General features: G+C 63.8%; 47 protein-coding genes (1 of these 47 running past the window's edge). 30 read left to right on the forward strand and 17 right to left on the reverse strand.

Annotated features, from left to right (window positions below; translation table 11 throughout):
• Positions 1-395: 395 nt before the first annotated feature.
• The 6 genes from C1876_RS06995 to gad all read left to right on the forward strand — a co-directional run bounded on the left by C1876_RS06995 (position 396) and on the right by gad (position 8,338).
• Positions 396-1,544, forward strand: a complete 1,149-nt coding sequence (locus tag C1876_RS06995; protein WP_114546006.1) for a DMT family transporter — start codon at positions 396-398, stop codon at positions 1,542-1,544.
• Positions 1,545-1,660: 116 nt separating this feature from the next.
• Positions 1,661-2,221 carry a hypothetical protein gene (locus C1876_RS07000; RefSeq protein WP_114546007.1) on the forward strand — a complete coding sequence of 187 codons (561 nt, stop codon included), beginning with the start codon at positions 1,661-1,663 and terminating at the stop codon, positions 2,219-2,221.
• A 325-nt stretch (positions 2,222-2,546) separates the two neighbouring features.
• Positions 2,547-3,851 carry an MFS transporter gene (locus C1876_RS07005; protein WP_114546008.1) on the forward strand — a complete coding sequence of 435 codons (1,305 nt, stop codon included), beginning with the start codon at positions 2,547-2,549 and terminating at the stop codon, positions 3,849-3,851.
• A 147-nt stretch (positions 3,852-3,998) separates the two neighbouring features.
• Positions 3,999-4,598, forward strand: coding sequence for a TetR/AcrR family transcriptional regulator (locus tag C1876_RS07010; RefSeq protein ID WP_114546009.1), 600 nt, complete (start codon positions 3,999-4,001; stop codon positions 4,596-4,598).
• Positions 4,599-4,819: 221 nt separating this feature from the next.
• On the forward strand, positions 4,820-6,820 hold the full coding sequence (locus C1876_RS07015) for an amino acid permease (protein ID WP_114546010.1): 2,001 nt from the start codon (positions 4,820-4,822) through the stop codon (positions 6,818-6,820).
• A 27-nt stretch (positions 6,821-6,847) separates the two neighbouring features.
• Complete coding sequence (gene gad / locus C1876_RS07020) at positions 6,848-8,338, forward strand: glutamate decarboxylase (RefSeq protein ID WP_114546011.1); 1,491 nt, start codon at positions 6,848-6,850, stop codon at positions 8,336-8,338.
• Between the two features lie 60 nt (positions 8,339-8,398).
• Here the strand turns inward: gad and C1876_RS07025 are convergent, their stop codons facing one another.
• Both C1876_RS07025 and arcA read right to left on the reverse strand, forming a co-directional pair.
• The gene (locus C1876_RS07025; RefSeq protein ID WP_114546089.1) at positions 8,399-8,986 is read right to left on the reverse strand and encodes a helix-turn-helix transcriptional regulator; all 588 of its coding nucleotides are present in this window, start codon (positions 8,984-8,986) and stop codon (positions 8,399-8,401) included.
• Between the two features lie 280 nt (positions 8,987-9,266).
• Positions 9,267-10,484, reverse strand: coding sequence for an arginine deiminase (gene arcA, locus C1876_RS07030; protein WP_114546012.1), 1,218 nt, complete (start codon positions 10,482-10,484; stop codon positions 9,267-9,269).
• Between the two features lie 335 nt (positions 10,485-10,819).
• Here arcA and C1876_RS07035 point away from each other — a divergent pair, with 335 nt between their 5' ends.
• Complete coding sequence (locus C1876_RS07035) at positions 10,820-11,782, forward strand: helix-turn-helix transcriptional regulator (protein WP_114546013.1); 963 nt, start codon at positions 10,820-10,822, stop codon at positions 11,780-11,782.
• A 533-nt stretch (positions 11,783-12,315) separates the two neighbouring features.
• Here C1876_RS07035 and C1876_RS07040 read toward each other — a convergent pair.
• Both C1876_RS07040 and C1876_RS07045 read right to left on the reverse strand, forming a co-directional pair.
• Positions 12,316-13,017 carry a Crp/Fnr family transcriptional regulator gene (locus tag C1876_RS07040; protein WP_114546014.1) on the reverse strand — a complete coding sequence of 234 codons (702 nt, stop codon included), beginning with the start codon at positions 13,015-13,017 and terminating at the stop codon, positions 12,316-12,318.
• A 9-nt stretch (positions 13,018-13,026) separates the two neighbouring features.
• Positions 13,027-14,229, reverse strand: coding sequence for an MFS transporter (locus C1876_RS07045; protein ID WP_158544640.1), 1,203 nt, complete (start codon positions 14,227-14,229; stop codon positions 13,027-13,029).
• 219 nt (positions 14,230-14,448) lie between these two features.
• On the opposite strand from C1876_RS07045, the gene C1876_RS07050 reads away from it, so the two are divergent.
• Genes C1876_RS07050 through C1876_RS07060 form a run of 3 tightly spaced genes read left to right on the forward strand, consistent with a single transcriptional unit; the run spans position 14,449 to position 18,408 of the window.
• Complete coding sequence (locus C1876_RS07050; protein ID WP_114546016.1) at positions 14,449-17,004, forward strand: molybdopterin-dependent oxidoreductase; 2,556 nt, start codon at positions 14,449-14,451, stop codon at positions 17,002-17,004.
• 11 nt (positions 17,005-17,015) lie between these two features.
• Positions 17,016-17,582, forward strand: coding sequence for a 4Fe-4S dicluster domain-containing protein (locus C1876_RS07055; RefSeq protein ID WP_114546017.1), 567 nt, complete (start codon positions 17,016-17,018; stop codon positions 17,580-17,582).
• A gap of 16 nt (positions 17,583-17,598) precedes the next feature.
• A complete protein-coding gene (locus C1876_RS07060) occupies positions 17,599-18,408 on the forward strand; it encodes a DmsC/YnfH family molybdoenzyme membrane anchor subunit (protein ID WP_114546018.1) in 810 nt (269 codons plus the stop codon).
• 46 nt (positions 18,409-18,454) lie between these two features.
• On the opposite strand, the gene C1876_RS07065 is transcribed toward C1876_RS07060, so the two are convergent.
• Together C1876_RS07065 and C1876_RS07070 are read right to left on the reverse strand one after the other, a co-directional pair.
• Positions 18,455-19,573: an aminotransferase gene (locus C1876_RS07065; protein ID WP_114546019.1), complete on the reverse strand. Its 1,119-nt coding sequence runs from the start codon at positions 19,571-19,573 to the stop codon at positions 18,455-18,457.
• A 66-nt stretch (positions 19,574-19,639) separates the two neighbouring features.
• On the reverse strand, positions 19,640-21,073 hold the full coding sequence (locus tag C1876_RS07070; protein ID WP_114546020.1) for a basic amino acid/polyamine antiporter: 1,434 nt from the start codon (positions 21,071-21,073) through the stop codon (positions 19,640-19,642).
• Between the two features lie 249 nt (positions 21,074-21,322).
• Here C1876_RS07070 and C1876_RS07075 point away from each other — a divergent pair, with 249 nt between their 5' ends.
• Complete coding sequence (locus C1876_RS07075) at positions 21,323-22,288, forward strand: helix-turn-helix transcriptional regulator (protein WP_114546090.1); 966 nt, start codon at positions 21,323-21,325, stop codon at positions 22,286-22,288.
• 95 nt (positions 22,289-22,383) lie between these two features.
• Here C1876_RS07075 and C1876_RS07080 read toward each other — a convergent pair whose 3' ends face one another.
• The gene (locus C1876_RS07080; protein ID WP_244910071.1) at positions 22,384-24,108 is read right to left on the reverse strand and encodes an FAD-dependent oxidoreductase; all 1,725 of its coding nucleotides are present in this window, start codon (positions 24,106-24,108) and stop codon (positions 22,384-22,386) included.
• Between the two features lie 339 nt (positions 24,109-24,447).
• Between C1876_RS07080 and C1876_RS07085 the strand changes: the two genes are divergently transcribed.
• The 4 genes from C1876_RS07085 (at position 24,448) to C1876_RS07100 (ending at position 30,797) form a co-directional block, all read left to right on the forward strand.
• On the forward strand, positions 24,448-25,872 hold the full coding sequence (locus C1876_RS07085) for a response regulator transcription factor (RefSeq protein WP_227114597.1): 1,425 nt from the start codon (positions 24,448-24,450) through the stop codon (positions 25,870-25,872).
• Positions 25,873-25,956: 84 nt separating this feature from the next.
• Positions 25,957-28,467, forward strand: coding sequence for a transporter substrate-binding domain-containing diguanylate cyclase (locus tag C1876_RS07090; RefSeq protein ID WP_114546023.1), 2,511 nt, complete (start codon positions 25,957-25,959; stop codon positions 28,465-28,467).
• A gap of 188 nt (positions 28,468-28,655) precedes the next feature.
• Entirely contained in the window at positions 28,656-29,906 is a 1,251-nt protein-coding gene (locus C1876_RS07095; protein ID WP_114546024.1) for an Nramp family divalent metal transporter, read from the forward strand.
• Between the two features lie 75 nt (positions 29,907-29,981).
• Complete coding sequence (locus C1876_RS07100; protein WP_114546025.1) at positions 29,982-30,797, forward strand: protein-ADP-ribose hydrolase; 816 nt, start codon at positions 29,982-29,984, stop codon at positions 30,795-30,797.
• A gap of 60 nt (positions 30,798-30,857) precedes the next feature.
• Here the strand turns inward: C1876_RS07100 and C1876_RS07105 are convergent, their stop codons facing one another.
• Genes C1876_RS07105 through C1876_RS07110 form a run of 3 tightly spaced genes read right to left on the reverse strand, consistent with a single transcriptional unit; the run spans position 30,858 to position 34,888 of the window.
• Positions 30,858-31,553, reverse strand: coding sequence for a TorD/DmsD family molecular chaperone (locus C1876_RS07105; protein ID WP_114546026.1), 696 nt, complete (start codon positions 31,551-31,553; stop codon positions 30,858-30,860).
• Positions 31,554-31,558: 5 nt separating this feature from the next.
• Positions 31,559-32,191 (reverse strand): 4Fe-4S dicluster domain-containing protein, encoded by a 633-nt coding sequence (locus tag C1876_RS17840; RefSeq protein ID WP_123269589.1) that lies wholly within the window; start codon positions 32,189-32,191, stop codon positions 31,559-31,561.
• A gap of 3 nt (positions 32,192-32,194) precedes the next feature.
• The gene (locus tag C1876_RS07110) at positions 32,195-34,888 is read right to left on the reverse strand and encodes a molybdopterin-dependent oxidoreductase (RefSeq protein WP_123269587.1); all 2,694 of its coding nucleotides are present in this window, start codon (positions 34,886-34,888) and stop codon (positions 32,195-32,197) included.
• 253 nt (positions 34,889-35,141) lie between these two features.
• Here C1876_RS07110 and C1876_RS07115 point away from each other — a divergent pair, with 253 nt between their 5' ends.
• Together C1876_RS07115 and C1876_RS07120 are read left to right on the forward strand one after the other, a co-directional pair.
• On the forward strand, positions 35,142-36,431 hold the full coding sequence (locus C1876_RS07115) for a Fic family protein (RefSeq protein ID WP_158544641.1): 1,290 nt from the start codon (positions 35,142-35,144) through the stop codon (positions 36,429-36,431).
• Between the two features lie 147 nt (positions 36,432-36,578).
• Positions 36,579-37,094: a ferritin gene (locus C1876_RS07120; protein ID WP_114546028.1), complete on the forward strand. Its 516-nt coding sequence runs from the start codon at positions 36,579-36,581 to the stop codon at positions 37,092-37,094.
• 73 nt (positions 37,095-37,167) lie between these two features.
• On the opposite strand, the gene C1876_RS07125 is transcribed toward C1876_RS07120, so the two are convergent.
• Complete coding sequence (locus C1876_RS07125; RefSeq protein ID WP_114546029.1) at positions 37,168-38,055, reverse strand: LysR family transcriptional regulator; 888 nt, start codon at positions 38,053-38,055, stop codon at positions 37,168-37,170.
• A 217-nt stretch (positions 38,056-38,272) separates the two neighbouring features.
• Here C1876_RS07125 and C1876_RS07130 point away from each other — a divergent pair, with 217 nt between their 5' ends.
• The 9 genes from C1876_RS07130 to C1876_RS07170 all read left to right on the forward strand — a co-directional run bounded on the left by C1876_RS07130 (position 38,273) and on the right by C1876_RS07170 (position 48,565).
• A complete protein-coding gene (locus tag C1876_RS07130; RefSeq protein ID WP_114546030.1) occupies positions 38,273-40,036 on the forward strand; it encodes an FAD-dependent oxidoreductase in 1,764 nt (587 codons plus the stop codon).
• Positions 40,037-40,638: 602 nt separating this feature from the next.
• Positions 40,639-41,433 carry a ZIP family metal transporter gene (locus C1876_RS07135; RefSeq protein ID WP_114546031.1) on the forward strand — a complete coding sequence of 265 codons (795 nt, stop codon included), beginning with the start codon at positions 40,639-40,641 and terminating at the stop codon, positions 41,431-41,433.
• Between the two features lie 24 nt (positions 41,434-41,457).
• A complete protein-coding gene (gene nrfD / locus C1876_RS07140; protein ID WP_158544642.1) occupies positions 41,458-42,327 on the forward strand; it encodes an NrfD/PsrC family molybdoenzyme membrane anchor subunit in 870 nt (289 codons plus the stop codon).
• A gap of 134 nt (positions 42,328-42,461) precedes the next feature.
• Complete coding sequence (locus C1876_RS07145) at positions 42,462-42,824, forward strand: GntR family transcriptional regulator (protein WP_227114671.1); 363 nt, start codon at positions 42,462-42,464, stop codon at positions 42,822-42,824.
• A gap of 13 nt (positions 42,825-42,837) precedes the next feature.
• Entirely contained in the window at positions 42,838-43,776 is a 939-nt protein-coding gene (locus tag C1876_RS07150) for a slipin family protein (protein ID WP_114546034.1), read from the forward strand.
• A gap of 202 nt (positions 43,777-43,978) precedes the next feature.
• Complete coding sequence (locus C1876_RS07155; protein ID WP_158544643.1) at positions 43,979-46,450, forward strand: molybdopterin-containing oxidoreductase family protein; 2,472 nt, start codon at positions 43,979-43,981, stop codon at positions 46,448-46,450.
• 2 nt (positions 46,451-46,452) lie between these two features.
• Complete coding sequence (locus C1876_RS07160) at positions 46,453-47,076, forward strand: 4Fe-4S dicluster domain-containing protein (protein ID WP_114546036.1); 624 nt, start codon at positions 46,453-46,455, stop codon at positions 47,074-47,076.
• Between the two features lie 90 nt (positions 47,077-47,166).
• Positions 47,167-47,865, forward strand: coding sequence for a hypothetical protein (locus C1876_RS07165; RefSeq protein ID WP_148044500.1), 699 nt, complete (start codon positions 47,167-47,169; stop codon positions 47,863-47,865).
• The gene (locus tag C1876_RS07170) at positions 47,855-48,565 is read left to right on the forward strand and encodes a TorD/DmsD family molecular chaperone (RefSeq protein WP_244910072.1); all 711 of its coding nucleotides are present in this window, start codon (positions 47,855-47,857) and stop codon (positions 48,563-48,565) included. Before C1876_RS07165 ends, C1876_RS07170 begins: the two co-directional genes overlap by 11 nt.
• A gap of 46 nt (positions 48,566-48,611) precedes the next feature.
• On the opposite strand, the gene C1876_RS07175 is transcribed toward C1876_RS07170, so the two are convergent.
• Positions 48,612-49,124: a hypothetical protein gene (locus tag C1876_RS07175; protein ID WP_114546038.1), complete on the reverse strand. Its 513-nt coding sequence runs from the start codon at positions 49,122-49,124 to the stop codon at positions 48,612-48,614.
• A 94-nt stretch (positions 49,125-49,218) separates the two neighbouring features.
• Between C1876_RS07175 and C1876_RS07180 the strand changes: the two genes are divergently transcribed.
• Complete coding sequence (locus C1876_RS07180; RefSeq protein WP_114546039.1) at positions 49,219-50,391, forward strand: iron-containing alcohol dehydrogenase; 1,173 nt, start codon at positions 49,219-49,221, stop codon at positions 50,389-50,391.
• Between the two features lie 472 nt (positions 50,392-50,863).
• Here the strand turns inward: C1876_RS07180 and C1876_RS07185 are convergent, their stop codons facing one another.
• The 5 genes from C1876_RS07185 to C1876_RS07205 all read right to left on the reverse strand — a co-directional run bounded on the left by C1876_RS07185 (position 50,864) and on the right by C1876_RS07205 (position 55,273).
• Positions 50,864-51,553: an LrgB family protein gene (locus C1876_RS07185; RefSeq protein WP_114546040.1), complete on the reverse strand. Its 690-nt coding sequence runs from the start codon at positions 51,551-51,553 to the stop codon at positions 50,864-50,866.
• A 4-nt stretch (positions 51,554-51,557) separates the two neighbouring features.
• Positions 51,558-52,079, reverse strand: coding sequence for a CidA/LrgA family protein (locus C1876_RS07190; RefSeq protein WP_114546041.1), 522 nt, complete (start codon positions 52,077-52,079; stop codon positions 51,558-51,560).
• 178 nt (positions 52,080-52,257) lie between these two features.
• Complete coding sequence (locus C1876_RS07195; RefSeq protein ID WP_114546042.1) at positions 52,258-52,629, reverse strand: phage holin family protein; 372 nt, start codon at positions 52,627-52,629, stop codon at positions 52,258-52,260.
• A 144-nt stretch (positions 52,630-52,773) separates the two neighbouring features.
• Complete coding sequence (locus C1876_RS07200) at positions 52,774-54,240, reverse strand: basic amino acid/polyamine antiporter (protein WP_114546043.1); 1,467 nt, start codon at positions 54,238-54,240, stop codon at positions 52,774-52,776.
• Between the two features lie 256 nt (positions 54,241-54,496).
• On the reverse strand, positions 54,497-55,273 hold the full coding sequence (locus C1876_RS07205) for a dimethylarginine dimethylaminohydrolase family protein (RefSeq protein ID WP_114546044.1): 777 nt from the start codon (positions 55,271-55,273) through the stop codon (positions 54,497-54,499).
• Positions 55,274-55,649: 376 nt separating this feature from the next.
• Between C1876_RS07205 and C1876_RS07210 the strand changes: the two genes are divergently transcribed.
• The 3 genes in view from C1876_RS07210 to C1876_RS07220 are tightly spaced (each overlapping or abutting the next) and all read left to right on the forward strand, a layout consistent with a single transcriptional unit that may run on beyond the window.
• Positions 55,650-56,300 (forward strand): GntR family transcriptional regulator, encoded by a 651-nt coding sequence (locus C1876_RS07210; RefSeq protein ID WP_114546045.1) that lies wholly within the window; start codon positions 55,650-55,652, stop codon positions 56,298-56,300.
• Positions 56,278-57,549 carry a 23S rRNA (uracil(1939)-C(5))-methyltransferase RlmD gene (gene rlmD / locus C1876_RS07215; protein WP_114546046.1) on the forward strand — a complete coding sequence of 424 codons (1,272 nt, stop codon included), beginning with the start codon at positions 56,278-56,280 and terminating at the stop codon, positions 57,547-57,549. The genes C1876_RS07210 and rlmD overlap by 23 nt, the downstream gene beginning before the upstream one ends.
• Positions 57,546-57,671: the start of a bifunctional diguanylate cyclase/phosphodiesterase gene (locus tag C1876_RS07220; RefSeq protein WP_114546047.1), read on the forward strand. 2,541 nt of this gene lie beyond the right edge of the window; the window shows 126 of its 2,667 coding nt (coding positions 1-126); its start codon is at positions 57,546-57,548; its stop codon lies beyond the right edge, outside the window. Before rlmD ends, C1876_RS07220 begins: the two co-directional genes overlap by 4 nt.

Genomic DNA, 57,671 nt, shown 5'->3' on the forward strand with positions numbered 1-57,671 from the left:
TACCCGTTCGGCGGCGGCCTGCACTGCTCCACCGCGGACGTCTTCCGCGAGGGCGAGTGCCTCGACTACTTCCCGAACCGCGTCGCCGACCCGACCCTCATCCATCCCGAGATGTGGAACGACTAGTTCTTGCAGCTTGACCGCTTGTCACTGACAGGATCTGGCACCATTTAGAAGAAAGGGGATTCGGTTTGCAAGAGCATTCCGGATCCCCTTTTTCATTCCTCAAATCGACAATCACGTACAACTGAGTTCGGTCATGTAGGATCAAAGGTAAGACAAGTACCGTCTTCGATTACACGATCTGTTTCGCATTCGATCTTGCATGACAAGGGCCCCTCACCAGGGGGCTTAGGTGGGGCATATCTTTTTTGCTACTGGTTTAAGGAGGACCAATGGCAGACAACAACAAAGACCTGAAGGTCGGCAAGGACGTGGACGGCTCCGGCGGCTATGAAATGAAGCTGAACCTGGGCACCATCGCCATGCTTGTCTCGGCAACCGGCATGGGCCTGGTGCCGCTGTTCAGCCGCTGGGCTACGCGCACCGACATGTTCGACGGTGCCGCGGGCTTCAACGCCGGTGACAGCATCGGCGCCCTGATGGCCGTCGGCCGCATGGGCATGGGCGTGCTGTTCTTCGTCATCTTGATGGTGGCCACGCACAAGGTGCACGTGTTCAAGAAGCTCAAGCTGACCCCGGCCATCGCGCTCGGCGGCTTGATGATCGGCATGTCGCTGGCGTGCTACGTCACGTCCACGCTGCTGACCACGATCTCGAACGCGGTTCTGTTCATCTACATCGGCCCCGTCATCTGCGTGTTGATGGCTCGCATCTTCCGCAAGGAGCCGATGTCTAAACTGCAATGGATCTGCTTGGCTGCGGTGTTCATCGGCATGCTGTTCGGCGAGGGCCTGCTCGGCTTCGGTGTAGGCGGTGCGGCGTTCGGCATGGACTTCAACCTGGCACCCTCCACGGCCGAGTTCCCGATGAAGGGTATCGGCGACGCGTTCGGCTTGGCTTCCGGTGTGTTCTACGGCGCTTCGATGTTCTTCAACGGCTATCGCAAGGACGCCGACACCACGGCTCGTGGCGTGTGGAACTTCATCTTCGCCGTCATCGGCGCTGGCGTTATCACCATCATCCTGAACTCGCTCGGTGCCAACCCTGGCATGGAGAACTGGGCTCTCAACGTGCACTTCACCACGTTCAACTGGATCGGCGCGGTGCTGCTGTGGATCATCTGCGGCCCCATCGCTCTGGGCTTCCTGTTGGTGGCTGGCCGCAACCTGCCGGCTGCTGACTACGGCACCATCGCCTACTGGGAAGTTCCCGTGGCCCTGTTCATCGGCCTGGTCATCTTCGGCGAGCCGTTCACCATCAACACGGCTTTGGGCGCCGTCCTCATCATCGGCGGCGGTGCTATCCCGTCCGTCAAGGGCATGGTAGCCGGTCGCAAGCACAAGCAAGAGGTTGAGATTCGCGAGAACCTCTCTGCCAAGCTGCAAGAGGAAGCAGAGAAGGAAGATCTCGATCTCCCCTAGGGCTTTCGCTCGACATCTCGGACTCGCTTCCACAGGTGAGGCGGGGGACGTGAAAAACGGGTGGCCGGCCGGGCTGAAAACCGCGGCCACCCCGCACTGAGAGGAAGGTGTGGCACATGAAGATCACGACCAATCTCACGCACATCGCTACCACGATTGATTTCGAAGCCGCCAAGAACGAAGAAGAGCTGCAGGCCGCGTTTGCCGCGCAGGGGATTCAGGGCTTCGAGGCCGAGCTCGACATCATGGAGCGCACGGAAGAGCATGTGCAGATGGTATCGCTGGAGAAGCTGCTCCAGTTCGCGAAGGCGTCGGGATTGAACGCCGTCACCTACGACGTGACGTACTTCCCGCATGCCGATCAGGACGAGGTCAACTACCAGCTCAACCAGCTGGCGCGCGACCTCGAGATCAGCGCCGAAGTCATCCGCGATCTGTGCGCGACCGAGATCCAGGAGTACCTGGACCTCGACGCCAAGCGCGACGCGAGCGTGCCGGTGCACAGCATCGTGGAGGCGTACACGGGCGGCACGGCGTTCGCCTGGTACGGCATGAACGACTACCCGCGCTTGAAGCATGTCATCCTGCGCAAGCTTGCGCAGGGCGGCCAGAAGGCCAAGCACAACTTCATCATGCGCGCGAGCAAGGCGCAGGTGGATCTGCTCGAAGATTACTGATCGCGCGGTTTGCGACCGGAGACTTCGGGTTGCCTGCCAGCCTGTCGATGAGAACGCAGTTTGTCATTAATCTATGCGTTTCATAAGGCATTTTAGGTGGAGCCCGTTTGCTGCAAAACGGGCTCCACGCCTTTTTCGGAGCCTCCGTTCGCCCGTTCAATCCTTAGGGAAATGTAACAGCTTCGCTAAGAGAAGCTGATAGTGCGGTATGATAACCTCAGGTAAAGGCGTTACCCGATCAAAAAGGGGGCTTCTTTGGAGCACCAAATACGCCGGCAGTTTGCTTGCATTCCAAACGAAGCTGCCAAGTTCTTAGGGGACTACCATGGAATCTAATCAGACTATTGACCAACGTTCCACCATCAAGAAAGTAGCCGTTTCATCGTTCCTTGGAAACTTCATCGAATGGTTCGACTACGCAACGTACTCGTACTTCGCGGTGGTCATCGCCAACGTGTTCTTCCCTGGCGACGACCCCTCCCTGGCGCTCATGCAGACGTTCGCGGTGTTCGCGCTTTCGTTCCTGCTGCGCCCCATCGGCGCCATCTTCTGGGGCAGCATGGGCGACAAAAAGGGCCGCAAGTGGGCGCTTTCCACGTCCATCTTCCTCATGACGGGCGCCACGTTCTGCATCGGCTTGCTGCCGGGCTACCTGGCCATCGGCTTGGCCGCCCCCATCTTGCTGCTGTTGCTCCGCATGATTCAGGGCTTTTCGGCTTCCGGCGAGTACGCCGGCGCCGCAACGTTCCTGGCCGAGTACGCTCCCGCGAACAAGCGCGGCGTGTACTGCTCGCTCGTGCCGGCTTCGACGGCCGTCGGCCTGCTGGTGGGCTCGACGTTCGCCACCATCATGTACACGATCCTGCCTGACGCAGCCGTGAACGAGTGGGGCTGGCGCATCCCGTTCTTGCTGGCCGGACCGCTGGGCCTTATCGCTCACTACATCCGTACCAAGCTCGAGGATTCGCCGACGTACCAGGAAATGCAGAAGGCCATGACCAAGGCCGACGACTCGAACCATCCCATTCGCGACCTGTTCAGGAATCACCTGCGCGAGCTCATCATCTCGTTCGGCGCTGCCATGCTGAACGCGGTGGGCTTCTATGTGGTGCTCACGTACCTGCCGGTGTACTTGGAGACGGTGGTTATGATGCCGGCGAACGAATCGTCGTTGATCACCACCATCTGTTTGATCGCATATGTGGCGTTCATCTTCGGCAGCGGGCATCTGTCCGATAAGTTCGGGCGCAAGAAGATGCTCATCATCGCATGCGTGTCGTTCATCGTGCTCACGGTGCCGGCGTTCATGCTGCTGAACACGGCGCAGTTCTGGACCGTGCTGGCCGTCGAGCTGGTTATGTGCCTGGCGCTCACCATCAACGACGGTACGCTGTCGAGCTACCTGACCGAGACGTTCCCGACGGCTGTGCGCTACACCGGTTTCGCGCTGTCGTTCAACCTGGCGAACGCCCTGTTCGGCGGCTCTGCTTCGTTCATCTCGACCGCGCTCATTGCCGCTACCGGTTCCAACCTCGCGCCCGCCTGGTACATGGTCGGTGTGTCTTGTATCGCGCTGGTGGCGATGATACTATCTCATGAGCACACAGGTAAGGAGCTGTCCGACGTTTAAGGCCTGATGGCCTGCACTGATGACCGCTCGCCGTTTCACTGAGCGAGCGGACTGTGGATACAACGGGCGCCGTCCGAGACCTGAAGGTCCGGGCGGCGCTCGCTCATGAGAGGGCGTTTTCGCGCCATCCGTTTGAGGGAGGACCGTATGGCCGAAACATCGCAGACGCCGAAGTCTTTGAAGGCGCAAATCACGCGCACCTCGCTTGTGCTTGCTGCCGCCGCGCTGCTGCGCGAGCAGGGGCCGAAAGCCGTCACCTACCGTAAGGTTGCGAAGTGGGCCGGCGCGGCTTCGTCGTCGGTGGGGTACTACTTCGACTCCGTGACGCAGTTGCTGCACGAAGCGGGTCGCTACAACATCCAACTGTGGGCCGAACGTGCCGAGAAGGCAGCGTCTGCCGCGGAAGGGCTCGATCGCGACGAGTGCCGCGAGCGCGTGACCGACCTGCTCATTCGCGCGTGCCTACCGGACGAGTCGGTGGTGCCCTCGGCGCACTACGCGCAGCTCATTGCCGCTGCCGAGTCCGATGTGGTCACCGAGGCCTATCAGAAGGGGCGCGTGTCGCTCGACGCCGCCATCGAGCGCATTCTGTCGCATGCCGGCATCGAGATGCCGCCGCGCATGGTGGGCACCGTCGTAGACGGTGCGGCCGTGGCCGCCATCTCGGAGGGTTACGATGTGCGCAAGTTCTCAACCGACATTCTGCAAGGGGCCATCGACACGTACGTGAAGGCTGCCAACGCCTAAGCGATGACGGCACGCTGGGCCGCGTGACGGTCGAGCGCTGCGCCCAGTACTCTAGCAACTCACATTTCGGCGACGGGAGGGTGAACGCCCTGCCGTCGCCGATTTTCTTTTCCTGCCATCTGTTAGAACGTGAGGAAGAAACGTTCGTATGCGATGTCGCGCCGCTGCAGTTGTGAGCGGCGCGACATCGCGTCAGAGGTGAGGAAAGGAGTTGAGGCGGCATGAGCGATCCTCGTCAAGCAGAAGCGGGCCCCGTCGGCCAAGTGAGCCGCCCGACGTTCAAGCGCACGCTGACGTTCTTCGGGTTCTTCGCCATCACGGCTTCCATGGTGATGACGGTGTACGAGTACCCGTCGTTCGCCACATCGGGATTCCAGCTGGTGTTCTTCCTGATCGTGGGCGGCATCCTGTGGTTCTTGCCCGTCGCGCTGTGCGCGGCTGAGATGGCCACGGTGAAGGGGTGGGAGTCGGGCGGCATTTTCGCCTGGGTTGGCAACACGCTGGGAAGGCGGTGGGGCTTCGCCGCGCTGTTCTTCCAGTGGTTCCAGATCACCGTCGGCTTCGTCACCATGGCGTTCTTCATTCTGGCGGCGCTCGCGTACGTGTTCAAGTGGGACGCGCTGTACAACAACCCGCTGGTGATGTTCTTCGGCGTGGCGGCCATCGTATGGCTGCTCACGCTGACGCAGCTGGGCGGCACGAAGTACACGGCGCGCATCTCGAAGGTGGGCTTCGTGGGCGGCATCATCGTGCCGGTGCTCGTGCTGCTGGCAGGGTTGATCTACTACTTCGCCACGGGCGGGGCTTCGCAGATCACCTTCGACGTGGGCACGTTCGTGCCCGACTTCAGCAAGGTGGACACGCTGGTCATCTTCGCGTCGTTCATCCTGGCGTACATGGGCGTCGAGGCGTCGGCGTCGCACGTGAACGAGCTGAAGAACCCGAACCGCAACTATCCGTTGGCCATGATCGTTCTGGCCATCCTCACCATCGCGCTCGATGCGTTGGGCGGCTTGGCCGTGGCCACGACGCTGCCGGCGTCGGTGCTGGACGGCAACCTGTCGTTCGGCGTGATCGAGGCGTTCCGCGCCATCTTCGTGCAGCACATCGGGCCCTCCTTGGGCTGGGTGGTGTTCGTAGTGGCGCTGCTGCTGGCGCTCGGCGTGCTGGCCGAGATCTCGGCCTGGATCGTGGGTCCGTCGCGCGCGCTGCTCGATACGGCGCATGACGGCATCCTGCCGCCGTCGTTCAAGAAGGTGAACAAGCACGGCGTGTCGGTGAAGACCGTCGTGGTGCAGGCCATCATCGTCACCGTGTGGGACGCGGTGCTGTGCGGGTCCATCGCGCTGTCGGGCGGGTCGAGCTCGTCGGTGGGCTACCTCACGGCAATCGGCCTGACGGTGGTCATCTACCTGGTGGGATACGTGCTGTTCTTCCTGGGATACTTCGTCCTCATCTTCAAGAAGAAGAACCTGCAGCGTTCGTTCCAGCTGCCGGGCGGCACGCCGTTCAAGGCCATCGTGGCGGGCGCGGGCCTGATCATGACCGTGGCGACGCTGATCATCTCGTTCTTCCCGTCGTCGAACCTGAGCGCGCAGGCGAACCAGGTATACCAAGCCACGTTGGGCGTTGCGTTCGTTATCTCGGTGGCCATCCCGTTCGTCATCTACGGGCTGCGGCATCGGTGGGCGCCGAAGGGCGGCACGCTGGCGGCCGTTGGAGCGACGGGCGCGGCGGGTGCGGCGGCGATGAACGCTGCTGCGACCTCGGGGTCTGCCGGTGTGGCCGCGCGTCCTGCGAGCCCGGCGCAGGGCACGCACGCGCCAACCGGCGCCCCCGCTGCACCCGGTGCGCACGCGGCGACGGGCCCGGGTAGCTCGGGGCCCATCAACAAGCGCACGAAGGCGCGCGACGCCATGGGCGGGCAGCGGCCGGCCGGTGCGAGCGCCGGGAGCAGCGGCGTCGTTGCCGGCAGCGGGTTGGGCGAACGCGTGGCGCACGGCATTTCGGCCGTGGTGGTCAGCGTGACCAGTCGCCCGCCGGGCCCGATTCCCGTCGACGCGAAAGAGCCGCAGATCGCTGCCGACCCGCTGCGCACGCCCGGCGTGGAGGACACGCCCGAGGCGCAGCAGGCAGAGGACGCGGCACGGGATGTGCCGCAGGACAAGGAGCAGGACGCGCCGCAGGACGCGGTCGAAAACGCGCCGCAGGACAAGAAATAGCAAGCATCGAAGCCAGAGGAGGCATCTATGAAGGAGCAAACGAGCACAAGCAAGATTCTGGACGGCATGGACGAGGGCACGAAGTACTCCACCCCCATCTTCGGTTCCGAGGCATCCGACGTGGCCATGCCGCGCACAGAGATGAACGACAATCCCGTGGAGCCGCGCATCGCCTACGAGATGATCAAGGAGTACCTGTCCATCGAGGGTAACGCCACGCAGAACCTCACCACGTTCTGCCAGACGTACATGGAGCCCATGGCCACGAAGATCATGGCCGAGACGATGGAGAAGAATGCCATCGACAAGGACGAGTACCCCATGACGGCCGACCTCGAGAACCGCTGCGTGGCCATGATTGGCAACCTGTGGCATGCCGACCCGGCCGAGCAGCCCATGGGCACGTCCACCGTCGGCTCGTCCGAGGCGTGCATGCTGGGCGGTTTGGGCATGCTGTTCCGCTGGAAGAAGCTGGCGAAGGACGCGGGCATCGATATCTACACGTCGCAGCGTCCGAACCTGGTCATTTCCTCAGGCTATCAGGTATGTTGGGAGAAGTTCTGCCGCTATTGGGACGTCGAAATGCGCCTCGTGCCGCTTGAGAAGGACCACCTGTCGCTGAACATGGACACGGTCATGGACTACGTGGACGACCATACCATCGGCATTGCGGCCATCCTGGGCATCACGTACACCGGCAAGTTCGACGACGTGCAGAAGCTCAACGAACTGGTGGAGGCCTACAACCAGCAGCATCCGAAGCTGCCCATCCGCATTCATGTGGACGGCGCGTCGGGCGGCATGTTCGCCCCGTTCGTCGAACCTGACCTGGTGTGGGACTTCCAGCTGAAGAACGTGTGGTCCATCAACTGCTCCGGCCACAAGTACGGTCTCGTGTACCCCGGCATCGGCTGGGTGGTGTGGCGCAGCAAGGAGGCGCTGCCCGAGGACCTCATCTTCTGGGTGAGCTATCTCGGCGGCGAAGAGGCCACCATGGCCATCAACTTCTCGCGCAGCGCGTCGCAGATCGTGGGCCAGTACTACGTGCTCATGCGCAACGGCTTCGAGGGCTTCAAGGAGATTCAGGAGCGCACGCTCGACGTGGCGCGCTACCTGGCTGCCGAGCTCAAGGAGATGGACTTGTTCGAAATCTACGAGGACGCGTCGCATATTCCCATCGTGTGCTGGGGCCTCAAGGACGATGCGGGCGTGGAGTGGTCGCTGTACGACCTGTCCGACCGCCTGCGCATGAGCGGTTGGCTGGTGCCCGCGTACCCGATGCCCGCCGACATGCAGGACACCACGGTCCAGCGCGTCGTGGCGCGCGCCGACTTTTCCATGCAGCTGTGCATCCGCCTCGTGAAGGACATGAAGAAGGAAATCGACACGCTGAACAAGGCGAAGTTCGTCACCGGCAACACGCAGGGCGTCATCCGCACCGGCTTCAACCACGGCGGCCGCTCCGCCGTCGACCACGGCGACGACGTGCAGACGAAGGCTCCCACGCCGCAGAAGTAGCCCCAACCCCAAGCGCCCCGACCACACGGCCGGGGCGCTTGTTTTGTGGTGCGTGGCGTCCTAGAAGAGGTACATGTAGCTGAAGTAGCCGAGGACGCCGCCCGCTAGGGCGCCGATGATCATGCCCACGACTATCTTGAGCGGATGATGCTCGCGGGCGCGCCGGCTTTTGGGGTTGTCGCGGTCGACGTGCTCGCCTTTCGCATACGCGAGCACTTCCCGGTAGGTGTACAGGTCGTTCTTCTTCTGAAGATGGATGCTCAGGAAGATCATCGCCATGCCAGCGCCCCATAGCAGCAGAAAGATGATGCCGGAAGGTACAATTCCCCAGTCCCAAATCAAGATTCCGCTGAAGAACACCATCATGCCCACCAGGGCCAACCCGAGGCCTCCCCATGAGAGGGCGGCTATCTTCGTAAAATCGTTCGAAAGTGCTTTCTGCATAGTTTCCACGTCTCCTTTGATCAATTCGTCGATAGTGACATCGAAGAGGACGCTCAGGAGCAGCAGGCTTTCCACATCGGGGTAGGTCTTGTCGGTCTCCCAGTTCGACACCGTCTGCCGCGAGACGTATATCTTCGCGGCGAGGTCTTCCTGCGAGAGCTCGTGTTCCGTCCGATACCGCTTGATGTGCTTGCCCAGCTCCACGTTCGTCCCTTCGTTGATCAAAGCCTGCCATGACGCCGACAACCTTACCATCAAAAGCCTTCGACATGCCCCGCAGAACGCCAAAAGGGAGCTGTCAAAATGCTTTGACAGCTCCCTGACCAGCGACGATTCTAAGGCAAAACAAAAAGCGCTCCTGCGCTGAACCCGGTTCTCGTTCGCCATTTGGGACCGGATTCAGCGCAGGAGCGCCTGGGGAAGGCGGCTGTCGCGTGGAGCACGTCGCGCGCGACAGCCGGTAAAGCGGGGAAGACGTTGCAGATTAGTCTTCGCGGTAGATGGGCATGCTCATGCAGCGCGGGCCGCCACGGCCGCGGGACAGCTCGGCGGACGGGACGATGATGAGGTCGAGGCCCTTGTCGCGAAGCACCTTGTTCGTGACGTCGTTGCGCTCGTACACCACGATCTTGCCCGGAGCGATGCACAGCGTGTTCGAGCCGTCGTTCCACTGCTCGCGCTCGGCCGCGATGCGGTCGCCGCCGCCGCAGGGGATGAGCTCCACGGGGTAGCCCATGTAGGTCTCGAGGATGCTCTCCAGCGTGCCGTTCACTTCCTTGACCTTGATGCCGTCGCCCTCGGCGGTGATCTCGAAGACGGTCAGCGGGCCCATGATGCCCGGGTGGATGGTGAACTTGTCGGTGTCGATCTGCGTGAACACCGTGTCGAGGTGCATGAAGGCACGGCTGTTCGGGATGTTGAACGCAAGGATGGTCTCGATGGGGCTCGTCGGATCGCTGAAGATATTCTTCGCGATGGCGTCGATGGCATCGGGCTCGGTGCGCTGGGAAATGCCGATGGCCAGCACCTTGTCGTTGATGTTGAGGATGTCGCCGCCTTCGATGTGGAAGGTGTTGTAGCGGCTGTAGTACTGCGGGGTGCCCTTGAGCATGGGGTGGTTCTCGAAGATGTACTCGCCGTAGATGGTCTCACGGTTGCGGGTTTCAGAGTACATGCGGTTGATGGACACGCCGTTGCCGATCATCGCGAACGGGTCGCGGGTGAAGTACAGGTTCGGCATGGGGGCGATGACCATCTTCGAGGACTCGGACACGAGGTCGACCAGGGAGTTCGACTTGTCGGTGTGCAGCTCGGTGAGGTTGATGCCCTCCATCGTCTTCATGACGAAGTCCTTGGCGTCAGGGTAGTTCTCCTGCATGTAGTCGAAGATGATCTTCTGGTAGCGATCCGTGCGGATGCCGGCCTCTTCGATCCACTGCTTGAGGAACTTCTCGCGCAGCTCGGGGTTGGCCTCCAGAACCTCGGCCATGAGGTCCTCCAGGTAGAACACCTCCACGCCGTTGTCACGCAGAGCCTGCGCAAACGCATCGTGCTCTTCCTGAGCTACCTTCAAGAACGGGATGTCGTCGAACAGGAGCTCTTCGAGCGTGTTCGGCGTCAGGTTCAGGAGCTCTTTACCCGGTCGGTGCAGCAGGACTTGCTTCAACGGCTTGATTTCGCTAGGAACATTCACGCCAGCCATAGCAACCCTCCCTTTCGTGTTGCGGCTCGCGTTGCGAGCCTCTTCGCCAAGTGTCGTCGAGCGTTTCCTTTTCCGCTCGACGCATTGCAACCACCATGCACCCGCCGCGAGGCGAAAGAAAGATGTAAACAAGATTTAGCGAGGGAATGATTGCGGGTGTAGCGGAACGGTTTAGACGGTACTCCTCACGTAAACCGCAGGTGGGCGATTAGTTTGCATGGGGCGGTCGCGGGGGAGCGTTGAGAGTTTGGCAGCAGGTGTTTCCGAAATCATGATTTCGTGTATCATGGGATGGGTTGCAAGCGACGAGGTTCATGATAGCGAGGTGCTCTTCCGTGGGGTTCGTGCTGTTCTATTACACGCTGTTCGTGATGCTTGCTTCCATCCTCGCTTCGGCAACCTGCCTGTCGGCCTATCTCGTATCGCATAAGCGCGAGATGCTGTTCGCCATGATTGGCTTCCTCTTCTATTTCTTCGACGTCGCCTGGGTGTTGCAAGACGACTTCGCGCTGTTGGGCGATTTGCAGGTGGTGGGCGTGTTCGCCATCGTCCGCTCGCTCGTGTCGGTGGTGACAGGTGGCGGCTGCCTCATGGCATTCTGGCTGCTGATCTGCGACTACCTGGGCGGTACGAGCCGCGCTCTGCGCTGGGTTCCCGGCATCGTGTACGTGGTGGGCAGCATTGCGGCCCTCGAGCTGCTACCGGCGGGAGACGTGCAGCGCTTCGTGTTCTACACCACGCGCGCCATGTTGCTGTTCTGGATGCTCATCTACTGCGGGTTCCGCTACTTCACCAGCAAGGAAGAGGTGGAGCGCAACCGTTTGCGCCGTCATCGATGGCTCTACGTGGCGGTGTGGGCGTTGGGCCTGCTCATGGTTGCGGAAGACGCCAGCTTCTTCCTGATCTTCGATCCGCAGCACATTCTCATGTGGCCGCGGTCGTACGCGCCCGAGCGCAACTTCATGGAGAACATCCTGATGCTGAGCTTGTCGTTCTTCGCGTGCCGCGACGCGTTTCAGGTGCTGTCGATGCGCTTCGAGCGCCCGCCCATGCACGGCGGCGAGGTGCAGGATGCGCGCATCACCGAGAACCTCATGGTGTACGGCAAGCGCCATCAGCTGTCGGAGCGCGAGCAGGAGGTTCTGCACCTCGTGCTCATGGGCAACGACAACCAGAACATCGCATCCACCATGCATTTGGCCCTGAGCACCGTGAAGGTGCACGTGCACAATATCCTGCAGAAAACGGGCCAGCCCAACCGCCAAGCCCTCACCCAAGACTTCTGGAAGACGTCATAGAGCGGGGGCGAGGGATGCTGGGAGGCCCGGGAACTGACGATCGTCTTCCTTCGGCTGCGCTGCGCGCTCCGCTCAGGGCGACGGCAAAGCGCGTCTTCGCCCGCCGAGACGCTGGGTCGCGAGCTGCATGGGTTTCCGCGCCCCTGCCTTGGCAGAAATTTCGAATTATGAACGATATTTGATCGCATTTTCCTTCCCGATTTCGAGAAACCCCAGGTCGCTATTTTTTGTCTGATGCGCAAATCGTTCATATCATGCGATCCTTGCCAAAAGGGCGGCAGACGGGGTGCCGAGCCTGCCATCTCGACCCTATTTTTATAGGATGACACAGGATTTATGCGCCAAAGGGGAGTCGGAACGGTGATTTTGTAGCAGTTTGGAAGGACTCGGTGCGATGGGGTTGCGAAGAAAGCGCCCGCCATCGAGCGCACGTCGAAGAGCCTTTTCGATGCGGGATCGATCCAAAAAAATAGGAGCCGGACGCGCTTCCGCCTATGCGAGGCGTAGAGAGTGAGATGACCCCGCCCGGCTTGTCAGTTTTCTACGATGAGGTTTTCGGCGATGCTTTTGAGCTTCTTGAAGTCGGTGATGACGAGGGCCCCGCGCTGGCGCTCGGCGCAATCGGCGTTGCGCAGCGCCACGACGGAGTTCGTGATGGAGTTCACGTGCACGCCGAGCATCTCGGCAAGCTCCTCGTTGCTGAACGGGATGATGGCGGGCGCCTGTGCCGAGTTGAACTCGCGCGCCAACGTGAGCAGCAGGGCAGAGAAGCGCTGCAGCACCGGGTAGATCGAAGCGTTCACGGCCTCGCGCGTTTGCAGCGACATCATCTCGAACAGGTACTGCGCCATGGCGTAGCACACCTCGCCGTGCGCCTTGAGGTAGGCCCCGAAGCTCTCGGCGTCGATGGCGAACGCTTCGACTTTCGTGGTCGCTTTTGCGTTGAGGATGGACGGTTTGCGGTCGACTTCGGGACGAAATCCTTGGAATCCGATGAGCGTGCCCGCCTTGTGGAAGAACACCGTTTTGGTGTAGCCGTCGGGCGTGCCGCTGTAGAGCCGCACCAATCCGCGCGTCAGATAAAACGTATTGCGCATGTCGTCGCCCTCGCGAAACAGGTAGTCTCCCGGACTGAGCTTGAGCGCTCGGGCTTTCAAGACGCCTTCGGCCACCAGGCTTTCAATGGCCTCGCTCAGCAGCGGTTTCGGTTGCACGAACAAGCTGATTGCTTCCATACGTCCCCCTTAGCGATTCCCCTTCTGATGCGGATACATCATACCCCACGCGAAAAGCGCCGCCCCTGCGGCGCATGCGGTTGCCAGGAAGGCAGCGGAAACGGGCAGGCCGCTCTGCAGCATGGCGCCCGCCAACAAGCCGCCCGCTATCATGCCGGCGTCGAGGGCGCTCTGCTGCCGAGCCAGGAGCGCGTCCGCCCCGTCGCCCGCTGCCAGGCCTGCGGCGGCGACCAGGGTCGCGGTTGCGCCGAAATAGCCGGCGCCGCATAGGAACGCTCCTGCGAGCACGACCTCCGCCTGCTGCGCGAGCCCCATAAGCAGCAACCCCGCGGCGGTTGAGGCGATGGTGCAGGCCACGGAGCGTTTCGCGCCGAACCGGTCGGTGGCCCACCCGGCGACAAGGCTTCCCGCCAGACCTCCGATGCTCAGGCAGGCGAACAGGATGCCGTCGCCGTACCCCGCGAGCGTTTCCTCGGACAGCGTTTGCCCGAAGTTCATGACGACGCTGTATCCGCAGGCGAGCAGCAGAGGGCTTGCGAGTAGGGGCAGGCTTCGTTGAAGTGGCAGGCGAGGGGCAGGGCGCAGAGGCGGACGCACGCCCCCGTTCGATGCGATGTGGGCTCGGTGGGGGACGACGCTCGGGCGGAGGTCGTGCGGCAGCGCGAAAGCGATGATGGTGCCGCAGGCACCCGCCAGGGTAAGCGCTCCGAAGAACAGGGGATAACCGTGCGATCCGATGAGCGGGAAGATGGTCACCGGCCCCACCATGAGCGAAGCGGTGGTGGCGAACCGGACGATGCCCAGTCGTCTTCCCAGCGAGGAGGCGGGAGAGGTGGCGGTGAGGTACTGCGCGACGCTTGGTTGGAAAAGCGCCAGGCCGAGCGCCTGCGCGAGGCGCAGCGCGACAATCTGCCAAAGCTCGGTGCAACCCACGAGCAGCAAGCACGGCACCGTGTACCCCGCGGCCCCCGCCATCATGGCGAAACGGCTTCCCCGCCGCGCGACGAGACCTTCCAGAGGCAGGCGGAGCAGAATGGCGATGAACACGAACAGGCTGTTCTGCAAGCTGGCGATGAACGGGCCCGCGCCAAGCGACACGACGTAGGACGGCAGCGCCGCCGTCTCGGTGTTGTTGAGCCCAAACACCAGAAACGCGGCTCCGGCGACGAGCGCCGTGACGGCGCGTGACGACCTTGCTGGGTTGACTCCCATGCGACCCCTCCCCCCTGCGCGCATGGTACGACGCGGCGCACGCGTTCGTCCAACCAGCCCTGTGCCAACCCCACAGCATTGTGGGGACCGCCTCTGTTTGGGGGCCCGACCCAACCGTGTGGCGTTGCCACCGCCGTGTGTGGAGCGGGTTCCGGGAGGGGCCTATCGTGATGGTCGCCCGCACGATTGAGGGCGAAAGACGAGGAAGAGGAGGGCACGATGGAGACGAACGAGACGCATGCCGCCGCATGCGAACCCGCGTACTTCATGCGCGACGGCAAGCTGACCCGTCGCACGTTCATCAAGGGCGTCGGCGCTATAACCGTTGCGTCTGCGCTGGGCTTCGGCGTGCAGGGCGTCGGAGCATCCCCGGCGTTGGCCGACGAAGCGCCAGCGGCCACCGGTGAGAAGGCCGTGCACGCGGTGTGCACGGTGAACTGCACGTCGCGCTGCCATCTGCGCGGCACCGTGCGCGATGGCAAGCTCGTGCGCGTCGAGCCGGGCGACATGCCGGGGCGTCCGGGATACGCGAACGCCTGCCTGCGTTCGATGAGCTACATCCAACGCTTGCAGGACGAGCAGGTGCGCGTCATGTATCCCATGCGCCGCACCGGCGAGCGCGGATCGGGCGAATTCGAGCGCATCACCTGGGACGAGGCTATCGACGAGATCGCCGAGAAGCTGAACGCCGTGCTGGCGAAGAACCCGCAGGCGGCTTCGTTCTACTCGTTCACCGGCGACTTGGGCAAGCTGTCGTGGGAGGCGCCCACGCGCTACGCCGCAACGGTGGGGGCTACCACCTGGGACATCGAGGGCATCATGGGCGATCATGGCGCGTCCATGGGCATGACCATGGTGTTCGGCACGCATCGCGGGGCGCACGACTCGCGCGACTACCTGAACTCCAAGCTGCTCATCGTGTGGGGGCGCAACGTGGCCGACACCCACACCTCCGAGCTGCGCGACTACGTGGCCGCGCGCAAGAACGGGGCGAAGGTTATCGTCATCGATCCGCGCCAGTGCTCCACGGCCGCCATGGCCGACGAGTGGATTCCCATCAACCCTCAGACCGACCCGGCGTTGGCGCTGGGCATGATGAACTGGATCATCGGCCACGACCTGCATGCCAAGGACAAGCTGGTGGAAGAGTCGGTGGCGCCCTACCTCATCCGCGAAGACGACGGCGCGTACCTGCGCATGGTCGACGGTGCGGTGGTGGCAACGGCAAGCGGCGCGGCAAAGGCCGACGAAGGCTCCATCGGCACTGCGCCGGCGGCGCAGGGCGAGGCAGGGGCCGACGCGGGCACCTTCGTGATATGGGACGAGCTGACGGGAGCTGCCGTTGCGGCGCCCGACGCGGCTGCCATCAAGAGCGGCGTTGCGAAGCCTGCGCTGTCGGGCTCCTTCACGGTGGACGGCGTGGCGTGTCGCACGGCCTTCGACCATCTGGTGGACGCCTGCGCTCCGTACACGCCCGAGCGCACCGGGGAGATCTGCGGCATCGATCCGGCCGTGGTGGAGCGTTTGGCCAAGGAATACATCGAAGCGCAGCCTGCGGGCATTCGCATGGGGCAGGGCATGCAGCGCGTCTACCACTCCTACGCGCCCTTCCGCACCGTGGCCACGCTGGCTATGGTTGCCGGGTACATCGGGGTGCCGGGCGGCGGGGCCTCGCATGCTGGCGGCACGGCCACCAACAAGCCGGTTGCCGGCTACACCGGTCCCGTGTACAACTTCAACGACTGGTCGGACACGGGCAAGAAGGCGAACCTCGTTCCGTCTTCGAAGGTGTACGCGGCGGCCGTCAAGCACGATCCGGTGCCCATCGAGTTTTTGTGGATCGCCAACTCGAACTTCATCAACATGAGCCCCGATTCCAACCGTATCATCAACGAGGTTATTCCGGCTATCGACTTCATCGTGACCGTCGACCCGTGGTGGACGTGGACGGCGAAATACTCTGACGTGGTGCTGCCCGCCTGCACGTACTGGGAGCATTGGGACCTGGTGGACCGCAGTCCGTGGGCCATGTTCAACCAGCCCGCCATCGAGCCCATGGGCGAGAGCAAGTCCGACGTGGAAATCATGTCGTTGCTGGCGAAGAAGACGGGTGTGGAAGCGTATTGGAGCAAGACCGACGAGGAATGGGTCCGGCAGTTCGTGAGCACCGACCACCCCGCGTGGGATGATCTCGATTGGGAGCGCGACGTGGTTGAGCAGGGAATCTACGGCCGCTCCGACGCGCTGTACGACCCAGCCATCGTGTACGCCGATGGCGCGGGGTACAAGACCGATACGGGCAAGTTCGAGTTCTACACCGAGTCCATGACGGCATTCGGCGAAGAGGTGCCCACGTGGCAGCCGCCGTGCGAGGATCCGCGCGAGGGCGAGCTGGCTGCGAAGTATCCGCTCGTGTACATCCAGTACCACGATCGCTTGAACGTGCACACGCAGCACATTTTGAATCCCGCGCTCGAGGTGGTGCAGGATGAGCCCTTGCTGCAGATGAACCCCGCCGACGCGCAAGCGCGCGGCATCGCTCACGGCGACGTGGTGCGGGTGCTGAACGACCGCGGCGACATGAAGATTCGCGTGTTCCTCACCGAGGGAATCATTCCGGGCACCGTGGCAACTCAAAGCGGGTGGACGCCCGACTACTTCATCGAGGGGTGCTACCAGAACCTCACCCATCACACCATCTGCGACGCCGAAGAGGCGTACAGCATGACGAACAGCGCCTTCTACGACGTGCTCGTCGAAGTTGAGAAGGCGTAAAGGAGGAGATCATGACCGAAAAACACTACGGCATGGTGATCGACACCCAGCATTGCGTGGGCTGCCAAACCTGCACCGTCAGCTGCAAGATATCCAACGAGGTTCCCGGCAATGCCCACTGGAACCATCTGGAAAGCCTCGACGGCGAGGAGCTATACCGGTCGACGGGCACGTTCCCGCGCACGACGCTGGCGTTTCGCCCGCTGCTGTGCAACCACTGCGAAGACCCGGCATGCGTGAACAACTGCCCCTCGGGCGCCATGCACAAGGATACCGCGACGGGCATCGTGTCGGTGAGCCAGGACGTGTGCATCGCGTGCGGCTACTGCGCCTGGGTGTGCCCGTACGGCGCGCCATCGATGGACGACGTCGATCACGTGATGAGCAAGTGCACGTTCTGCGCCGAGCGCGTGGCCGCGGGGGCCGAGCCGTACTGCGTGGCCGCTTGTCCGGCGAACGCGCGCGTGTTCGGCGATCTGAACGATCCGGAGAGCGCGCCGAGCAAGCTCATGCAAGAACGTCATGCCGAACCGTACCTCGCGGAAGCCGGTACGCATCCGTCCGTCTACTACATTTAGAAAGAAGGGATGAACGATGTTTGCTGAAATGCTTCCCTTGCTCGTGTTCACCACGTTCGCCGGGCTGGCGGCCGGCGCGTACGCCGTCGATGCGCTCTGCGGCAACGGCCGGGCGGGTGTCGTCGAGTCCGGCGCGGCCTCCGCTCCTGCTTCTGCGCCTGCGCGTCCGTGGCTGTTTCCGCTCGTGTGTCTCGTGCTGCTGGGGGTCGGCCTGTGCGGCACGCTGCTGCACCTCGGTCAGCCGTTGCGGTTCGTGAACGGCATGGCGAACCCGGGTTCTATGATCGCCCAGGAGGCGTACTGGTCCATCGCGTTCGGTGCGGTCGTGCTCGTCGACCTCGTGGTGGCGAAGGTGAAAGGCGCCGCGGTGCGGCCCGTTCGCTGGGTGGGCGCGCTTGTGGCCGTGGGCTTGATGGTGGTGACGGGGCTCGCGTACTACCAGAGTCTCGGCCTTCCCGTGTGGAGCGGCGCTGCAACCGTGCCCCTGTTCCTCGTGGGCGACCTTGCGCTCGGTGCGGGCCTGTGCGCCCTGCTCGATCGTGCGGCGCTGGCGAACGGGAACCTGGCATGCGCGAACGTGGCCTGCGGCATCGCGTTCGGCATCGTGTTGTGCGCGTTCGGGCTGCATCTTGCGCGCATTGGCGCGGACGCGACGGGACTGCTCGTGGCCTCCGGCATCGTGGGGCCGCTGGGGGCGAGCCTTGCGGCTGCCGCGACGCGTGCGGGTACCTTGTCTGCCCCGGTTGGCGGCATTGCGGTGTGCGCCCTCGCCGCGGTAGGCGTGGTGCTGGCGCGCTTCGCGTTCTTCGCTTTGGGTATGGCGTAGGAAAACGTGGCCCCTCGCGCTTGTGGGGCGGGGGGCCACGGGTTCGTTAGTCGAACTGACGCAGGGCGATGCTGAGGCGCTTCAACCCCTCGCGCAGGGTGTCTTCGGCGGCGCAGTAGCCCAGGCGGGCGCCGCGGGGTAGCTCGAAGCGGCTGCCGGGCACGAGCAGCACGCCCTGGTCGCGCAACAGGTTGATGCAGAACTGCTCGTCGTCGATGGGGATGTCGAGTTCGATGAACGACGTGGACACGGCCTTCGGCGGCACCCACGACACGCGTGGCTCGCTGTCCACCCATTCCTGGGCGATGGCCAGGTTGTTCGTGACGATGGCGCGGTTGCGCTCGAGCACCTTGTCGCGGTTGCGCAGCACGTGCACGGCAAGCGCATCGTTGAACACGCCGTCGCAGATCATCGTGTAGTCGCGGTAGACGCGGAAGCGGTCGGCAAGCTCCTTGTTCGACACGGTCCAGCCGATGCGCACGCCCGGCACCGAGTACGTCTTTGACAGGCTGTTCGTGACGATGGCCTTGTCGTAGAGATCAGCCATGGACACGTACGCCTCCGTGTCCTGCAGCGGCAGGTACACCTCGTCGGACAGCACGTAGGCGCCCACCGATGCGGCGATGTCGGCGATGCGCTGCAGCGTCTCGGCGTCGAGCACGGTTCCCAGCGGGTTGCTGGCGTTGTTGATGCAGATGAGCTTCGTGTCGGGGCGCACGAGCTGCTCGAGCTCGTCCACCGACGGGTTCCAGCCGTGCTCGCGGCGGATGTGCCAGTACTCCACGTCGGCGCCCAGCGTGCGCGGAATCTCGTAGAGCGGCTGGTAGGTGGGGTATTCGGCAATCACGTGATCGCCGGGCTCCACGAGGGCCATGAGGGCCAGCAGGTTGGCGCCGGTTGCGCCGTTCGTCTGCAGCACGTTGTCGGGGTCCACCGAGCGGTACAGCTTCGCCACCTCGGTTTTGAACGCGGGCGAGCCTTCGATCCAGCCGTAGTTCATCTTCTCGTGGTTCAGACGGTCGTAGAACGTGGCGCCTTCCTCGTCGTCGAGCGCGAGGATCTCGTCCATCGTCATCGACGAGATGGTGGATTGCGCGATGTCGTACGTGGCGCTCTTCTCCCACACGTTGAGCCAGTCTTCCACGCCGATTGTTGCGATATGCATGAGGGTTCCTTTCGATGGGCGCGGCGGGGGCGCATGGCGTTGCGCATGCCGCCGCGCGAAGCGTTGCTAGAAGCTGATGAATCCCGTGAACAGCAGCACGAGCGACAGCACGCCGAGCGCCGAGATGATGCCCATGCCAATCTTCTCGGCCTTCTTCAAGCCGACGCCCTGATTCTTGCGGGCCTTGGCGTACACGAAGAAGCCGGGGATGTAGCCCACGCACGTGAGCAGTAGGAACGTCCATCCGTTCAGCAGCACGCCGATGACCTGGAACGCCACGGCGATGATGCCGATAACCAGCTGTCCCATCTGCCGATGCTGCGCGGAATACTTCGCCTGGTAGGCGGCTGCCATGGTCCAGGTGATGACGATGGCTACGGTGCACATGGAGAAGGCGAAGTTGTACGCGTCCTCGGAGAAGATGAGCGTGATCATGAACACCTGCGTGCACGCGCCTACGATGAGCAGGCTGAGCTGCGGGGCGTTCTTGGCGTTCATCTTGCCCCAGGAAGCGGGCAGCAGCTGGCGTTTCGCCATGTCGGACGTGGTTTCGGCCGGCAGGATGGTGAACGACAGCCACGAGCCCAGCACGGAGATGATGATGGCGATGGAGATGAACGCGCCGCCCCAACCCGGAGCCATCGAGTCGAACACGTACAGCATGGCCGGGTAGTTCATGGCCGCGATCTCGGTGTAGGGCAGGTAGCCGTACGGCAGCACCGACGCGCTGATGTAGATGAGCAGCAGGCAGATGAGGCCGATGACGGTGGCCTTGCCCACGTCGCTCTTCTTGCGGGCGCGCGAGGACATGACGGTGGCGCCCTCGATGCCCACGAACGTCCACATGAGGATGATCAGGCAGTTCTTCACCTGGTCGCCGATGCCTCCGATGGCCACGGCGTCGGCTCCCAGCTCGCCCATGGCGGCCATGTTGTTCTGCAGCGTGCCCCAGAAGTCGGCCGTGAACACGCCTGCGTTGAACAGGAACAGCGTGAACAGGATGAACACGGCGATGGCGGCCACCTTGCACAGCATGACGATGGCGTTGAGGAACGACGCGCTCTCCACGCCGCGGATGACGAGCAACGTGAGCAGCCACATGATGACCGACGCGATGAGGATGCAGGGGATGGTGTTGCCCGGCAGGAACGCGGGGAAGAAATAGCCCAGCGTGGACATCATCATGGTGGCGAAGGCCACGTTGCCCAGCCAGGCGCTCAGCCAGTAGCCCCAGCCCGAGATGAAGCCGGCGAAGGGGCCGAAGCCCTCCTCGGCGTACTGGAAGATGCCGTGGAGGTCGGGCCGCTTGTCGCCCAGGTTCGCCAGCGACAGCGCCAGCATCATGAAGCCCACGCCCACGATGCCCCAGGCGATGAGCGCGCTGCCGGGGGCGGCGACCTGTGCGAGCTGACCCGTGATGGCGAACACGCCCGAGCCGATGCACGAGCTGATAACCATGCCGATCAGCCCGAACAGACCGATTCCTTTTCTTTTCTCCATTGAGGAACTCCTTTGCGAAGAGGTGCTGCATGACGACGCGTCGATCACACCTTGCCGGGAGGCGCCGGCGAAGGAAAGGTCTAAACAGGGTCTATAAAGCGGCCTGCACGCGTCCGAAATGCGGCGACGGGGAACTACAACCTAGTTAAACCGCAGGTGACCGGACGCATGCACCGCAGCGGCTTTCCGTTTCGTATATGATGGGAAACGATTGATTTCCTGCATCGTCGGACGAAGGAGTGTCTGTTGGTGGGGTTCGTGCTCTTCCATTTCACGCTGATCGTGCTGCTGGCTTCCGTCCTCACCTCGGCCGCCTGCATGTCGGCGTACCTCGTGTCGCGCAAGCGCGTGCTGCTGTTCGCTTTCCTCGCATTTCTGTTCTACTTCTTCGACGTGGCCTGGGTGCTGCAGGACGAGCTCATGTATCCGGGGCTCGACGCGCAGATGACCAGCGCGTACCTGATGGTGCGCTCGTATGCGTCCATTCTGGCGGGCGCCGGGTTCCTCGTGTCGTTCTGGCTGGTGGTGTGCACGGTGCTCGGCGAGAAGAGCCGCGCGCTCATGGCGGTGCCCGGCGTGGTGTTCGTGGTGGCAAGCGCGGTGGTGCTCGTCGCCTTCCCCGAAGGAAACGTGCAGCGCTTCACGTTCTACACCCTGCGCGCGCTGCTGCTGTTTTGGATGCTGGGGTTCGCCGCGTATCGCTACCGCGCGATGGACGATGACGTGGAGCGCGGTCGGCTGCGTCGCTACCTGCGTCTGTACGTGGCGCTGTGGGTGCTCGGCGCGTTGGTGGTGGCCGAAGACGTGCTCTTCTTCCTCGTGGTGGACCCGGCAACGCTCGGCCTCGGGCCGTGGGCGTTCACGTCAGAGCGCAACTATGCCGAGAACGCGCTGATGCTCATCTGCATGTTCGTGGCGTGCCGCGACGCGTTCCGCACGCTTGCGCTGCGCTTCGAGCACCCGCCGGCGCCAGGCGGGGAGCGCCGCGAAGCCGTGCTCAACGACAACCTCATGCGCTACGGCAAGGAGCATCAGCTGTCCGAGCGCGAGCGCGAGGTGCTCTACCTTATTATGGAAGGGAACGACAACCAGAACATCGCCTCCACGTTGCAGCTGTCGCCCAGCACGGTGAAGGTGCACGTGCACAACATCCTGCAAAAGGCAGGGCAGGCGAATCGCCAGGAGCTCATCCGCGATTTCTGGAAGACGATGTAGGAAAGCGCCCCTTCCGCCAGCGGGCAGGAGGGGCGCTTCGCATCGAGACGGCCGCGAGGGGGAGGGAGGGCGGCCGCCTCTCGAAGGGGTTGTGCTTACACCGACGCGGCGGCGTTCTTGCCGGCAAGGCGGCCGAAGCTCAGCGCGGTGGCCAGGCTGATGCCGGCCACGACTACGGGGTAGTCCACCTGGAGGCGGCGACCCATGGTGTTGCCCGCCACGTACAGGCCGGGGATGGGGTCGTTCGTGCCGTCGGCCGTGACCTGCAGGTCGTGGGTGCACTCGAGGCCGCCGAACATGACCAGCATGCCCGCGTTGCCGAACTTGCACGCGTAGTACGGCGGGTTCTCAACGGGGAACATGCGCTTCGACATCTTGCCGAAGTCCTCGTCCAGGCCGTTGTGGCACAGCTCGTTGTAGCGCTCGATTTCGGCCTTCATCGTCTCGAAGGGCAGGCCCGTCTTCTCGGCCAGCTCTTCGAGCGTGTCGCACTTGACGTCGGCGCGCTCGTCCACCATGGCCTGCGTCGTGTAGCCCAGACCGAAGCCCGACAGCACGGTCTCGTAGTCGGCGATCTTGTCGTCGGGCACGAAGTACGTGGTGTAGCCGTGGCCGTCCGGCATGTTGATGATCTGCTCGGGCCACTTGCTGTCGAAGATCTGCCAGGACTTCACGCCCGCCTTGGCAAGCTCGGGGTCCTTCGCGACGGGCTGGCGCGTGTGCTCGTCGGCGATGTTCTGGCCGGGCACGTCCTCGTTCATGAAGCGCTTGCCCTCCATGTTGAGCTGCAGGAAGCTGTCAACGCCCAGGGCGCCGCCCATGTGGTGCGTCATCGGCGCGTGGGGGCCCAGCTCCATCCAACCGCCGGCCCAGATGCCCATGAGCTGGCCGCGACCGTCGTCGACGCCGCCCATGAACTCCTCGGTCCACGGCGCGTAGTAGTGGCGCATCTCGGGGTTCGCGCCGTAGTCGCCGCAGCACAGCACGGTGGCCTTGGCGTTCACCTTGAGGTAGCCGTCCTTCGTCTTGGCGTAGGCGCCCACCACCTTGTCGCCTTCCTTGATGAGCTGCTCGCCCTCGGCTTCGTAGATGAGTTCGGCGCCGGCGGCCATGGCGGCGTTGAAGGCCGCTTCGCACGCCCACTGCATGTTGGGGTTGGTGGTGATGGTGCCGTGGAAGTAGGGATACACCTCTTCCTTGTAGTCGTACGACTCCAGCTTGGGGAAGCACTTCGGGCGGATGAAGTTCGGCTTGTCCGTCTCGCGGTTCGCGGCGGTGGACTTGAGCACCTCGTAGTCGGCGCCCTCGATGAACCAGTCGAAGTCCTCGCCGGAGTGGTCGTACCAGTAGCTCATCATCCACGTGTCGCAGCGACCGCCGGTCTCCTTGACGTACTCGTTCATGATGTCGGCCTTCGGCGCCCACTCGATGCCGAGGTCCTTCTGGATCTTGGAGCCCACCACGCCGAAGTCGCCGGCCATGGAGATGACGGAGTAGCTGTCCTTGGGCTGCTTCTCCAGCACGATGACCTTCTTGCCGGCCTCGGCGGCTTCCTTGGCGGCGGCGGTGCCGGCAAGGCCCATGCCGATGACGAGGACGTCGCAGTCTTTCTCTTCCTTGATGTCGGTGGGAACGGCCGGCGGCGTGAGGAAGTCGGGCTTGTAGTTGGTGGGGGAGACGCTTGAGGACGCTGCGCCCGTGCTGCCCGCGTCGGCGCCCTTGTCGGCGCTTGCGCTCTGCTGAGGCGCGCAGCCGGCCAGGCCCGCTCCGGCGGCGACGGCCGCGGTTGCTCCGAGACCCAGGAATGCACGACGACTCAAACCGTGTTCTTTCATAATCCCTCTCTCCTTTCGTTGCGGTGCGCGGCGGACGGCGGTTCGCGCTCATCGCGCTCCTGCACCCGCTTCGCACCATCACGAGGATTTCCTTCGTGGAATCCTCCCCTGCGACGTCAACTTTACGAGCGCCCCGTCCCGCCTGCCACACCTGCCTGCGGGTAGTTTTTGACGTTTTCCCCGGTGAGAAGCCTACCTGATACGGGTGGGTAGACTGAAAACGCCCGATGGGCAAGTGACGAAACGAAACGGATGGGATACACTGACAGGGAAAACAGACGGAGGGTAGGGCCGATGGGCTGTTTGAAGGAACTGTTCACGGGAATGCGAACGCGCGACATCGTGTTCATGAGCGGCTATGCGCTGTATCTGGTGTTCGGCTACATGTCGTTCGAGTCGCCCACCGTGCTCACGTCGCTCGGCGAATCGGGCGCGCTCGTGCAATCGCTGTTCCTCGTGGCGGTGATCGCCGCGCGCATGGTGGTGTACGCGGCTATGATCGGGCTCGCGCGCCGTGCGGGGCGCGGGTCGTCGTCGGCGTTCATCCTCGTGTGCGCCGGTGTGGCGGCTACGGGGTTCATCGTCACGCGCATGGCGTTTCAGTTCGCGGGGTTCGTGCCGCTTGACGAGCTGGTGCCGTGGCTCGTGGCGGGCGGCCTGTTCTTCGGTGCGGGCGACGCGCTGATCAACCTGCTGTGGGCGCGCTTCTCGGGCACGTTCGACTTGCGGCGCGTGTACCTGTTCGTGCTCATGAGCAGCGGGCTGAGCCTCGTGGTGTACTTCCTCGTCACGTTGCTGCCCTCCGTTGCCATGCTGCCGGTGGGGGCCGTGCTGTTCTTCGCCTCGGTGGTGTTCTGCCGGCAGTGCTTGGCGGCGCGGGCGCCCATCGCCGAAGAGTATTCGGCTCCGGTGTTCAAGGGTGCGCTGTCGGCGCTGTGGCGCCCGGTGCTGGGCACGGCCATCCTCTCGTTCATGAGCGGCCTCATGTTGCAACTGTCGCTGTCGCAGGCCATTCCCCTCGGCACGTTCCAATCCACCGCGCTCATCACGCAGGCAGTGGTCATCGCGGTGCTGTTGCTGCCCGCGCTGTTCGTGAAGAACCAGCCCAGCCTGGGATCGGTGTACCGCATGGCGTTGCCGCTTTCGGCGGCGGGCTTCCTGTTGCTGCCGCTCATCTGGAACGGCGTGGGCGGCCTGGCGAACGCGTGCGCGCAGTTGGGAACGCTCGTGGCGGGCATCATCCTGTGGTGCATGGTGGCGCACACCGTGCACGACACCAAGCTGCCGGCGGCGCTGCTGTTCTCGTGCTCGCTCGTGTGCACGAACGGCGCGCAGATGGCGGGCACCCTCGTGGGCATGTTGAACGCGCACACGCTGGGGCAGGGCGACATCGCCGTGACGGCGGTGGCGCTCGTGGCGGTGTACCTGCTGGCCATGGTGTCGATGTTCCTGTTCAAGGACAAGAACCTGCGCGGCATCGACGCGGTTCCCGAAGGCGGCGCGCCCACGGCCGAGCAGCAGGGCGACGCGCTTGAGGCGCGCTGCGCGCACGTGGCCGAAGAGTACGGCTTCACGCCGCGCGAGTCCGAGATTCTCGTGCACCTCGGGCAGGGGCGCACGGCGCGCGCCATCTCCGAGAAGCTCGTGGTGTCGGAGAACACGGTGAAGTACCACATCAAGTCCATCTACCAGAAGCTCGACGTGCATTCGCGCGACGAAGTGATCGACCTCATCGAGCGCGCCGACTGAGGTATCATACGCCACCCGGCTGCGCTATACTTCTGGTTGAGGGTAGTTTGCCAGGGAGGCTGCGATCGCGGGAGATGAGCGTGCATGGCGGGGTCGGAGTCGATCGCGGAGTGCATACGAAGGGGGCTGCAACGTGCCGCGAGCGGTGCGCTGCTGCTTCTCGGCTCCCTGGTATTGGCGTGCTGTTTCGCATCCCCCGCTCACGCCGACGACGGCGGCGAGCCGCGCATCGTGCGCGTGGCCTTTTCCCAGCAAGCTCAGGTGATGTGGACCGATACCCAAGGTAAGCGATCGGGCTACACTTACGAGTACCTTGAGCGCATCGCGCAGTACGCCAACTGGGACTACGAATTCGTACCCGTCGACGCCGAAGGTCCGGATGCGTACTTCGAAGCGGCCGCCATGCTTGAGGCTGACGAGGTGGATCTCATTTCGGGCGCGTTCGCCACGGGCGACAACGCCGGTCGATTCTCCCTATCCGACGAGAGCTACGCCACGCTTGAGGCAGTGCTGCTGAGCCCCGCCGAGCGAAGCGATCCTTGGGAGGACAAGGCTGGCGAGAAGCTGCGCGTAGCGGTGGCGAACGCGCCCGCGCTTGTAGAAGACCTGCAAGCCTACGCGAAGGCGAAGGGCGTCGAGCTCGAGCTTATCGAATGCGCCGACCGATCCGAGCAGAACGCCGCCGTGCGCATCGGTAGCGCCGACGTGCTGCTCACCTCGAACATGAGCGCGCTCGACGGCATGCGCGTCGAGGCGCATTGCGGCGCGCGCCCTGAATACTTCGCCATGCAGCGCGGTAGCGAGCTCGCTTCGGAATTGAGTCGGGCGATGGAGCGCATCAACGCGGTTGATGCGACGTTCGGTTCCAAACTGTTCGACAAGTACTTTTCCAAAACGGCATCGGCGTTCGTGATGACGGAGGCCGAGCAGGCGTTCGTGAAGACGGCGGGCACGGTGCGGGTGGGCGTGCAGGCGAATCAGCAACCGTATCAGTACGAAGAGGATGGCAAGCTGCGCGGCATTGCGGTGGACTTGCTGAATGCGATAGCCAAGAAATCGGGGCTGCGGTTCGAATACGTGTCCGCAGCGTCGCGCGACGAGCTTGAAGCTATGCTGCGCGAGGGGCGCATCGACATGATGGCCGGCGCGGAATACGACTTCGACGCGGCGCGCACCGAGGGCGTCGACCTTTCGCAGCCGTATGCGACGGCTTCGTATCTGCTCGTGGCAAACGATTCCGTATTGGAAGGCGACATCGAAGGGAAGCGCCTGGCGCTCTCTTCCGCGAGTCGCTACAGCGGCGACTTCGTGGGCAGCCCGGAGAGCTACGACGGCGCGCCCGCCTGCGTGCAGGCGGTGATCGACGGCGAGGCCGATTACACGTACGCCGACGAATACGTGGTGCAATACTACATGAACACCCCTACCTTCCAGGGTATTCGCGTGTCGCCTCAAACCTATGAACCCCATCGCCTGTGCTTCGGCGTGTCCCGGACGTTCGACGGCGCGCTGCTGGGCATCCTGGACAAGGCCGTGGGGTCGCTGTCCGAGACGGAAATGCAGGCGGTGGTCAATGCCAACGTGTTGCGCGACACCCGCTTCAACACCTTGGACTACCTGATGGCGAACCCCTTGCAGGCGGCCGTTATGGTTGCGGCGGCGGTGCTCGTCGTGGTGGTGCTCGTGCTGATCATCCTGTATCAGCGCACGCGCGCGAAGGCGAAAACGGCCATGGACATGAAGAAGCGCCTGCGCATGTACACGCTGTGCGACGATCACTTCTTCGAGTACGATTGGGCCAAGGGCGAGCTCATGGTGATCGTGCCGGGGGCCGACGAAGGCGGGGCTCCGCAGCAGCGTGTCGTGTCGTTTCCCTCGTCGCCGAAGGCTCCGCGCGATGAGCGGCTGCGCGCGTTCGCCGACATGGTGCTTTCGGACACGCGTCGAACCGAGGAGTTGCAATCGCCCGGCGACGACGGCGAGATGCATTGGGTGCGCGTCACCGTGGAGCCGGTGCGCGACGAGACGGGGCACCTCGTGATGACCATGGGCAAGGTGGAGGGCATCGACGAAGAGCGCAACGAGAAAGACGAGCTCATCGCCCGCGCCGAACACGACAGCCTCACGCGCGTGCTGAACGCCGAGACCATGCGGCAGCGCATCAAGCATCGCATGAGCGCGTTGCAGGGCGACCACGAGGCCGCGCTGCTTGTCATCGACATCGACAACTTCAAAGACGTGAACGACCGCTACGGTCATTTGGCCGGCGACCATGTGCTCAAAGCCGTGGCGCGTCTGCTGCGCGAGAGCTTTCGCACGAGCGACGTGGTGGGCCGATTGGGCGGCGACGAGTTCATGGTGTATTTGGACTACCGCGATTCCGCCGAGGCGTTGCAGGAGAAGTGCGATGCCGTTCGGCTTGCCGTCGAGCACCATGCGTACGAGACGGCGTCGCTGCATCCCACCGTCAGCATCGGCGGCGTGTTTGTGCGCGCCGGCGAGACGTTCAACGAAGCGTACCGGCGTGCGGACGACACGCTGTACGAGGCGAAGAACGAGGGACGCAACCGGTGCACCATCGCGCCCGAGGACTGAGCCTGCGCGCGCTGCTCGCCGCCGAGCGGGCGTTCCCTCCGGCGCATTCCTTTGCTCACCTTGGTATACGCTGGGGCTCTGTTCTGATAAAGTAGGGGATAATCGCACGTCGCGCTGCATATTGTACTTCGGGGAAGGCGGCGTGCGGCATCAGGAATTCAGTGAGAGAAGTTTGGAAAGGAGAGGGCATGAGCAGTTCTATCGTGCAGAAATTCAAGAACGTCGGCCCCGGCGCCCTCGTGGCTGCAGGCTTTATCGGCCCTGGCACCGTCACCACGTGCACGGTTTCCGGTGCGAGCTACGGCTACACCATGCTGTGGGCGCTGCTGTTCGCCACCGTTGCCACCATCATCTTCCAGGAGATGGCGTCGCGCGTCGGCATCGTGTCGGGCAAGGGTTTGGGTGAAAACATCCGCGATCGTATTCCCAACAAAACGCTTATGTGGATTGCAATCGTGATTGTTATCATCGCTATCTTCGTGGGCAACATCGCGTACGAGACGGGCAACATCACGGGCGGTATCCTGGGCATCCAGGCTGTCACGCCCGACATCCCGATGATTCCCATCGTCATCGTGCTGGGAATCCTGGCGTTCATCGCCATGTGGATTGGCTCGTACAAGGTGGTCGAGGTCATCCTCACCGTCATCGTCGTGTTCATGGGCGTGGTGTTCTTCGTGACGGCTCTCGCGTCGTCGCCCGACTGGGGCGCCATCGCCACGGGTCTTTTCGTGCCGACGCTGCCCGAAGAGGGGTCGAAGGGCATTTTGACGGCCGTCGGCCTCATCGGCACCACCATCGTGCCGTACAACCTGTTCCTCCATGCGTCCGGCGCCTCCGAGCGCTTCAAGGACCCGGAGCAGGTGTCCGACGCCCGCTTCGACACCGTCCTGAGCATCGGCCTGGGCGGCATCATCTCCATGGCCATCCTCATCTGCGCCGCCGCCAACATCTACGGCACCGACGCCGTGGTGACGAACGGCAAGGACATGGCGCTGGCGCTGCAGCCGCTGCTGGGCTCGTGGGCCACGTGGATGATCGGCCTCGGCCTGCTGTGCGCGGGCTTCTCGAGCGCCATCACGGCGTCGTTCTCCGCCGCGTACGCCGTGAATGGCGTGCTGGGCTGGAAGAAGACGACGAAGGACCTGCGCTTCAAGATCATCTGGATCATCGTGCTGGTGGCCGGCTGCGTGATGGCCGTGGCGCTGGGCAAGAGCCCCACCGAGCTCATCCTTGTGGCGCAGGCGGCGAACGCCATCCTGCTGCCCATCATGGCGTTCTTCGTGCTGTACTGCGCGAACGGCAAGGATCTGGGCAAGTGGAAGAACCACGCGTTCGCGAACTGCGCGGGTGTGGTGATCATCGTCATCACGCTGTTCATGTGCTACCGCAACATGTCCAGCTTCCTGACGTCGCTGCAGGCGCTCATTGGCGCGTAGGCGCGCGAGCAGGCAATATGTTGGTGCGCCCGCCGCTTTGGCGGGCGCCTTTGTTTTGGGAGTATGGAGGACGGTATGGACGAGATCGACGCGTACGAGGCGCTGGGACGCCTGGTGGCGTTTCTTGCCGAGGAGCGAGCCGAATACGAGGGGCTTGTCGTGCCGGACGACCCCGACGAACGGTGGACGCTGGCGCGCTCGCTCATGAACATGCGCCTGCCGCGACCGGTGCCCGCCGACGTGGTGGAGCAGCAGGACGCCGTGCTGCGTTCGCGTATCGCGCTTGCCGGCGTGACCGTTGCGGACACGCTGCCCGCCTCGCCCCTCGACGAGCGCCTCGTGCTGTGGCGCGGCGACATCACGACGCTTGCGGTGGACGCCATCGTGAACGCGGCGAACAGCAAGCTGCTGGGGTGCTTCATCCCCGGGCACCACTGCATCGACAACGCCATCCACACGTACGCGGGCATGCAGCTGCGCCTGGCCTGCGCCGAGCTCATGCGCGCGCAGGGTCACGACGAGCCGGTGGGCGCTGCGCAGGTGACGCCCGCGTTCAACCTGCCGTCGCGCTTCGTGGTGCACACGGTGGGCCCCATGGTGCCCTCGGGCGTTCCCACGGCGGCGCAGGATGAGCAGCTGGCGTCATGCTACCGCGCGAGCCTCGATGCGGCTGCGGCGGCGGGCTGCGCGTCTCTCGCGTTCTGCTGCATCTCCACGGGCGAGTTCCGCTTCCCGCGCGACCGCGCAGCCCGCATCGCGGTGGAGGCCGTGCGCGCCTGGCTCGAGGCGGACGCGGCGGGATGCGGGGGCGGACGCGGCCGCCTCAAGCGCGTGGTGTTCAACGTCTTCGGCCCCGAAGACGAAGCGCTCTACCGCGAATTGCTGGGGTGAAGCTCCCAAGGGGCCGGGAGGGAAGGAACCCCTTGGGAGCGTCGTGAAGAGCCCGAATCCTTAGCAGGCGACGCAGGCTTCGAGCGCGTAGGTGCGGGCGAAGCCGTCCAGCATGGGCGGCACTACCAAGGCGAGGCCGCGATACCACGGGGTGGCTGCAGTTGCCGCCGCCTTCTCTGCCCAGGTGGAAGCCCACCGCTGCGGATGCTCTTCAACGAAGCGCACGGCCGCCGCACGGTGGCTCGCGCCCTGCTCAGTGTCGATTCCAGCGTTGAACGCCAGGCTAAGCACGTGGGAAACGAAATCGAGTTCGAGGCCGATGTGGTCTTCCGGCTCGTGGTTGAACTGGGCTATCTGCATGCCGTAGTCGCGATACCAGGTGCGCACTTCAAGCGTCTGTTCCTGGAAGATCATGCGCTCCTTGTTGAAGTACACCGACTCCCACGGCGGAACCGCCATGGTTTGCAGGCCGGCGAACAAGCGGGTTGCATCAGTGCGCAACGCGCCCGCCGCCTCGTCGTCCAGCCCGGCGCGGTACCGCTCGTTCCAGTCGCGCAGCAGGCTGACGCCCTCTGCGAACGTCGGATCATCCTCAACGAGCGGCCAGTCGAGAAACGCCTCGTCGCGCAGCAGCCCGTCGATGAAGTCCTGCTGCGGATACAGGTACAACAGCTTCCCCACGAGGCCGAACAGCAGCCGGTATCCGTCAAGCTGCTCGTCGTTCGCCGGGCCTGCGCCGGTGTTCGTTGCGTTCATCCCGCTCACCCTTCAGGATACAGCGTGACCGAGTAGCCGTCAGCTAGGTCGTACTTCGCGTCGCGGTGTGGCTTGATGACGATGGAGGGCTGCGTTTCGCTCGACGAGGGAAGGGGCGCCACATCGCGCACGTCGCCGTACTTCGCCACAAGGTCGTTGTAGTCGCCGAAGTCGAGCGCTCGCATGGGGCATGTCTCGACGCAGGCCGGAGCCTTGCCTTCGGCCAACAGATCCTTGCAGAAGTTGCATTTGCGGATGCTGTCGGCTCCCTGCTCCACCTGCGGAGCGCCGTACGGGCAGGCCAGCGCGCATATACCGCAGCCGATGCACTTCTCGGGGTCGCTCCACACGATGCCCGTGTCCGGGTCCTTCTGCATGGCGCCCTGCGGGCACGCGGGGACGCAGGCGGGGTTGGCGCAGTGGTTGCACCCCATGGACACGTTGTAGGAGAAGACGCCCTCCTGACGCTTCACCGTGGGGTCCTGCTCGTCGGCCACCCAGGTGCCCCCGTGGAATTCGCGCACGTAGCGCGGGCGTGGGCCGACGGACAGGTCGTTTTGATCTTTGCAGGCGATCTCGCAGGTTTTGCACCCCACGCACACGCTCGAATCGATGAAGAATGCCATTTGAGATGACATGGTTTACGCCTCCTTGAATACTTCGCGCGGTTGCCACTGGGCATCGGGCAGCAGGCCGCCGTCCCACGGCTCCACGTTGACGATGCAGCTGTTCCAGGCCTGATGCCCGAACCCGACGCGGTTGGGGCCGTTCAGCACATTGACGCAGCCGGCCATGTCCACGCCGGTCTTCTCGTCGACGTCCACCCAGGCACCCTGCCCGAGCGCCAGCACGCCGGGCGTCATGATGTCGGTGAGTAGCAGCGGGCGCGCAACCTTGCCCCATTTCGACGAGACCAGCACGGGGCCGCCCGTTTTCAGGCCGAGCGCTTCACCGTCCATCGGATTCATGTACAGCGGGTGGTCGAAGGCCTCGCGCAGGATGGGCACGTTGCCGAACGTCGAGTGGGCGAAGCGGGGTGTGTGGATGCTGACCAGCTGGAACGGGTACTCGCCCTTCGTTTTGGTTTCCCAGTCGGCGAACGTTTCCTCATAGCCTTCGATGGCGGGCGTGTAGCGCGGCAGCGGATCGACGGTGGACCAACCGCATGCATTGAGGTCTTCGGCCAGCGTGGGCGAATAGATTTCCAGTTTGCCGCTGACGGTGCCCAGCGGATTTGCTTCGGGGTCGTCGCGGAATTCCTTGAGGCACACATGTCCGAAGTTGTCGTTCTCGCTGCGGGGAACCTGGTAGATGCCGTTTTCCTTGAGTTGACGGTACGTGATCTTGCCCTCCTGCGGTGCGCCTTCCACGCCCATCTCGTCGAGATCCTCCTGCGTGATGGTGAGCAGCGGTTCGTACGTTTTACCATCCTCTTTGATGACGGTGGCGGCGGCAAGCTGGTTGTATAGCTCCTGTTCGGGCGTCATAACTACGAACTTGTCCATGTCGATGCCCAGGCGTTGCCCCAGCTGTTCGGCCACCCATAGGTCGTCCTTGGCTTCGAACAAAGGCTCGGTCACGCGGCTCGACAGCATAATCTGCTCCCGGTAGCCCTGCGTGAGGTCGCCTACGCGTTCCCACTGTGAGGTGATGGGCAGCACGATGTCGGAATACTTCGCCGTGGTGGTCATCACGATATTCTGCGTTACCACGAACTCGACCGCGCGATGCGCCTCGATGGCCAGCATCGTGCCCGGCGTTTGGTTCATAAGGTTCGAGTGCGTGTGGTAGAACATCTGCGTCTTGCAGGGACGGACGTCGTCCTTACCCGCCGTGTATGTGCCCTCAAGCACCGACGTCCATAGCTCGTTGACGTTGATGCGAGTGTAAGGAGCCTGCGGACGCGTGTACATGCCGTTCGGCGCGCCGGTGAAACGGGAGGGTGAAACGCCGCCGATGGGGTTTTCCAGCATCTCCTTCGCGCCTGGCGTGAACCATGTGGGGTCGCCTTGGATGTTGCCGCCCACCACGAGGTCGATGCCCTCCATGAGCCAGGTGTGCCCGGCATCGCTGCCGGTCATGCAACCGGGCTTGCCAATGCAGCCGCACATCGCACCCAGCGCAAGGATCGTTTGCGGCAACGCACAGCCGTTCGTCGTGCGCGACGGAGCCGGGGACATGCAGATGGCCACCTTCTCGGTGCGCGCGATTTCGAGCGCCACCTCTTCGATGACGTCGGCCGGCACGCCGCAGATTTCCGCAGCCCACGCAGGTGTTTTCGGCTGATCATCGTAGGTGCCCAGCACGTAGTCCTTGAAGTTGTCCTGCTCGGCTGCGCCGTCGGGCAGATGCGCCGCATCGAAGCCGATGGTACAGCGATCAAGGAAGTCCCAGTCGATGAGCGCGCCGCCTTCGGCTTCGTCGGCCTGCAGCACGGTGTAGGCCATAGCGAGCGCCAGCGCCACGTCGGTGCCGGGGCGCACGGGCACCCATTCGTCCGCCAGTGCCTGCGCGGTGGCGTTGCGGAAGATGTCGATGGAAATGAAGCGTGTGCCCGCTTTCTTCGATTGCAGGTAGTTGTAGGTGGGAAGGCCGGCGCGGCTCCATGCGGGGTTCGAGCCCCACAGCACGATGAGATCGCAGCTGCGCATGTCGATGCGGTCGTTGAAGTCTTCGGCCAGACCGATGTACGGTGCGATGGAGCCCCAGGCACCCGACGAGCAGGCGCCCCAGTTATCCATGTAGCCGCCGTACAGCGACAGCATGCGACCGATATCCCACTGCCCGAACAGCGACGCGACGAACCCGGGCACCACGATGGCCTCGTTGCCGTACGTGTCCACGATGCGCTTGATCTCGTCGGCGACGTAGTCGAGCGCTTCGTCCCAGCTGATGCGCTCCCATTCGTCGATGCCGCGCAGCTGGCCGTTCGTGTTCGAACCGCCGCCGGGCTGCCAGCTCTTGCGCTTCATGGGGTACTTCAGGCGGTCGGCGCCGAAGATGTGCGCGCGTTGGGCGCGGCCGCGAGCGCAGGAACGGACGCGCGGGCAGTTCGGCGTATCCTCGTGCGTTTCATCGGTGCCCATCTTCACCGCTTTGCCGTCCTTGACGTACACCTTGTTGAAGCCGCGCGATCCGCAGTCGGCCCAACACTGAGCCGAAACCCAGCGCCCCTCGGCAGCCGCCTCCTGTTGCGCTTCGTTTGCTTCGGTCAGCCCGCATCCCGAGCTTGTTGCCAGGGCCGCGCCTGCGGCTATCGCGCCGCTCCACTTCAGAAACGAGCGGCGGGTGAAACCGGCGCTCGTCGTTGTTGGCTCGCGGTATGTGTCAGCCATGTGATGTTCCTCCTTGTTGCCATGCGAACACGAACAGCAATCTGCAGCTTGCTTGCGGCGGATTATAGGAACCGCCGGATGCGGTGCGAGGGCGCGTTGCCCGAAAACGGGCAACAAAATGCGCCATGATTTCCTTTTTGCGCCAAACCCTCAATAAGCCACGACGGTTTTCGCCGTCTGCCGGGTGCGCGCTGCACGGTGGGGCCCGGTCGATATAATGGGGCAATCGAAGCAGGTGATTGGGGGGGTCACTATGGATGCTGATGAGAATCGCCAGATAGGCCAGGACCGAGCGCCCGTTGCGCCGGGTTCAGTCTCGGGCACGAGCACGTATGTGCCGCACGCCATTGCGAACCGTGCGTTTTCGTTTCGAGGGGAGACGCTGGCCACCGAGTCGAATACCGAAATCGCGCTCGTCCGCATGGACGAGATGGCGCGCACGTACCCGTACGGCGCGTCGCTCGTCCGGATTCTGAATCGGGTGGAGGCTATGGCCACAGTGCGCAGTGACGGGGTAGAGCCCGACCTCATGCAGCTGCTGCACCTGGAATTCGCCCGTGAAGTGGGGAAGGCGTCCCCGCGCGAGCAGAAGATGTACCTGCGCAAAGTGTTTCACGGAAGCCCGCTCGTCACCATCGAGGCTTCGTACGAGGCGTTCTGCTGCATCGAGACGCTCGAGTGGATCGAACGCTACGAGCCCAAGCCGGAGGGTATTACGAGCGATGACGTGTGGAAGTTGTACGAGCTGTGCATGCGCGGCACGCGCAAGGAGCGCGATGCCGGGCGCCGTGGGTCGAACACGCGTTCCGAGGCGAAAAGCCCCAACAGCGGTGTGCGCTATATGCCGCCCGATTATCGGCAGATCGACATGTTCATCGACGACCTGGTTGAATTCTGCAACCGCCCCTCGCTCACGCCGCTTACCCGGTCTGCCATCGCGCACTTCCAATTGGAGGCCATCAAGCCCGTTTCGGAGGGGCTCGACCGATGGGGTCGGATGCTGGCGTTTCTCATCTGGCGGCAATGCGGGCTCATGGAAAACATGCTGCCGCCCTTCTCGCTTACGCCCGCCGTGCAGACGCGGAAGCATACCGAGCTGCTCATCCCGTACCAGACGGGGCAGGATTTCGCGAAGCGCTCGGCATCGGCGTCGCTCGACAGCTGGGTGGCGCACTGCGCCCGCGCAACGGGGCGCAGCGTGCCGTTGGCCTACCTGTACCGCGACTGCGTGACGGATATCGAAGCCGACTGGCACGACCGATGCACCGACATGCACAAGGGCTCGGCGCTCGATGCATTGCTGTCGCATCTCGTGGCCATACCCATCGTGTCGGTGCCGTCCGCAAGCGCCATCACGGGCAAGAGCTATCAGACGGCAGCCGAGGCTGTGGCGCGCCTCGTCGACCTGGACGTGTTGACGCCGCTCACGGAGGGCAAGCGCAACCGCATGTTCGTGGCGCATGAGGCTGTCGAGCGCCTGAGTCACCTCCAAACCCAGTTTATCCCCGCCAAAGCCACCACTCGCGAGTCCTTCTTCCGCTAGGATCGCCGCCGTCGCAACCATCAAACGGCGCAGCCAAACGTTGAGTGGGGCTGTGTTGTTTTGGAGACGCGGGGTTGCGGCGTTTTCTGTGGGCGCGGCGAAGTTTTATCATGGTGTCAGCAACAATCGAACTACCAAGGAGGATCCATGGACGCACGTGTGTACGAACTGCTCAACGACCAGATCAACAAGGAACTGTATTCGTCCTACCTGTACCTGTCCTTCGCCGACTACTACGAGGAAGAAGGCCTTGAGGGCTTCGCCAACTGGTACGAGATTCAGGCCAAGGAAGAGCGCGATCACGCTCTCATTTTCCGCAACTACCTGCATGAGAACGGCTGCAAGGTGAAGCTGCTGGCCATCGATCAGCCCGACAAGGAGTTCTCGGACTTCCTCGCCCCGCTCGAGGCTGCGCTCACGCACGAGAAGTACGTCACGAGCCTCATCAACGACATCTACGCTGCTGCGGCCGAGGTCAAGGACTACCGCACCATGAAGTTCCTCGACTGGTTCATCGAAGAGCAGCAGGAGGAAGAGGACAACGCCGACAAGATGATCACGCGCATGAAGCTGTTCGGCTCCGACGCGAAGGCCCTCTACGACCTCGACCAGGAGAACGCTGCCCGCGTCTACTCCGTCCCGAGCCCCCTGGCCACCGCCTAGCGCACTCGCGCCTCCGCGGCACGGCATACGCACGACCCAAAGCGCCCCCATTCCGGGGGCGCTTTCCATAACCTTACACCCGTCCCAGATGCTCCCAGAAGGCGCGGGCGGAGGTGGAGGGGGCGGTGGCTTTGCGCCTGATGGCGTAGGTGCCGAAGGCGCTCTCGCGCTGCAGGTCGAGGCGCATGAGCACGCGACCCTCCTTGGGGTCGTTCAGCACGTTGGGCGGGAAGCCGAAGAACAGCGCCTGCTGCTGCACGGCGCTGCGCACGAGCAGCTCGCTGTCCGACGTGGTCATGACGATGTTGGGATGGACGCCCGCAGCGTCGCACGCCTCCATGAAGTAGCGGTGCAGGTGGTTGCGCTTGCCGAACGTCATGAACGGCTGCCCCTCCAGGTCGCTCAGCGCGAGTGCAGCCTGTGCGGCCAGGGGATTCTCCACGGGGACGTACAGAAACACGCCCGTTTCCACCACGAGCATGAGATCGAACTCGGCCAGGTACTGCGGCGCCGACCCCACGAGGCTGATGTCCGATTCGCCGGCGCGCACCATGTCGATGGCGGTTTCGGTGGTGACCTCTTCCACCGACAGCACGATGTCGGGATGCTCCGCGCGAAACGTGTCGATAGCCCGAGGCGGCATGGACAGGGCCGTGCCGTGCGCCATGGCAACCGATAATGTCTGTCGCAATGGCGGCGCGTCGAGGGTGCCGAGGTAGCGTTGCTCCAGCTGCTTGAACGCGTCAACCACGGGTAGCGCATCGTCGCGCAGGGCGCGCCCTTCGTCGGTGAGCTCCAGGTGGTTGTCGCGGTTGATGAGCAGGGGATGGCCCAGCTCGTGCTCGAGATTGCGGACGGCTTTGCTCAGCGCCTGGCGTGAAAGGAACAGCTCGTCGGCCGCTTTGGTGAAGTTCCCCCGCTGCGCGACGGCGATGAAGTAATCCAATTGACGAATATCCACGGTCCCCTCCCCAGAAGCCGTTTCCTGCCTACGACCAGCATAGCGCATACACCTGCCATTGTACTGCCTCCGAGCAAGGCGATGCTTCCCTGCGGGCGCGACGCAAGCAGAAAACGGTTGCGGTCGGGCAACCGGAAACTGCTTTTCCGCAGGTGGTGCGCGCATCTACCATAGAGGTGCTTGCAAGGGGCAAGCGCTTCGACAGGAGGGATGCACCATGGGAAAGAACCAGGGATTTTCACGTCGCGATTTTCTGAAGTTCGGCGCGGTCGGCGCAGCCGGTGCTGCTGCCGCCGGGTTCGTGGGATGCACGCCGGCGGCAAGCGGCTCCACCGACGCCGCGGCGGGCAACGCGGGCGCGGCGTCGTCGGCTGACGGCGTGGTCAACTCGTCCGATGCGGTGCTCAAGCTCACCGACGGCATGCCGAAGTGGTCGTTCATGATTCCGCCCGAGCCCATCGCCGACGATCAGATCACCGAAACCATCGAGAACGACATCATTGTGGTGGGCGGCGGCATGTCCGGCTTCACCACGGCGGTTTCCGCTGCTGAACAGGGCGCGAAGGTCACGCTGTTCTCCGCGGCGAGTGCGCCCATCTCACGCGGCGGCTCGAACTACGCGAAGAACTCGAAGGTGATGGAGGAGCTGGGCATCGAGCCGTTCGACCCGGTGCCGTTCTACTACCACGAGATGCGTGCGGCCTCGTTCGCCATCGATCAGCAGAAGTGGATGCGCGGCTACAACGAGTCCGAAGAGGCCATGAACTGGATGATCGACATTGCCCAGGCGAGCGGCCTGCAGGTGATCATGGAGCGCGACAACACGTTCGACCTGGGACCGAACTACGCGCATGCGTTCTCCACCGAGGGCAATAGCGCCATGGTGTCCACCGGCCAGCAGGGCGCCGTGGAGGCGCTCGAGGCGAAGGCGAAGGAATACGGCGTCGAGATCATCTACGACACGAAGGCTGAGCAGCTTCTGCGCGAGGATGACGGCAAGGGTCGCGTGAGCGGCGTGGTGGCGTCGAAGATGGACGGCAGCGGCTACGTGAAGTTCGTGGCGAAGCAGGCGGTGGTGCTGGCCACCGGCGACTTCTCCAACGACAAGGAGATGCTGGCGGCGTACTGCCCCATGGTGCTGCCACTCGTGGGCTACGAGCAGAACGAGATCGACTACAACACCAGCTTCAATCTCACCGGCATCTACGGCGGCGACGGTCAGAAAATGGGCCTGTGGGCTGGGGCGGCGTGGCAGCGCGCGTACCCGAACGCCCCCATGATGCAGGGCGCGTGGGGCGGCAGCCATGAGCCGTGCGGCTTCCACATGGGCCTCAACGTGAACATGAACACCGAGCGCTATCAGCGCGAAGACATCTCGGCGCCGTACAGCTCGAACCACCTGCTGTCGCAGCCCGGCAACATCGCCTTCGGTATCTGGACCGCGAACTACCCGGCCGCCATCCTTGAGGCGGGCCACGAGTGGTACACGTTCGGCATGGACTACACCCTGCCGCCGCTCACCACCGACGAGTTGGTTGCCCTGTGGGACGCCGGGGTGGAGACGAAGGCGTACTACAAGGCTGACACCCTCGACGACCTGGCGAAGCAGCTGGGGCTCGACGCGGAGAAGCTCAAGGCCGTGGTGAAGCGTTACAACGAGCTGTGCGACAAGGGCGTGGACGAGGATTTCTACAAGAACCCCGACTTCCTCGTGAAAATCGACGAAGCCGGCCCCTTCTACGCGGCGCAGAACTACGCCATGTTCATGACGGTGATGGGTGGCCTGCGCACGAGCAAGGATATGCAGGTGTGCGACGAGAACGACGAGCCCATCCCCGGTCTGTTCAACGTGGGCGCCATGGTGGGCGACATGTACGCGAACACGTACAACTTTGCGATTCCCGGCAACAGCTACGGCATCAATTGCCTCACGTTCGGCTACCTCCTCGGCCGCGATTTGGCCGCTGGGAAGTTCGCGTAGCGCGGGTATCGGCGCGCAGACGGCCCCTCCCACCCTGGCCGTCTGCGCCCGTGCCAAGCGCTCAACAGAGGGTTGACGGCACGGCTACGAAAAGCAACGATTTGGTTGTTCACCTGCACAAAAACCCTGCCGGGGGTTCGCAAGCAGGGTAAAAGAGCGTACAATCTGCGATGTCCGACAGTTGATTGAAAAATCGCAATACGAACGAATAAGACTATCTTCGCCAAGTAACAGTCTCGTGAGGTATTGCTACGAACATCGCGCAAGCGATGGGCTAGTAGGCTTACAAGCCAAGCGGTACTGTCGGTATTCCTTTCGATGCGGCCGGGGTTGCTACCCCGGCCGCATTGCGTTTCGGGAGGGGGTGCGCCTGCGGCAATCTTCGCTCCGAAAACACGCCACATGTGCTGAGGCGTGTTTTCGGAGCGAAGATTGGCCCCCGTGCGCCCGCAGCCTCAAGGTAACGCTGGGAAAAAGCATCGCGTGCATCATCGATTATTGGCGTACACTGTGAGCCGATACAAGGATGCGGCCCCGCGCGATGCCTTCGGTTTCTCCGATGCCGCGCGACGCGCCGATGAACGAATACGATAGGAGCAGGTATGCAAACTGCTTTGTTATGGGCCGCCGGCGGAACCGGCTTCACCTTCCTCATGACCACGCTGGGCGCCGCGTCGGTGTTTTTGTTCCGCAAGCGCAACAGCATGACGTTCCAGCAGGTGTTTTTGGGATTTGCCGCAGGCGTGATGATTGCGGCGTCGGTGTGGTCGCTGCTCATTCCGGCCATCGAGCGCGCCGAGGAAGCGGGTCAAATCGGATGGATTCCGGCTGCGGGCGGCTTCGCCATCGGCGTGGTGTTCCTCATGGTGCTCCATCAGCTGCTGCCGCATATGCACCCCGGCGAAAGCAAGGCCGAAGGGCTGCCGAGCAAGTGGGACCGGCCGACGCTGCTGTTCACGGCGGTCACGCTGCACAACATCCCCGAGGGCATGAGCGTAGGCTTGCTGTTCGCCATGGCGGCGCAAAACGGCGGCGATCCCGGTATGTTCGGCATGGCGGTGGCGCTGGCCATCGGCATCGGCATTCAGAACGTGCCCGAGGGTGCGGCGGTGGCGCTGCCCATGCTGCAGGAGGGCATGAGCGCGCCGAAGGCGTTCGCGCTTGGCACGCTGTCGGGTTTGGCCGAGCCGGTGTTCGGCATCCTCGTGGTGCTGTTCGCGGGACTCATCTCGCCGTACATGCCGTGGATGCTGGCGTTCTCGGCAGGCGCTATGATGTACGTGGTGGTGGAAGAGCTCATCCCCGAAGCGCACCTCGGCGAGCATTCGAATGCCGGCACGCTCGGCGTGATGGCGGGCTTTTTGGTGATGATGATTTTGGACGTGGCGTTGGGGTAGCGCGCGTCCATGACGGAGGGGGACATGTTCAACAACCTGATCGTCGCATACCTGTTCTTGGGGGGCATGGGTGCGGGGGCGTGCGCGGTGCTCAGCGTGCTGAGCATCGTTCTGCTGCGCTCGAAGAGCCGCACGTTCGGCACGCGGGCTCTGGCGAGCATCCCGTGCAGGAGGTTGTTCGGCTTCGGCTTTCTTTTGGCGGCCGCCGTGTGCGCGGTGGGAGCGTTTTGCCTGTTGGCCGACATGCGACGCCCCGACGAAGTGCTCGTGCTGCTGGTGTCGCCCACGTTCACCGTGGTGTCGGTGGGCGCCTACGTGTTGGCGGCCACCATCCTGTGCGCGGTGGTCTCGGGGCTTGCCTGGCTGGGCGTGTTCAAGATACGGCGCACGACCTTGCGTCTGATCGCGACGGTGCAGGTGGTGCTGGCGCTCGCCGTCATGACGTACACGGCGCTGCTGCTCATGACGTTCTGGAGCGTGCCGTTCTTCTCGACGCCGCTCATCATTGCGCTGTTTCTGGCCTCGTCGCTCTCGTGCGGCACGGCAGCCGTGGTGCTGTTCGCCATCGTCACGCGGGTGTGGGAGAGCTTCGCGGTGTCGATGCGCCGCCTGGCGCTTGCCGATGCGGTGATCATCGCGGTGGAAGCGCTCGTGTTGACGGCGTTCGTGCTGGTGAGCTGCCAGGTTGCACCTGAGTCAGCGGCGCGGTTGATCGGCGGCGAGCTTGCCGTGGTGTTTTGGGCGGGCCTCGTGGCAGCCGGCCTCGCGGTGCCGTTCGTGCTGTACGTGGCGGAATGCGCCGTGCCTGCGGCGCGGGTGAACCCCCTGCTGCCGGCCGTGTTGGTGCTGGTTGGCGGGTTCGTGCTGCGCTGGTGCGTCGTGACGGCGGCGTGAATTACCGGCGCCGCGGGCTATCGTTGCTATAATCGGGGAGATATCGGTACGCCGTTCGAGCTGCAAACGAGGAATGAGGACAAGCACGCGTGTTTCCCTTCGAGAAAAACGAGGAAAGCGGCATCCCCTTGTGGGTGCAACTTCGCAATCGCTTGGTGTACCTGATCAACTCCGGACACTATCGGCCGGGCGATCAGCTGCCCACCATTCACGAGATGGCTACCGACCTTTCGATCAACTACAACACGGTGAGCAAGGTGTACACGAGCTTGGCGAACGACGGCTACATCACGTCGAAGCGCGGCGTGGGCGCGTTCGTCAACGGGTTCGACGCGGGGGAGAGCAAGGAACAGTCCGACGCCATCGAGCAGGCGCTTGACGAATGCATCGCGGCCCTCACCGATTTGGGGTTGTCGCATCGCGACGTGGAAGCCGCCATGCGCACGCGCGTGCGCAAGCTGGAGCAGGAAACCGGTGCGTATCTGACGCACGAGTGAAAAGGGGAGCAGCATGGGGAGCAAGCGAAACGAACGCAGGGAAAGCGAGAAGCTGCGACGCGTGACGGTGGCGCCGCAGGGCGACGGCGACCCCATGCAGCGCGCTTCGCGCAACGGCGTGTACTTCTTGCAGGGCATCATCATCGCGGCCGTGTTCCTGGCGGTGTGCCTGGTGTTTTTCCTGGTGGCAGGCCGCATCGGGTTCTTCGCTGTGGCAACGGCCGCGTTCGCCTCCATCGTGGTGGCGTCGTCGGTGCACATCGCGCAGCAGTGGGAGCGCATGGTGGTCATGCGGCTGGGCAAGTTCAAGTGCGTGAAGGGCCCCGGCTTCTTCCTGACCATGCCGTTTGTGGAGTACAGCACCATGCGCATCGACGTGCGCATCCGCACGACGGCGTTCGGCGCGGAAGAGACGCTGTCGAACGACCTCGTGCCGCTCGACGTGGACGCCGTGGTGTTCTGGATGGTGCACGATGCCGAGAAGGCGTGCGTGGCCGTGGACGACTACGCGCATCAGCTGCTGCTGTCCGCGCAGACCATCCTGCGCGATGCCATCGGCCGGGCGACCGCCGCCGAGGTGACGGCGCGCCGCGATCAGCTCGATCGCGAACTCAAGCGCCTGCTTGAGGAGAAGGTGTCGGCGTGGGGCATCACGGTGCTGTCGGTGGAGGTGCGTAACATCCTGCTGCCTGAAGAGTTGCAGGAGGTCATGTCGCTTGAAGCGCAGGCCGAGCAGAAGAAGAAAGCGCGCCTGATCCTCATGGAGGCCGAGTCTGAAATCTCGGCGATGATCGAGGGCTACGCGCACACCTACGATGACAATACTGCCCTTGAGTTGCGGAAAATGTACCTGCTGTACGAAGGCGTCAAGGAGGGGAAGGGCACCGTGGTGGTGCCGAGCTCCTGGAACGAAGGCTTCGCCGACAAGGTTGCGGAGGACGCGGGAAAGTAGGGCAGGAGGGGGCTTCCTCCTTCCCATCCATCCTCAAACAAGATAGCTCTCCCCGGTTCCGGCTCTTGACTTTTCATATGAAAAGTATTTTCATATGAAAAGTAGGGGTTGGCCAATCCTGTACGGGCAAGAGGGTTTCCTTGAAGTGCGTGCGCGTCCGGTGTTCCCGTGCGTGCGCGTCCTGAAGTTCGAAGGGGGAGAAATGTCTTGGACGAATGAACCATCAGGTCTCACGCGGCGAAGCTTCCTGAAGTCGACCGCGGTGGTGGCAGGAGGGCTGTGGGCGGGCACTGCGCTTGGCTGCGCTCCCAGCAAGCAGGCTGAAGACGGTTCCGATGCTGCAACGCAGCAGGTCAACGAAGAGCACTACAACGTATGCTGCCGCCCGAACTGCTTCAACACGTGCATGATGACGGCGACGGTGCGCGACGGCAAGCTGGTGAAGACGGCTCCGGCCGACTTCCCGAACAAGGAGTTCAACCGCATCTGCCTGCGCGGCCTGGTCAGCAACGAGAACATCTACCATCCCGATCGCGTGCTCTATCCCATGAAGCAGACGGGCGAGCGCGGAAGCGACAAGTGGGAGCGCGTGAGCTGGGACGACGCGATCAACGACATCGCTACGAAGATCAAGGGCTATCGCAAGGATTTCGGCGATTCGTCCATCTTCAAGACGTCCGGTTCAAGCGTGTACCACGCCACGAGCGGCACGCCGGGCAAGCTGTTCGGCACCATCAACGCCTGCACGATGAGCGGCCCGCTCGATGCCGGCAACATGTACGGCATCATGCGCGTGTTCGGGTACGGCGGCGCGCCGTGGCCGGGCAACGATCAGCGTGACTACGTGAACGCGAAGAACCTGTTCCTGTGGTGCAACAACCTCACCGACGCGCAAATCCAGGACTGGCACTTCGTCGCCGATGCCATCGAGGCGGGCACGAACGTCATCTGCATCGATCCCATTTACACGCAGATGGCCGCCAAGTCGCACAAGTGGGTGCCCATCCGTCCCGGCGCCGACCTGCAGCTCATCATGTCCATGATGTACGTCATGCTTGACGAAGACCTCGTGGACTGGGACTTCGTGAAGGAGCACACGGTGGCCCCCTTCCTCGTGAAGGACGCCGACGGCCTGTTCCTGCGCATGAGCGATCTGGGCGTCGAGCCCACCGAAGGCCCCGTCGATCCCACGACGGGCAAGCCGACCGTGGTTGACCCGTACGCGGTGTGGGACGAGGCGGCGGGTGCGGCAGCCGAGCTTTCAACCGTGGCGGCTCCGGCCCTCGAAGGTGCGTTCGACGTTGAGGGCACGCCGGTTCACACGGCGTTCTCCCTGTTGAAAGATGAGATCATGAAGTACGCGCCGGCGCAGGCGTCGCAGATGTGCGACGTGCCGGAAGACGTCATCGTGGAGTTGGCGCACCTCGCGTGCGACGGCCCCGTCACCCATCGCGTGGGGTGGGGCACGCAGGCCTACGACAACGGCCTCGCTCCGCACGTGGCCGGTGCCACGATGGCCGCACTCGCAGGTCAGCTGGGCAAGCCGGGCGCGAACTACAGCTCCGCCGTGTGGATGTCGTGGGCCGGCGGCAACAAGGCCGCCACGACGCCCGAGCAGCCGGCGACGTCGCCCACCATTGCGTACATGAACATGCCCGAAGTCTTCGAGAGCGGTCAGTACCTCGGCGAGGACATCAAGCCGAAGGCGCTGTGGGTGTACTCCGGCAACCCGCTATGCACGTGGTGCGACACGAACACGCTGCGCGACGACATCTTCGCCAAATTCGAGCTGGTGGTCACCGTGGACTACATGATGACCGACACGGCGCGCTACTCCGACTACGTGCTGCCCTGCGCGCACTGGTTCGAGTACGAAGACGCCATCACCAGCGGAAACACGTTCCACATCATCCACTCCGAGAAGGCCATCGAGCCTTTGGGCGAGGCGCTGTGCGACCTCGACATCATGCGCAAGCTGGCTGCCGCGCTCGAGCTGCCGGACGATCTGTTCCCCGAGAGCAACGAGGCGTTCCTGCGCGAATACTTCGACAGCGAGCTGGCCGAGAAGCAGGGCATCACGTACGACGCCCTGTGCGAGAAGAACGCCATCCACGCCTGGGGCGACCACTTCATGCAGTGGCAGGACCTCAAGTTCGCCACCCCGTCCGGGCGCGCGGAGTTCTACGTGGAGAAGCCGACGGCGTACGGCGTGGTCTCCGGGAAAACGCCCGACCTGTCGCGCGAGCACCTTCCCATCTGGTTCGAGCCGCGCGAGGCGTGGCCGACGAACCCGCTGCACGAGCAGTACCCGTTCGTGCTCATGTCCGAGCGCCCGCGCTTCCGCGTGCACGGGCAGTGGGCGTACAACCGCATCCTGCGCGAACTCGATCCCGAGCCCACGGTGAAGATGAACCCGGCGGACGCCGCCGAGGCCGGTCTGGCCGACGGCACGCTGGTGGAGTGCTATAACGACCACGGCCACGCGGTGGCGAAGCTCGTGCTCAACGAGGCCATCCGTCCGGGTACCCTCGTGTATCCGAAGAGCTGGCAGTCCGATCAGCATGTGGCGGGCGGGTGGTCCGAGCCGCTGTCGCGCGAGACCGATGCCGTGTTGGTGAACCAGAGCTTCATGGACTGCTTGGTGGGCATTCGCGCCTGGAAGGGAGCTGAATAACGATGACGCAGTATGGAATGGTTATCGACGTCAACCGTTGCGTTGCGTGCAACACGTGCGTCGTGGGGTGCAAGGTTGAGAACAACCTGCCCAAGGATATGTGGTGGAACAAGGTGGTCAACGAGGGCGGCGAGAACCCCGATTCGCCGGCGGGCACGTACGGCGGCGAGATGAGCATGCATTCGTACACGCTGGCTTGCCAGCATTGCGACGACCCGGCGTGCGTGGCGGTGTGCCCGGCCGGGGCGACGTACAAGGATACGGAAACGGGCATCGTGCTGCAGGAGGCCGACAAGTGCATCGGCTGCGGCCTGTGCCTGGAAGCATGCCCCTACGACGTGCGCAAGCTGCAGGAGGGCGATCCGGTGCAGTACGCCGACTTCGGCTTCGGCGCGGCGGCCGCCCCGCAGCACGTGGCCGGCACGGCCGAGAAGTGCACGTTCTGCTACCACCGCGTGAAGGACGGCGACGTGCCGTTCTGCGTGGAAGTGTGTCCTGGTCGCGCGCGGTTCTTCGGCGACCTCGACGACCCGAATTCGGACGTGGCCAAGCTGGCCGCCCAGGCGAATGCCGAGCAGATGCTGTCCGAAGCCGGTACCGGTCCGAACGTCTATTTGCTGCGCTAACCCTCGAACGCGCGGCGCCTTGCCCGATTTCCCTCCCTCCCGGGCAAGGCGCCGTCGCGATGGTGTGCGCGACGTGAGGAGGTGGTACTCGTGAGTCAAGTGGTAACGTTGGCGTTGGCGGCGGCGTTCGTCGCCCTGTTTCGCAAGCCCATCAAGGCGCATCCGTCGGTATGGTACGTGGCGGCGGCTGCGGTGGCATGCGTCGGCGTGTACTTCACGTACAGCCCCGCCGCAAGTGGGGCGCTGCGTGCGCTCGCGTACGCAATTCAGAAGGGGCATCTGGGGTTCGCGTTTCTCGTTGTGGTGATGTTCGTGGGCGTGTTTCGCGACGGGTCGGCGGTGCGCAAGGCGCTGCAGCCTATTCGCGGCGAGCTGTCCATCATCGCCACCATCCTGATGACGGCCCACGTGGTGCCGTACGTGGCCAGCTACGCGGGCATGGCGGGTTCGCTCGGGTCGCTCAAGCCCAGCGTGTTGGCGTCGCTCGGCATTGCCGCGGTGATCATCGTGCTGCTGGCGGTGTTGGCCATCACGTCGCTGCGGGCGGTCAAGCAGGCCATGCAGGCGAACTCGTGGAAGCGGGTGCAGTGGCTGGCGTACGTGTTCTTCGGCCTCATCTTCTTCCACATGCTGGGGTACATGCTGGTGCCCGTGCGCGCGGGTTCGCCGGAGCCTACGATAACGCTCGCGTTTTACGTGGTAGTCTATGCAACGTATGCAGGAGCGCGCGTGCGGAAGCTGGTGATGGACCGCGGCGCGATGAGAAAGGGGATGGAAGATGGGTGCTGACATGCCGATAGGCGGCGGCGAAGATACGGCCGAGATGGCCGGAACGGCCGAGATGGCCGAGGCGAACGAGGCGCGCGCGGCGGCGTGGGAGCTGGCTGCGTTCAGCTTCCGCTACCCCACGGCCGAGCTGGTTGAGGCCGTTGACGCGGGGGAGTGGGCGGCGGCCGCGCGCGAGATTGCGGCGGCGCTCGAGGTTGAGCTGCCGGAAGGGTTCGGCGATGAGGGAATCGAAGGCGACGATGCCGCGACGCGCCTCACCACGCTGCGCGTGGAGGCGACGCGCCTGTTCGTGGGTTCGCCGCTGCCGGCGGTCAGCCCGTACGAGGGCGTGTGGCGTGCGGAAGCCGAGGGCGTGCAGCCGCTGCTCTACGTGAACCCGCACGCGATGGCGGTGGAGCGCTTCATGAAGTCGTGCGGTCTTGATCGGCCTGCGGGCACGAACGAGCCGCTCGATCACGTTGCCACGGAGTGCGAACTCTTGGAGCACCTCTCGCTCCGTGCGCTCAATCCGGCGTTGGACGAGGATTCGCCGCTGCCTGCGGCAACCGACCTGCCGGGCGGCTCGCCCGAAGCGGCGTACGAGGCGTTCGTCGCCGAGCATGTGGCAGCGTGGATGCCCGGGTTCGTCGAAGCCGTGCGGACCGAGGCGCGCGTGCCCTTCTACCGCGATGCGGCCGCGTTCTTGGGCGCGCTCGTCTAGGAACGTTGGGGCGCGCCGGCGAGAGCGTCGGCGCGCCCGATGGTTGCTAGGGCTGCATCGGCTGTGCAGGCGGCATGGGCGGCTGGTAGGGCGGCATGGGCTGCTGCGGGGCGCGCAGCTTGTTGAGGTACACGGCCGAGCCGATGAGCAGGCCCATCGTGATGAGGTTGCCGCACAGCAGCGAGAGGATGGCACCGGCGATGCTCCAGCCGAACGCCGTGGTGCGCGTCTGCGGGCGCGTGCAGCTGCGCAGGCCGATGATGCCGGCCACCAGCACCACGATGTGGCCGATGGCCAGCCACGCCACCCCGAGGGCGGCAAGCCCGAGTCCCAGCATGGTGACCACGAGGGCGGCTTCCGTATCGCCGTGATACGTCAGCGCTTCCATGAATTCCGGATCGTTGTGGGCGACGATGAACGACGCATTCGGGTCGGCCAGCATCGCGCCGCCCACCCCCAACACGAAGAACAGCAGCAGGCATCCCGCCAACGCCACCGCTGACAGCACGATAACGGCAATACTCAGACCGCGAACCATCCGTTCGTCGGGGTTCAGCATGAGGTATCCTTTCCTGAGGCAATCGCTGGTAGTAGTATACGGTACATTGCAAACGAAACGACAAAACGTGATCGCATCGTGGAAAGGATCGCTCATGGAGAACTTCGAGTTCGTGTCGCCAACTCACTTCGTGTTTGGCAAAGGCGCGGAGGAGCAAGTGGGCACGAAACTGGCCGAACGCGGCGCGCGCAAGGCGCTGCTGCACTTCGGCGGGCAGAGCGCGGTCAAGAGCGGTCTCATCGATCGCGTGAAGGCATCGCTCGACGCGCAGGGCATCGAGCACGTGGAGCTGGGCGGCGTGCGCCCGAACCCCGAGATCGCGCTCGTGCGCGAGGGCGTGGCGCTGTGCAAGGAGCACGACATCGACTGGGTGCTTGCCGTGGGCGGCGGCTCGGTCATCGACTCGGCGAAGGCCATCGCCGTGGGCGCGCACTACGACGGCGATGTGTGGGACTTCTTCGAGACGAAGCAGCAGACCAACGACGTGCTGCCCATTGCCGTGGTGCTCACCATCCCGGCCGCCGGCAGCGAGGCGTCGAAGAACACCGTCGTGTCGAACGACGAGTTGCAGCTGAAGTCGGGCTACCCGAACAACGCGCAGCGTCCGAAGCTCGCGTTCATGAATCCCGAGCTCACGTTCACCCTGCCGCCGTTCCAAACGGCTGCCGGTCTCACCGACATGTTCTGCCACCTGCTCGAGCGCTTCTTCGACGACGTGGGCGCCGTGCCCGTAACGGACAACCTGTGCCTGTCGCTCATGAAGACCGTGCGCGCCGAAGCGCCGCGCGTCATGGTGGACCCGGATAACTACGACGCCCGCGCGAACGTCATGTGGGCCGGCATGCTGTGCCATCAGGGCCTCGCCGGCGTCGGTCGTCACGAAGACTGGGCCACGCACGGTCTTGAGCACGAAGTGTCCGCGCTCTACCCCGAGATCACGCACGGCGCGGGCCTCGCCGCTCTGTTCCCGGCCTGGATGGAGTTCGTCTATTCCGAGAACCCGGGCCGCTTCGCCCACTACGGCCGCGAGGTGTTCGGCCTCGCTCCCACCGGCGACGTCGATGCCGACGCGCTGTCGGCCATCGACGAGACGCGCGCGTTCTTCGCCTCGCTCGGCATGCCCACGACGCTCGCCGAGCTCGACGTGGAAGAGGATGACATCGAGAAGCTCATCCCCACGCTCAAGGAGAATAAGGGCGAACCCTTCGGCAGCTTCAAAAAGCTCACCATGGACGACGCCCGGGAAATCTACCGCCTCGCGCTGTAGCGGCTTGCTTTCGCCTCGCGCATTCGTATAATAGAGGCGAGCCGCAGGGAGCTGGTTACTCCCCACGGCTCTCGAATCGCTTCGGCGGTTTGGCGCTTTTTGTTACGGCTCCTTGTCCTCGCGGATCGGGAGCCGCTCCAGTATTACGGTCAAAAACTCCAGCAAACTGGATACAAACTCAAGGATAGCCGCTATCAAGGCCAAAACGGTCATGGCTTCCACCTCCCTCCTTTGAGGTCCCTCACTCGGGAACATCGGGTGAAAAGGGGTGTGGTGCCGTGCCGCCTCTACGGTTCGTACCTTCTATGATAACGACGCCATCCAGCACATCGATGGCGTGCGTCCAGCGCGGATTCCTCTCGTTCTTTCTCGGGGCCTACGCGTTTCGAACGTGCATCGATCGTCGGTCTCGCGCGTATCTAGCGTGCTTTCTGCGTACGTGTCGGCAGAATCTAGCGCAATTCCAGCCCACCTACATAAAGCAGCTTGCTGCGATGACGATGGCGGTGGTCAGCAGGCCGGACACGGCTATCGATACGCCGCTCATGGCGCCCTCGAGCTCGCCCATCTCGAGCGCCTTCGTCGTGCCCACGGCATGGCTGCACGTGCCGATAGCCACGCCTTTGGCAATGCCGTCGCGTACGCGGAACAGGCGCGCCATGAGCGGGGCGGTGATGGCGCCCAGAATGCCGGTGACGATGACGGCCGCCACGGTGATGGACGTGATACCGCCCAGCTGTTGCGATACGGCGATGGCGATGGGCGTGGTCACCGACTTCGGGATGAACGACAGCGCCAGCGCATCATCGAGGCCCAGCAGCTTGCATAGCGCATACGCGCTGGTCATCGACACGAGCGATCCTACGAGGCAGCCGGCGAAGATGGGGACGAAGTGGTCTTTGAGCGTCTGACGCTGCCGGTACACCGAGTACGCCAGCGCCACGGTTGCCGGCCCCAGCAGGAACGAGATGAGCTGCACGCTCTGCTCGTACGATTCCAGCGGGATATGCAGTGCCACGAGCAGCCCGATGATGCAGGCGACGGTGACCAGCAGGGGGTTGAGCAGCGGCGACTTCACGCGCTCGTACAGCAGCACCGACAGCTTGAACACCGCGAACGACGCCACCGTGCCCAGCAGCAGCGTGAGAACAATCTGCGCCATGCGACTACGCCTCCTCGTCCGTTGCCGTTGCCGTTGCGCCCGCGGCGGAGGCGCCCGCGGAGGAGCCGCGGCGCGCCATCAGCCGCGACACGAGCATGACGGTGTACGAGGTGGCCAGAAACACGAGCACCGTCGTCACCACGCACACGAGCGCGAACTTCGCCGCATTGCCCTCGAGCAGCGAGAAGCACCCCATGATGGCCACGCCGGCGGGAATGAAGAACAGCGACATGTTGTCCAGCAGGCAGTCGCACGCGTCGCCCACGTGCCGCGCTTTCACGAGGCCCGTGCCCAGCAGCACGAGCAGCAGCACCATGCCCACGATGTTTCCCGGCAGATGGACGGGCAGCACCGAGGCGAGCGCGCATCCCGCCGCGTACACGGCAACCACCACGGCCAGCTGCGCGATGAGCCGGGCGCCCCGCTTTCCTCCCCGCACTGCTTTCGAGCGCCACGAGGCGCGATGGGTGGAGGGTGCGACGGCGCACCCGGAGACGCCCGAAGCGGCGTCGGTCTGCTGTTCCATGGTAAAAGAATCCTCACAAGTATGCGGAGGCGCGCCGATGCGCGATGCCCCGCCCGTTTTTTGCCGGGCCCATTGTACGGCTGCGCAAGCGATTCGCCGCGCTTTGTTACCAGAATTCACGCAAGCGGCACCGCCGGATTCCGGCGGTGCCGCAGAGGTCGTGCGCGATGGACGCGTGCTAGTCTTTGTTGCCCACCAGGGCGTTGACCAGCGCCGAGACGATGCTGATAACGATGGAAGCCACAAACGCGCTGCCGAACGAGTCGATGATGAGCCCCACCTGGAAAATCCCGTTCGCAAGCCACGCCGCGATGTAGAGCATGAGCGTGTTCACCACGAGGTAGAAGATGCCCAGCGTGATCACGCTGATGGGAAGGCTGAGCAGCTGCATGATAGGTTTGATGCTGATGTTGATCAGCGACAGGATGAGGCCGAAGATGGCGATGCCCACCCACGCGTCCGTGCCGCCCAGAAGCTCGATGCCCGGCACGATCCACACGGCCACGCCCACGGCGACGGCCGTCACGAGCCAGCGAATGATAAAGTTCATGACATGCTCCTTGACGTTGTGCGATATATGCACCGGACTATACCACTCCCGCGCATACGCCAAGGTCTTCGGTCATAGAGCCGTCAACTAGCGCCGTGCGGGGACCCGTGCGCACGGGTCCCCGCGTATGACCGGGCGCCGACGCTACAGCACCTGAATGGTTCCGGTGGCCATGAGCGCAATCGACACCACCATGAGCACGACGATGACCGCTGCGATGACCTTGTCCGCGCGGTTCGGCAGCATCGCCTCGCCCCGTTCATGCTGCCCGATGGCGTACACGATGATGCCGGGCGCGAACAGAATGGTGGTGATCATGATGCCCACGAATCCCGCTGCCCACACGAGGAACACCGTGTACACGAAGCCCACCGTGCCGAACACGCGTGCCTTCTTCACCTGATCAGGGGTCAGATGCTCCTTCTTCCAGGCGATTTTCATGTAGTACGCCGCCGAGCACACGTAGGGGATGAGGATGGTGGACACGGCGCATGCGTAGAAGAACTGGTACGTGGATTCCGAGAACACCGACACGATGAGGAACAGCTGCGTGATGCCGGCCGAGATGAGCACGGTCACGATGGGCGCGCCGTTCTTGTTCGTTTTGGCGAACGACTTCGGGAACACGCCCTGACGCGCCGCCTCGAACGGCGTCTCCGCCGCGATGATCACGTACCCCAGCATGGCGCCGAGCAGCGACAACACCACGCCCAGGTTCACGATGCCCGCACCGACGGGACCGATGGCGTGCTCGAGGATGCCGGCCATCGACGGCGTGGCAAGCTCGGCCATCTGCGCGCGCGGCATGACGCCCATGCTCTCAAGCGAGATGATGAGGTACAGCACGAACACCGAGATGAAGCCGATCACCGTGGCGCGGCCGACGTCGCGGGCGTACTTCGCGCGCCCCGAGATGACCACGGCGCCTTCGATGCCGGTGAACACCCACACGAGCGCGATCATGGTGGAGATGATCTGCGTGCCAAGGTCGGGTCCGCCCGCTTCACCCCAGAAGTTCTCCATGAAGATGGCGGGATCGAACTTGCCCAGCAGCGCGATGGAGAGCACGAACAGCGCAAGCGGCACGAGCTTCGCGATGGTTACGATGACGTTGATGCCGGCGGCTTCCTTCACGCCGCGCGCCACGAGCCACACGAGCAGCCACAGAAACGCCGAGGCGCACAGGCACGACAGGAGGTTGTTGCCGCTTTCGAACGGGTGGAAGAAGTATCCGAGCGCCGAGAACAGCAGGATGGCGAACGACACGTTCGACAGGCATGCCGATACCCAGTAGCCCCAGGCCGAGTTGAACCCGACGTAGTCGCCGAAGCCGGCCGCGGCGTACGCGTAGATGCCGCCGGTGAGGTCGGGGCGGGCCTGCGACAGCCCGTTGAAGCACATCATGAGCGAGAACACGCCCACGAAGCAGATGGCCCAGCTGATGAGCACGGCGCCGGTGCTCGCTCCGCCGGCGGCCATGTCGCCGGCAAGGGCGAAAATGCCTCCGCAGATGCTAGCCGTGATCACCATCATGGTGAGACGGAACAGGTCGAGGCCGTTCGGGTCGATGATCAGGCCTTTGTCGGAAGACTTCAAGGCAGCACGAGACATGGCCCCTCCTTTCAAGGGGGTAGCAGGGAATGCTGACGCCAGGCGCAAAGGTGCGTGCGTCAGAAAAAGGAAGGCGCGCCGGGCAAGAGCCGCAGCGCGCCGTATGCGGCGATAGAATAGAGTGAGAGACAGGCTGTTTGTGGCGAGTCGGATAGCCGTGAAGGTTCCGGGGGCTTGAGCTAAGCGGCCTTGTGGGCCGTGTGCGAAGGCCCCCGGGTTCTGAACGGCTAGGCGGCCGCCACAAACAGCCGTCAGGTTAGAAGCGAAGCGAGAGGCAGCTCAGACCGCCATCGAGCTTGCGATACTCGGACGTGTCGACGGTGATCGTCTCGTAGCCGGCGTCCTGCACGGCCTTGAGCACGGTGGGGTAGCCCTCGGGCACGATGACGGTGCCGTTGACCCAGATGCAGTTGGCGGCGTAGGCCTCGTCCTCGGGAATCTCGATGCGGTTGTACTGCTCGAAGTCGGGCTTCGTCACGAATTCGCCGGACACCAGCATATTGCCGTCTTCCAGGTAGTTCACGCCCGTCTTCAGGTGCAGCACGTACTCGAGCGGCACCTCGGAGCCCTCGAGGCCCCAGCCTTCGAGGATCTCGAAGAACTGGCGGATGCCCTCTTCGTTCGTGCGGGCGGAGCGGCCGACGTAGAAATGATCGCCCACCATCATGACGTCGCCGCCGTCGAGCGTGCCCGGATTCTCGATGTGCTTCACATGCTCGTCGTCGAAGAATTTGCGCACGGCCGGCTCGATCTCGTCCTTCTCGCCGTTGCGGCTGTCGGCGCCCGGGTTCGTGATAATGGCGCCCTTGCGGGTGATGACCGCGGGGTCCTCCACGAAGCAGGAGTCGGGGAACTGCTCGAGGGCCGGCAGGACGGTCACTTCAACGCCGCACTCCTTGAGGGCTGCGATGTAGTCGTCGTGCTGCTTGAGCGCCAGCTCGTAGTCGGGCTGACCCAGCTCGGGGGCAGAGGTGATGCCCTCAACCATGGACTTGGCCGGACGGCGGACGATGACGTTGGAGAACTTGGTCATAACGGAATCCTTTCGTGAGCGATTATTTCCGTTCGTTCCTATGCCGCACATTGTATTCTGTATATTGTATACAATCAAGAGGATGGGGAAAGTTTTTTCGACTTGTTGAAAAGAGAGAGAAGAGCCTGTCCCCCCTGCCCCCTTTCTTGCACGTTCGCCTCACCTCATTGCGCCCGCGGAATTACGTGTGGTTCGCACAACAATACGCGGGCGCAACGCAAGTCCTCCGCTTGCTCTCGCGCTGGCATATGCGTTCCGTCGGTATCCCCGCAATCGCAAGGTGGCTGCCCCCCCGCTCGCCACTTTCACTCCACCAATCGCTTCCCCCGCATGTGGTATATTGGTATACACCGTAGCCGTACGACAGGCGGAAGATATGACGAACGAGTACCGATCGCTCAAGGACCATGTGTACAACCACATCGTCGATCTCATCGACGGCGGAACCCTCGCCGACGACCATAAAATCAGCGAGCAGCAGATATGCGACGCCCTCGGCGTGAGCCGCACGCCGGTGCGCGAGGCCCTCATTCAGCTTGCCGCCGACGGCTACCTGGAAAACGTGCCGCGCAAGGGCTTCTACGTCAAGCGCGTCACCGAGGACAGCGCCCGCGAAATCGTGGAGATCATCGGACCGCTCGACGGCCGCGCCGCGCTGCTCGCCGTCGACGAGATGACCGACGACGACATCGCGCAGCTTCAGTTTCTGCACGGTTCCATGCAGCTTGCCATCGACAAGGGCCTCTACAAGAAGTACGACGACCTTCAGCACGATTTCCACGATTGCTACGTGAGCAAGTGCGGAAACTCGCGCCTGATCAGTCTCATTCATCAGATGAACCGCTACTTCATGAAGCGCGAATACGCCAACGTGATGGAAGACGAGCTTGACGGCCTGCTGCGCATGGCCAACGAGGAGCACGCCGAAATCGTCAGGCTTTTCGAGCAGCGCGACGGCGACGAGCTGCAACGGTTTATTCGCGACGTCCATTGGAGCATCGACAATGCCAAGTTCCTCGTCTGGTAGCGGCGCGCGTCCCGCGTCGGCGCCCGCCTGCCCCGTCGAGCGCGCGTGCGGGGCGTGCCAGCACATCAGCGTTCCATACGAAACGCAACTCGCACGCAAGGACAAGCAGGTGGCGCAGCTCTTCTCCCATGTCGTTGACGCGTCGGTGCTGCGCCCCATCATCGGTATGGACGACCCGTTCCACTACCGCAACAAGGTGGTGTCGCCGTACGCGCCTGGGCGCAAGCTGCAAGACGCCGGCGGCGCGAAGGGCGGCAAGCGCGGGCAGAAGCCGCGCCACGAGATTCTGTGCGGCATGTACGCGGCGGGCTCGCACCGCATCGTGCCCACTGATGGCTGCCTCATTGAAAACGAGGAGGCGAAGCGCATCATCCGCGCTGTTCGCGGGCTCATGCCGCGCTTCGGCATCGAGCCGTACCGCGAGGACACCGGCACGGGCTTCATGCGCCATGCCGTCGTGCGCGTGGGCCACACAAGCGGCGAGATTCTCGTGACGCTCGTGACGAACGGCCGCGAGTTCCCCGGCTCGAAGGCGTTTTGCCGCGAGCTCGCGCGCCGCTGCCCCCGCATCACGTCCGTCGTGCAGAACGTGAACGAGCGCCAAACGAACGTCATCCTGGGTAACCGCGAGCAGACGCTGTACGGGCCGGGCTTTATCCTGGACAAGCTGTGCGGTTTGAGCTTCCGCATCTCGTCGCAATCGTTTTACCAGGTGAACGCCGTGCAAACCGAGGTGCTGTACGAGCGCGCCATCGAATTGGCGGGATTCACGGGCACCGAGACGGCCATCGATGCGTATTGCGGCACGGGTACCATCGGTCTCGTGGCTGCGAAGCGCGGCGCCGCGCAGGTGATTGGCGTGGACACCGTGGCGTCGGCCGTGCGCGACGCGCGCGAGAACGCCAAGCACAACGGCGTGGAGAACGCTCGGTTCGTGGTGGGCGATGCGGGCGCTTTCATGCGCGAGCGCGCCGCCGAGGGGCAGCCCGTCGACGTGCTGCTCATGGACCCGCCGCGCGCGGGCGCGAGCGAGGAATTCCTCGCCGCCGCCGTGACGCTTGCGCCTCGACGCATCGTCTACATCTCCTGCAATCCCGAGACGCAGGTGCGCGACGTGGGCTACCTGCGCACGCACGGCTTCGCAGTGCGCGCGGTGCAACCGGTGGACATGTTCCCCCATACGGATCATATTGAGACAATCGCGCTGATGGAGCGCGTGGAGGACGCCCCTGAAAGGAGCGTACGATGAGCGAGCACGACCAGGAGCAGGCCTCCGCTTCCGACGACAAGCCCTCGGAAAAAGCCGCGCCTCTGCTTCGGCACGATGCGCCGACGGCCGCCGATGACCATCATGGCGGCATGGCCGACCTG

This window comes from Eggerthella sinensis, from assembly GCF_003339815.1.
GTDB lineage: Bacteria > Actinomycetota > Coriobacteriia > Coriobacteriales > Eggerthellaceae > Eggerthella > Eggerthella sinensis.

Excerpts from the sequence above, each read along its gene's own strand:
- nrfD (WP_158544642.1), top strand. The coding sequence starts at position 41,458 with ATGTTCAACAACCTGATCGTCGCATACCTGTTCTTGGGGGGCATGGGT.
- C1876_RS07110 (WP_123269587.1), bottom strand. The coding sequence starts at position 34,888 with ATGGCTGACACATACCGCGAGCCAACAACGACGAGCGCCGGTTTCACC.
- C1876_RS06995 (WP_114546006.1), top strand. The coding sequence starts at position 396 with ATGGCAGACAACAACAAAGACCTGAAGGTCGGCAAGGACGTGGACGGC.
- C1876_RS07100 (WP_114546025.1), top strand. The coding sequence starts at position 29,982 with ATGGACGAGATCGACGCGTACGAGGCGCTGGGACGCCTGGTGGCGTTT.
- C1876_RS07200 (WP_114546043.1), bottom strand. The coding sequence starts at position 54,240 with ATGTCTCGTGCTGCCTTGAAGTCTTCCGACAAAGGCCTGATCATCGAC.
- C1876_RS07015 (WP_114546010.1), top strand. The coding sequence starts at position 4,820 with ATGAGCGATCCTCGTCAAGCAGAAGCGGGCCCCGTCGGCCAAGTGAGC.
- C1876_RS07120 (WP_114546028.1), top strand. The coding sequence starts at position 36,579 with ATGGACGCACGTGTGTACGAACTGCTCAACGACCAGATCAACAAGGAA.
- C1876_RS07000 (WP_114546007.1), top strand. The coding sequence starts at position 1,661 with ATGAAGATCACGACCAATCTCACGCACATCGCTACCACGATTGATTTC.
- C1876_RS07170 (WP_244910072.1), top strand. The coding sequence starts at position 47,855 with ATGGGTGCTGACATGCCGATAGGCGGCGGCGAAGATACGGCCGAGATG.
- C1876_RS07005 (WP_114546008.1), top strand. The coding sequence starts at position 2,547 with ATGGAATCTAATCAGACTATTGACCAACGTTCCACCATCAAGAAAGTA.
- C1876_RS07115 (WP_158544641.1), top strand. The coding sequence starts at position 35,142 with ATGGATGCTGATGAGAATCGCCAGATAGGCCAGGACCGAGCGCCCGTT.
- C1876_RS07150 (WP_114546034.1), top strand. The coding sequence starts at position 42,838 with ATGGGGAGCAAGCGAAACGAACGCAGGGAAAGCGAGAAGCTGCGACGC.
- C1876_RS17840 (WP_123269589.1), bottom strand. The coding sequence starts at position 32,191 with ATGTCATCTCAAATGGCATTCTTCATCGATTCGAGCGTGTGCGTGGGG.
- C1876_RS07210 (WP_114546045.1), top strand. The coding sequence starts at position 55,650 with ATGACGAACGAGTACCGATCGCTCAAGGACCATGTGTACAACCACATC.
- arcA (WP_114546012.1), bottom strand. The coding sequence starts at position 10,484 with ATGGCTGGCGTGAATGTTCCTAGCGAAATCAAGCCGTTGAAGCAAGTC.
- C1876_RS07050 (WP_114546016.1), top strand. The coding sequence starts at position 14,449 with ATGGAGACGAACGAGACGCATGCCGCCGCATGCGAACCCGCGTACTTC.
- C1876_RS07085 (WP_227114597.1), top strand. The coding sequence starts at position 24,448 with ATGCGAACGCGCGACATCGTGTTCATGAGCGGCTATGCGCTGTATCTG.
- gad (WP_114546011.1), top strand. The coding sequence starts at position 6,848 with ATGAAGGAGCAAACGAGCACAAGCAAGATTCTGGACGGCATGGACGAG.
- C1876_RS07040 (WP_114546014.1), bottom strand. The coding sequence starts at position 13,017 with ATGGAAGCAATCAGCTTGTTCGTGCAACCGAAACCGCTGCTGAGCGAG.
- C1876_RS07135 (WP_114546031.1), top strand. The coding sequence starts at position 40,639 with ATGCAAACTGCTTTGTTATGGGCCGCCGGCGGAACCGGCTTCACCTTC.
- C1876_RS07155 (WP_158544643.1), top strand. The coding sequence starts at position 43,979 with ATGTCTTGGACGAATGAACCATCAGGTCTCACGCGGCGAAGCTTCCTG.
- C1876_RS07045 (WP_158544640.1), bottom strand. The coding sequence starts at position 14,229 with ATGGGAGTCAACCCAGCAAGGTCGTCACGCGCCGTCACGGCGCTCGTC.
- C1876_RS07160 (WP_114546036.1), top strand. The coding sequence starts at position 46,453 with ATGACGCAGTATGGAATGGTTATCGACGTCAACCGTTGCGTTGCGTGC.
- C1876_RS07070 (WP_114546020.1), bottom strand. The coding sequence starts at position 21,073 with ATGGAGAAAAGAAAAGGAATCGGTCTGTTCGGGCTGATCGGCATGGTT.
- C1876_RS07130 (WP_114546030.1), top strand. The coding sequence starts at position 38,273 with ATGGGAAAGAACCAGGGATTTTCACGTCGCGATTTTCTGAAGTTCGGC.
- C1876_RS07055 (WP_114546017.1), top strand. The coding sequence starts at position 17,016 with ATGACCGAAAAACACTACGGCATGGTGATCGACACCCAGCATTGCGTG.
- C1876_RS07180 (WP_114546039.1), top strand. The coding sequence starts at position 49,219 with ATGGAGAACTTCGAGTTCGTGTCGCCAACTCACTTCGTGTTTGGCAAA.
- C1876_RS07175 (WP_114546038.1), bottom strand. The coding sequence starts at position 49,124 with ATGCTGAACCCCGACGAACGGATGGTTCGCGGTCTGAGTATTGCCGTT.
- rlmD (WP_114546046.1), top strand. The coding sequence starts at position 56,278 with ATGCCAAGTTCCTCGTCTGGTAGCGGCGCGCGTCCCGCGTCGGCGCCC.
- C1876_RS07060 (WP_114546018.1), top strand. The coding sequence starts at position 17,599 with ATGTTTGCTGAAATGCTTCCCTTGCTCGTGTTCACCACGTTCGCCGGG.
- C1876_RS07185 (WP_114546040.1), bottom strand. The coding sequence starts at position 51,553 with ATGGCGCAGATTGTTCTCACGCTGCTGCTGGGCACGGTGGCGTCGTTC.
- C1876_RS07205 (WP_114546044.1), bottom strand. The coding sequence starts at position 55,273 with ATGACCAAGTTCTCCAACGTCATCGTCCGCCGTCCGGCCAAGTCCATG.
- C1876_RS07090 (WP_114546023.1), top strand. The coding sequence starts at position 25,957 with ATGGCGGGGTCGGAGTCGATCGCGGAGTGCATACGAAGGGGGCTGCAA.
- C1876_RS07010 (WP_114546009.1), top strand. The coding sequence starts at position 3,999 with ATGGCCGAAACATCGCAGACGCCGAAGTCTTTGAAGGCGCAAATCACG.
- C1876_RS07105 (WP_114546026.1), bottom strand. The coding sequence starts at position 31,553 with ATGAACGCAACGAACACCGGCGCAGGCCCGGCGAACGACGAGCAGCTT.
- C1876_RS07195 (WP_114546042.1), bottom strand. The coding sequence starts at position 52,629 with ATGAACTTTATCATTCGCTGGCTCGTGACGGCCGTCGCCGTGGGCGTG.
- C1876_RS07190 (WP_114546041.1), bottom strand. The coding sequence starts at position 52,079 with ATGGAACAGCAGACCGACGCCGCTTCGGGCGTCTCCGGGTGCGCCGTC.
- C1876_RS07095 (WP_114546024.1), top strand. The coding sequence starts at position 28,656 with ATGAGCAGTTCTATCGTGCAGAAATTCAAGAACGTCGGCCCCGGCGCC.
- C1876_RS07065 (WP_114546019.1), bottom strand. The coding sequence starts at position 19,573 with ATGCATATCGCAACAATCGGCGTGGAAGACTGGCTCAACGTGTGGGAG.